The sequence below is a fragment of the Nitrosomonas sp. genome (assembly GCF_040256045.1).
Classification (GTDB): domain Bacteria; phylum Pseudomonadota; class Gammaproteobacteria; order Burkholderiales; family Nitrosomonadaceae; genus Nitrosomonas.
The window spans coordinates 1-52,538 of the sequence record NZ_JBDZWD010000012.1; the positions used below are offsets into that span (position 1 = coordinate 1).

Here is a 52,538-nt window from a genome sequence, read left to right on the forward strand (position 1 = left end):
ACCAGGGTCAACAGCCTGGCTAAAGCTTAAGGGCTTATCCCGAACTCAGGTTATTTAGGCACGGGCAAATCCAATATCCTTGAAAGAATCGAGCCCAGATTCCTGCCATCTATCAGCCCTTCTTTTGCAGACTAATCATCATCACACCAATCAACACCAGCCCCGAGCCTGCCAGCTGTACCAGCGACAGTTGTTCCGCGAGAAACACATAAGCCAGATAAATGGTTGCCACCGGCCCCAGCGCACCTATCATGGAGGTTTGCATAGAGCCGATTCGCCGCATAGCGGCAGCAAGAGCGAAGGCGGGCATGACGGTAGAGAACAGCGCCATGCCGATGCTGAGGCCATAGACACGGGTGGATTGCTGCAGGTCATCCAGCGGATGGGTGAGCAGAAATTGGGCGATGCAGGCAAGACAGGCGACGGTCATGGCGTAAGCGGTAAAGCGCATGGAGCCGATACGGGCGATGGTGTGTCCGGCACCAATCAAGTAGATGGCATAAGCCAATGCGCTGGCAAAAACGAGGCTGCTACCCATGAGCAGACCATCCGACGTGATGTGGAAATCGTGCACGAATACCAGCCCGATTCCGGCATAACTGAGCAGCAAGGCGAACCAGACCCTGCGCCCGATAGCAGCGCGGAACACCAGCGCGCTGATAAGCACCACCATGGTGGGATACAGAAACAGGATCATGCGCTCCAGCCCCGCGCTGATGTATTGCAGACCGAGAAAATCAAGAAAACTTGCCAGATAGTATCCCATCAGCCCCAGCAGCAGGACGGCAAGCCAGTCGCGCCGAGCCATAGGGGTGGCCTGCGCCCGTCCGTGCAGCATGGCAAATACGAAAAATGGCACGGAAAACACCATGCGCAAGGCCAGCAAAGTTACGGCATCCACAGGCTCGACATAGGCCAATTTGATGAAAATCGCCTTGGCGGAAAAACCAATCGCCGACAGCAAGGCAAACAGAACGCCCAGCGCCTGCTGGTGCGAGGAAAAAAATCTTGCAAGTAAGGGGTGCATGAAGAATTTGGAAAATCCTGTATTCAGTCATTAAAAATACAGATCTTTTCACGGAAGACAGCAATCAGCGGGAGAAGACCCGTATCACTATCTGATAATCAGCAACTCAATGTAATGATCAGGCGCACGGGACAATGGCAGGAAACCGCCACAGTCGTAGAATCAGCATTGTTCTGGGAATGTTCATGTCGACGATACTATATGCGATACAGGCGCTATTGCCTATGACGATCAAGCACGCATCGTCTATCGTACAGCCATGCAGCAGAATAGCTCATTCTGAAAATGCGGTTCTCCGGCCCTTGCCTTTTCACAACGAGAATTCCAGGAAATAGCAGCCTCCTCAACATTCGGTGATGCTGACACTGACGGCCAGACCACCCAGTGAAGTTTCCTTGTATTTATGCGACATCTCCAAGCCAGTCTGTTTCATCGCATTGATACAGTTATCCAGCGGTATGAAATGCTCGCCGGTACCGCGACAGGCAAGCGCGGCGGCTGTGTGTGCCTTGATTGCACCAAAGCCATTGCGTTCGATGCAAGGCACCTGAACCAGCCCGCCGACCGGGTCGCAGGTCATACCCAGGTGATGTTCCAGCGCAATTTCGGCAGCATTTTCGATCTGCTCGGTAGTACCTCCGCGTACTGCACAGAGACCGGCCGCAGCCATGGCTGCCGCTGAACCCACTTCTCCCTGGCAGCCTACTTCGGCACCGGAAATAGAGCTGAGGTGCTTGATCAACCCGCCAATGGCCGCAGCTGTCAGCAGAAAATCCCGCACCTGCTGTTCAGTACCACCTTCATGTTTGAGCAGATAGTAAATGACTGCCGGAATAACCCCCGCAGCACCGTTGGTGGGGGCTGTAACGACCATATGCCCGGCAGCATTTTCTTCATTCACGGCCATGGCGTAAGCACACAACCAATCGTTCAGTGTGGCCTTTTCCGGATGTATCTGCAGTTGTTCGTACAAATCTTTCGCACGTCTGCGTATACTCAGTCCCCCCGGGAGACGGCCTTCCGCTGTCAGCCCCTGCTCGACACAGTGACACATGGCTTGCCAGATACTATCCAGCCCTTGCTCAAGCTCCTGCGCCGACATTCTGGTCAACTCATTGGCACGCTTCATTTCAGCGATGGATAAGCCGCTCTGTTGTGACATTTCAAGCATACCGATCGCAGAATCGAACGGATATGGATATAACCCGGCAGATTCCATTTTAAGCGGAGCGTTCAGCTGATTGATTTCTGCCAGGGTGCAGATAAACCCGCCTCCAATGGAAAAAAAGGTTTCTGACAGGATTTTTTTCCCCTCTTCATCCAGCAAGTAAAAAATCATTCCGTTAGGGTGCTGTGGCAAAGGGTCTGATTTATCGAAAACGATATCATCGTCGGGATTGAAGCCAGCACCTCTTCCGCTTGCAAGTTGCAGAATGTCAGTAGCCCAGAGTTTCGCCGTCAGTGCATTGACATCCTCTCCGGCAAGCGATACAGGGCTATGGCCATGCAATCCCAAAGTTACTGCCCTGTCTGTTGCATGCCCTCTCCCGGTAAATGCAAGCGAGCCCTTGAGCACACAATAGACACGATAATTGAGATCGTCAGGCGTCTGCGAGATCAACTGGTCGACATGATCACGAAAAACATTTGCTGCCATCATTGGGCCCATGGTATGAGAACTGGAAGGGCCAATACCAATTTTGAACAAATCGAGTACGCTGATAAACATAGGGTAGAACTTGCTGCTGAAGGTTGATATTGCAATTGCTGAAATTGTATAGCAGATCAATCGAATCTGCCCTGCGGATAAAAACAATTATTTTGCGAAAACCCAAAGAAACAATAATAATTGACCGGCATAAACAGGCTATGGTCTAATCCTGTCGTTAAGAAACAACAAAGGCGGTTAACTCAGCGGTAGAGTGTCACCTTCACACGGTGGAAGTCATTGGTTCGATTCCAGTACCGCCTACCAGTTTTTTCTGTCACACCCAGACAACCATGCCAATCGGGCTGATCTAGAAGGTGTCTGTCAGAACTTGTCATTGGCATAGACGGTTTGTATGACAGGGATATTTTTTGAACGGTGTTCTGAGTCACTGCGAACAACACTCCCCAACTAATTTTACTCCTTGTCGAATGTTCAATCCGGCTGCATTCCCCATTTTGCGATTGTTTATCGTATACCTGATACTGCTTTATTCTCCATTTTGTCAGGCAGATCTCGTGAAAACGGTAGAACGTATCAAACCGGCGATTATCGGAATAGGTTCTTTCCAGAAATTACGCTCTCCTCCTGTCAATTTTCTTGGTACCGGCTTCGTGATCAAAGATGGATTACATGCCATAACCAATGCGCATGTGATCTCTGATTTATCCGGCAACACCAGCAAGGATTCATTGATTATCATGACCGGCAGGGGTGAAAAGCCTGAACTGAGAAACGCCACGATAGTAGCTCTGGATAAAGAACACGATCTTGCGCTTTTACGTTTTGAAGGAACAGCATTACCCGCAATGAAATTGGGAGATGCCAGCAAAATAAAAGAAGGAAAATTAGTGGCGTTCACCGGCTTTCCAATCGGAATGGTACTCGGCTTTTACCCGGTGACCCATCGAGCTACCATTTCTTCAATCACTCCTGTCATCCTGCCTGCACAAAATGCCAGGCAGCTCGATGCAGCAAAGATTCGACAACTGCAAAAATCTGCTTACAAAATATTTCAGCTCGATGGCACAGCTTATCCGGGTAACAGCGGGAGTCCGTTATATGATCCGGATACAGGAGAAGTCTGCGGAGTGGTGAATATGGTTTTTATAAAAGGCAAAAAGGAGTCTATACTGAGTGATCCAAGCGGGATTAGCTATGCCATCCCAAGTAATTACATTCTCGATCTGCTTAAACAAGGTGGTTTTTAATCGTTTTATGACAGTGAGCTGGTCCGCCCCTCGATCTCACCGTTTTACGGTCTTTACCAATCTATACCAATCCATTTACTTATACGTCATTCTGGCTGAGGTGTACCTTGATTCGGGTCTCTAATCATTACATTTCCGGATTCTCCGTATTGCTTGCCAGCATCGAAGCTACTACACTGCTTGCGATCTTTTTTGCCGGTGCAGCCATTCGATTCATGCAGTGGGATGTCCCAATATCCGGATCACTGATCTCGCAATTACCCGGAGCAGTTACTTTTACTTTCGTAATCCTTGCCAGCATGGCTGCATTGGGTATGTACCAATTGGACGGCCGGCAGGATTTTGAAGGTATTCTGCTCAGATTGCTTCCTTCCCTTACGCTGGGTTTTGGTTTCATCACTCTCATCTTTTATTTGTTCCCGGATCTTTACTTCGGTCGTGGATTACTGGCTATCGTGATGCTGCTGGCCTTGTTGCTGATACTGATCATCCGGCTGCTTTTTTTCAGGTGGTCTGGACTCGACAGTTTACGTTCCCGTGCGCTCGTACTGGGTGTCGGGGAAAATGCCAGAGGATTACTTGATCTCATTAATAAAACTTCCATCCTGCCTAATTTAAAAATTGTTGGATTCGTTCCATTCGATAGAGAAAGCCGGCGCGTTCCAGCGGAAATGATCATCCCGAAAACCGGTTCACTAACCTCGCTGGTCGATCAGCACGATGTCAGTGAAGTCATCGTCGCAACTCAGGAAAGACGGGGGGGTACTTTCCCCATTCAGGAGCTGCTGGAATGCAGGATAAGTGGCATAAAAATAACTGATCTGGTCGGTTTCTTCGAAAGGGAATGCGGCCATTTGCGAATGGATTCACTCTATCCCAGCTGGCTGGTGTTTGGCAGCGGCTTTAACCAGGGAACCTTGAGAACCACAGTTAAACGTATATTCGATATCATCACCAGCCTGTTGCTGCTGATCGTTACGTTACCCATTATGTTACTGACCGCGCTGCTGATAGTGATCGAAGATGGATGGCCGGTATTTTATCGTCAGGAAAGAGTGGGATATGCAGGAAAAACTTACATGGTCACCAAATTCCGCAGCATGTTCAATGATGCGGAAAAGGCTGGAAAGCCGCAATGGGCCACTGCCGATGACCCCCGTTCGACACGGGTGGGAAAAATCATTCGCAAACTTAGGATTGACGAACTACCCCAGATCATCAATGTGCTCAAGGGAGAAATGAGTTTCGTCGGCCCTCGGCCCGAACGCCCTCACTTCGTTGACATGCTGAGCGCACAGGTTCCGTACTATAATATGCGGCACAGCATCAAACCAGGTATTACCGGCTGGGCCCAAGTACGCTACCCCTACGGAGCATCGATTGAAGATGCCATCGAAAAGCTCCAGTATGATTTGTATTACGTCAAAAATAACAGCCTGTTTCTCGATTTCGTCATTCTGATCGATACCGTCGGCGTCATCCTGTTGCGAAAAGGCAGTCGATGAATTTCAGCAGTCACGACTTCTCCCCGCGCTGACTGGTGTGATAACCATAAGCTACGCAGCAGCAGCGGCAGTCTTTTTCTTTTTATCCATTCTGCTCATTACCAGCTGGCGGGGACGTCTTTATGGTTTATTGCTGGCAGCGGCCTGTTTCACATCCTCGATATGGGCGGCAACGATTGCAGGACTGTCCTACCGGGATTATTCCTACCCGCTGCTGATCCAGACACTGGAACTGTTACGCAATGCCACCCTGACCCTATTCCTGATCACCCTGCTGGGGCCCTTCCAGCCAGAAAAAACAGATAAAGCGTCGCCTAAAATCAGACCGGCAGTTGTTGCCATCGCCCTGTTTTACCTGATCTGTCTGGTTCAAACAATCGTTTTCGGTCAGACCGCCGGTATTGATCCGGATCAGCCAGGTAATTCCCATGATTTTCTTGTATGGGTGGCAATGGCCATCATCGGAATGATCCTGGTGGAACAATATTACCGGAACACCCCCCGAGAACAGCGCTGGGGAATCAAATTCATCTGCCTGGGTATCGGTGGCCTGTTTGTCTATGATTTTTATCTGTACAGCGATGCACTGCTGTTCAGAAAAATCAGTCCCGATATCTGGGTTGCCCGGGGGTGGGCCAATACACTCATCGTTCCCCTGATTGCTCTCTCGGCCGCACGCAATCCAAAATGGATGGTAGGCATTGCAATTTCGAGACGTATCCTGTTTTACTCCTCCGCATTATTTGGCGCAGCGGTCTACCTGCTGTTGATGGCTGCAGCAGGCTATTATCTCCGATTCTCGGGGGGCACCTGGGGGACGGTATTTCAGCTGACTTTCCTGTTCGGGGCGATTATCCTGCTGATCGTCGTACTGTTTTCCGGGACGACGCGTTCCTGGCTCAAGGTATTCATCAGCAAGCATTTCTTCAGTTACAACTATGACTATCGCGAAGAATGGCTGCGCTTTACCCGCACTCTCTCGGAAGAAGAAACAGAATTGAGAATCCGGGTGATCAAATCCCTCGCACAGCTCGTCGAAAGTCCGGCCGGGGGAGTATGGTTCAAATCGGAACAGCATCATGCCTATCTGCCGATTGCCCGCTGGAATATTCCGCATATCGATGCTTCCGTAGCAATGGACAGCCCTTTTTGTCAGTTCATGCAGGAAAATTCCTGGGTGATCGATTTATACCAGCATGATTCTGAATCACAGAAGTACGCAGCAATGGTATTACCCGACTGGATGCCTACCATTCCCAAAGCACGCTGGGTAGTACCATTGATATTACATGGAGAACTGCTGGGATTCGTAGTGCTGACCGAACCCCGCAGTGCAGTCGAGTTCAACTGGGAAGTCAGGGATTTACTAAAAGTAGCAGGGAGGCAGGCAGCCAGTTATCTAGCACAGTACGAAGCAGCTCAGGCATTATCCACGGCTCGTCAGTTCGAATCCTTCAATCGCATGTCCACCTTTATCGTACATGACATCAAGAATCTGATTGCTCAGCTTTCGCTGTTACTTACCAATGCAGAAAAGCACAAGGATAACCCGGAATTTCAGCAGGATATGCTGGATACCGTAGCATTATCCGTCAATAAAATGAAACGCATGCTTGAAAAACTCAGCAGTGAAAACATGCGTGAAGAAAAAAATGCCCTGTCTCTGAATGAGCTGCTGCAACGGATCATTGCCAGCAAATCCTTTCATGAACCCAAACCAGTATTTGACATCACTGATACAAAATTGAATGTACTGGCCGATCCATCACGTCTGGAACGTGTACTCGGCCATCTGGTACAAAACGCAATCGAGGCGACTCCTAAAGACGGGTATGTCGAGGTACGGCTCAAGCAACAAACTGAATGGGCAGTTATCGAAATCGAAGATAGCGGGCATGGCATGAGTGAGCAATTCATCCGTGAAAAATTGTTTACTCCTTTCGAATCGACCAAAACAGCAGGTATGGGTATTGGTGTTTTCGAAAGCAGAGAATATGTCGAAGAAATCGGTGGCAAACTGCTCGTATCCAGCAAAATATCGAAAGGGACGATTTTCACGGTCATGCTGCCGTTAGTTGTTTAGTCTTACGGTATCCTTGTCGATTTCGATGGATACTAATATTTACACCGCACCCAAGATGCGGTTCATCTGATATTTCTCGTCACCCGTTCTTTCTGAAACACGATTTTATGCTCCGTTATTTCGAACGCCTGATCAATCCCTTTCCATCCGGCAAACTGACCGAACCTCCTGCCACACTCTACCGGTTCTGCCGCCATTACATGAAAGGCGCAGAGCTCTATTTCATTTTGCTGGCGATTGCCACCTTTTGTGTTGCCGTTGGCGAAGCCATGCTGTTCGGTGTACTGGGAACCATCGTAGACTGGCTGGCTGAGAAAGATCCGCAGGCATTTTTACAGGAAGAAAGACTGACTTTGCTGGGATTGTCACTTTTCATCCTGATATTGATGCCGGTTATCGTTTTCTTTCACTCAGTCATTCTGTACCAGTCCCTGATGGGAAATTTCCCTATGGTCGTTCGCTGGTTGTCCCACCGCTATCTGCTCGATCAGAGCTACGCTTTCTTCCAGAACGAATTCAGCGGACGTATCGCGACTAAAGTCATGCAAACGGCGCTGGCTGTGCGCGAAACGATCATCAAAACGCTGGATGTTCTACTGTTCGTCACTGTTTATCTGGTAACCGCATTACTGCTGATTGCCAATGCAGATCTGCGCCTTTGTATTCCACTGATTATCTGGCTGGCAGTGTACTTATGCATCCTGCACTACTTCATACCCAAACTCAGAAGCATCTCCAGGATTCAGGCAGATACCCGTTCAAACATGACCGGGCGTATCGTGGACAGTTATGCCAATATCCTCACCCTCAAGCTTTTCTCTCATACCCGGCGGGAATCCGACTATGCGCGGGACGGTATGCAAGAGTTCCTGAATACCGTCCACCCGCAAATGCGTCTGGTGACACAACTAAATACCTGTGTCTGGATCAATAACATGCTGTCCGTTTTTGCGATCGGTACACTTGGTATCCTGTTGTGGCTCGATGAAAGTATCAGCACGGGAGCGATTGCCATTGCATTGAGTCTTGCCATCCGTCTGACCGGGATGTCTCACTGGATCATGCTGGAAGTTGGAGAATTGTTCGAGAACATCGGCATCGTGCAGGATGGCATGAACATGCTGGCCAAACCGTATGTGGTAACAGATGCTCCTGATGCTGTACCACTGTTCGTTACGAAGGGACAAATAGACTACAACCAGGTTGAATTTTCCTACCATGACACTGTTAAAAACGAAGATCACCGGATTTTCAAAGCACTCGATCTCTATATCAGCCCCGGTGAAAAAGTAGGCATTGTTGGACCTTCCGGCGCTGGAAAATCAACTCTGATCAACCTTCTGCTGCGTTTCTATGACATTCGGCAAGGTAGTATCCAGATCGATCAGCAGGATATTCGTACCGTAACGCAGGAGAGCCTGCGTGCCAACATCGCCATCGTCACCCAGGACACCTCGCTGCTGCACCGTTCCATTCGTGAAAATATTCTGTTTGGCAGACCTGATGCCACCGAAGAAGAAGTCATCCTGGCTGCACAGCGGGCCCATGCGCATGAATTCATCCAGGAACTGATAGACAGTTACGGCCGCAGAGGATACGACGCCATGGTGGGAGAACGCGGAGTCAATCTGTCGGGTGGGCAACGCCAGCGTATTGCTATTGCCCGGGTACTGCTCAAGAATGCACCTATTCTGGTTCTGGATGAAGCAACGTCTGCGCTGGATTCGGATATAGAAGCCAGCATCCAGCAAAGCCTGCACGAGCTGATGCAAAACAAAACCGTGATCGCGATCGCCCATCGTCTCTCCACCATTGCGGCCATGGATCGGCTGATTGTGCTGGATAACGGATACATCGTCGAGCAAGGGCGTCACACCGAGCTGCTGTTACTCAACGGGCTGTATGCCAGACTGTGGAATCATCAGTCCGGCGGTTTTCTGGGCCATTTCGACCATGGGCCATGGTAGCCAGGGCGAAACCTGCTAACTAATCAGGGATAACCTTTCAGATTAAGGCTTACTGCTGTATGGCCGGAGGTTGATCAAACCGGCGATACAGCACGGGCAACACTACCAGCGTCAGCAACGTAGAGGTGATCAATCCGCCGATGACCACAATGGCAAGCGGCCGCTGCACTTCTGAACCCGGGCCGGTCGCAAACAGAAACGGAACCAGCCCGAGCATGGCTACCGTAGCAGTCATCAAGACCGGACGGAAGCGCTGCTCGCATCCTTTGATGACCGCATCCTTCACGCTGACCCCCTCATCACGCAATTTGCGGATATAGGAAATCAGTACCACTCCGTTCAATACCGCAATTCCCCACAACGCGATAAAACCAACCGACGCAGGCACCGATAGATATTCACCGGTGACAAACAGGCCAAATACACCCCCTATCGATGCAAATGGCAGCACCAGAATGATCAAAGCAGCCAGTCTGAGGGAATTGAACAACATGAACAGTAAAAAGAAAATCGCAAAAATCGTTATCGGAACAATGATCGAAAGCGTAGCCATAGCGCGCTCCATATTCTCGAACTGCCCCCCCCACTCGAAGAAATAACCGTCAGGCAGTTTCACTTCTTTAGCAATTCGCTCCTGTACCTCTGCCACAAATCCGCCCAGATCACGGCCATCGACATTCGACCCGACTACGACGCGACGCTTGGCATTTTCACGCGAAACTTGTGCGGGACCATCGATAATGCTGACGCTGGCAACGGTATATAAAGGTACGGTTACGCCATCCGGGGCCCGCAACAGCAAATTGCGAATATTTTCGATACTGTCACGAAAATGTTGCGGGAAACGCACCACAATAGCAAAACGCCGCTCCCCTTCGTATAAAGTACTGACTTCACGACCACCGACCGCAGTCTCGATCAGTTCATGCACATCGGCGACATTGATACCGTTACGTGCAATGGCATTACGATCGATATCGATGGTGAGAGACTGCTGGCCGGACAAACGTTCTATGCGGATATCCTGTGCACCTGGAATGCTGCGTAAAATGCGTGCGATCTGTTCCGATAGCTCCCGCAGTTTATTCAGATTGTCCCCGAAAATTTTTACTGCAATTTCGGAGCGCACCCCGGTCACCATCTCATCCACTCTTTCGGCAATCGGCTGTGACAAGACGATATTGACACCCGGCAAAACCTCCAGCAATTTGCGAATATCTTCATCCACTTCATCCTGAGTACGGCCGGATTCCGGATCAAGCGTCACCATTGGATCGGATTCATTCTGCCCAGCCGGATCAGCAGGAGATTCACCGCGCCCCAATTTGGATACCACACTTTTCACCCCGGGCACCTTCGATACAGCCTTCATGGCTTCCATTTCCATTTCAATAGCTTCGGACAAGGAAATCGAGGCTACTCGGTTGATCTGGGGTGTCAATGCACCTTCCTTCAAAGTCGGAATAAACGATTTCCCCAGAAACGGAAACAACGCAAAAGACAGCAGCAATAGTCCCAGCGCAGTGGTAACCGTCAGTTTTCCCCGCTTGAGTGCAGTGTTAAGCAAGGAGCGGTAAGCCGCTTTCAGTTTGGCAATGATCGCGGTATCGTGATCGCCTCCTCCCTTCAGAATGTAGGCGCACAGTACCGGGGATAAAGTCAGCGAAACGATCAGGGAAATCGCCAGAGCAATCGCAATCGTAAAGGCCAGCGGGCTGAACAGCTTGCCCTCCATACCCTGTAACGTCATCAGTGGCAGAAACACCAGAATGATGATGCAAATCCCGAAAATCACCGGTGTACCGACCTCCCCCACCGCCTCAATAATGGTACGCGCACGTGATTCCTGCGTGTTGCCACTATGGCCCAGGCGATGAAAGACATTTTCCACTACCACCACGGTTGAATCGACCATCAGTCCGATCGCGATCGCAAGCCCTCCCAATGACATCAGATTGGCGGAAATACCCTGGTGATTCATTACCATGAATGTCAGTAGGGGCGTAACTACCAGGGTCGCTACCACGATCAGACTCGAACGTACATCCCCCAGAAAGATGAACAATACGACGATGACCAGGAAAATACCTTCCATCAGTACCTTGCTGACCGTCCACAACGCAGCATCAACCAGATCAGTACGGTCATAATAAGGAACGATCTGCAATCCGTCCGGAAGCAGTTTCTGCTCATTGATCTCCGCTACTTTTACCTTGACACGTTCCACTATTTCCTTGGCGTTCCCGCCCCTGACCATCAGCACGATACCGGAAGCCGATTCAGTATATCCTCCCTTGATAACGGCCCCTGCCCTGACCTCCGTCCCTAGTTTTACCTCGGCAACATCGCGCACGAATACAGGTACACCGCGCTCTTCTGACAGGACGATATTGCCAATATCCTGGAGGGTGCGAATCAGGCCAACCCCCCTGACGAGATACTGTTCACTGCCGGTCGGCAGGATACCGCCGCTGGCATTGGCGTTATTTTCTGCAACGGCCTTCTCTACCTGGCTAAGTGTCAGATCGTAGTGACGCAGTTTGTTGGGATCCGTCAGCACATGATATTGCTTGACATACCCTCCCTGTGAATTGATTTCCGCCACCCCGGGAATGGACCGCAACATCGGCCGGACAATCCAGTCCTGCACGATGCGCCGTTCGGTCAGTTCTTCGACGGTCAGTGCCCGCTCACCGTCATCAGGGTGATCGATCGTGTATTGATAAACCTCGCCCAGACCCGTAGAAACCGGACCCAGGCGGGGGATAATTCCCAACGGCATTTTGCTGCCTGCTTCCAGCAGCCGCTCCATGACCAGTTGTCGGGCAAAATAAACATCGGTTTCATCGGTAAAAACTAAGGTAATGATAGATAAGCCGCTCTTGTTCAATGAACGCATTTCCTCCAGCCCAGGCAGACCGGTCATGGCAATTTCCAATGGAACCGTCACCAACCGTTCTATTTCCTCCGGACTGCGACCGACTGCCTCAGTTGCAATCTGCACCTGAATGTTGGTGACATCCGGAAACGCATCGACTGATAAACGTTGCGCCGCATATAGACCAAATCCCATCAGAATCAGCGCCAGCACGACTACTACCAGTCGCTGCGCCAGCATGGCGCGTACCAGAGAAATAATCATCGTTACTCCAGATCCTTGCGCTTGCGCTCGTTATTCAGGTGAAAGGCCCCATCGACGATAATCTGCTGATCTGGTGTCAACCCTTCCAGAACGGGCCTCACCTGATTGATCATTTCATCCAGTTTGACCGGGATCAAAGTGAAGCCGCCATCTTCCCGGGCAACGAATACATGATCCTCATTGTTCTCACGTACCACTGCCCCTTCCGGGATAACCAGACGCTCATGCGCATGTTCATCGATATTTACTGTGGTCAGCATATCCGGACGCAACCTGCGTTCAGGATTATCCACTTCCGTACGGACGGTTACCGTCCGTGTCAGCGGATTGACGATGTCGGATACAAAAATGATGGTTCCATCAAAACTCGTATCCCCCAAGGCAGGGACACGCACTTCTACATGCTGGCCCAGCTCGACAAAGTGTGCGGCATATTCAGGTACATCTCCCACCACCCATAGCACCGACAAATCAGCCAGGGTAAATAACTGATCTGATGGCTGAACCACCTGACCCAGTGCAACATCGCGTGCAATCACCGTGCCGCTGCGTGGTGCGGTAATAATCACGGAAGGCAGAATCTGGCCGTGCTTGGTCAAATCCTGCACTGCCTGGTTATCCATTCCCAGCAGGCGCAAATGATCCTTTGCCGCACTCAATTCAGCGTTTGAAACCTGTAATTCCGACTCCCGACGCTGTAATTCAGCAGCACTAATGACATCCGCCTCAAACAATTGCTGGGCGCGCATGGCTGCACGCTGTGCCAGCACTGCCAGAGAATTGGCACGCAGATAGGCCAGTTGAGCCTGAGTCAGTTCCGGGCTTGAAATCCTGGCCAGTTTGGTGCCGGCGGAAATACTATCTCCTAAATGTGCATAAATTTCGACGATCCGCCCGGTAAAGCTTGCCCCGACCTGAACAAGCTTCAATTCATTGACCTTGATCTGTCCGGGGACACTCAGTTTTTCAGCAATATCAGCATAAAAGGGCTTGCCGGTTTTGATCCGTTCGCGTAAATCCGGCCTGAGAAAAATTGTATTGGCATCATCCGTTTCTGCCTTGACGTGTTTTTCCGGGGGTTCCGGTTCTTCTTCGCTCTTGCAACCCGGAACAAACAGTGTTACGAATGCAAGAAAAACAGCAACGATCTGTATCTGCAAATTCATTGGAAAAGGTTACTCCTGTGGATAATGCGCTCGCAGTCGATCTATCTCTGCCGCTGCTGACTGTAATTCGAACTGGGCCTGCAATAGCTCCGAGCGGGCATTACGCAATACCCGCTGGGTATCCAGCACCTCGATAAAACCTCTTTCCCCCAGCCGGAAAGCAGCTTCCGCCACACGCAACGCTGCTTCCGCTTCCTTGACGATACCGCCTTCAAACATTTCCACTCTGCGCCGCGCAATTTCCATCGCCTGCCAGGCGGATTCCAGCAATCGATTGATCTCATAGCGGCGATAATCGAGTGTCTCACGCACCCTGGCCGCATCTGAGACCGCTGCATCGACTTCACCGCGCCGCTGATAGAAAAGCGGAATCCGTACACTCAACCCGGCGGTATTCGATGTGAATTGCTTGTCCTGATAATTACTGTAAAGAATGTTCACTGACGGCAGTACAGAAGCACGTTCCTGATCGATTCGCAAATGTGCACGATTTTGCTCTGCCTCCAGGCGCAAAATTTCAGGATTTATAGTTGATAGCTCAGCACGTAACGCTTCAAGTGAAGGCAGCTCGACCGGATCACTAAGTGAAGCAGTCACGTTAAATGCAGCAGGCAAGGCACCTGCTGTCAATTGCAACAAAGCAATACGTGCCCGTTCGGTATTCAATAATGCTGCCTCTTTTCTGCTCGCTGCCGTCATTACTTCGGTATCGGCACGAATCAACTCGAAGCGGGCAGTTTCACCCGATTCAACACTCAGCTTGATACGGCGCTGTATTTCTCCCATCAGATCATGAATATCTGATTCCATCTCAGCCAGACCACGCCGCAGCAGAAATTCATAAATATGTACCCGGAGTTGCGCCGCCAGATCTGCTCGTGCCTGTTCCAGATTTGCGCGACTGGCTTCCACACCGGCCTCTGCCGCCCCGATCCGGGCACGACGCACAAACGGATTTTCCAAGGACTGGCTGACTGTCACCTGCCGTTGCATAGAAGCAGGCCCGGTATCGATCTCAGGTAAACGCTTACTGTCAGGGCCGGCCATAAAAGTAACTTCAGGATTGGGAAATGCCGACGCACTGGTAACCTCTGCTCTGGCTATCTCAACCTGTGAACGGACAGCCTGCAATAGACCATTGGCCTGCAAACCCATACGCTGAATATCAGAGACGGTATATCCACTTCCCGCCGCCAGAACAGAACAATTTGGTCCCGTAAATAAAGCGAAACCAGACAGGAAACCCCAGAAAAAAATTTTCCGCATACGAACTGAAGATAAAAGCTGTAGTTTTTATAAAGCGAGTAGTTATTGTTCTTTGGCTGTTTTTCGTTTTTTTATCAAACGTTTTTTCCACCACCACCCCGCTGCCAGCAGAATGAAGATCACATACCAGATACCATAAGTCCGCATCCATGATTCTGGATTTTCTTGTACGAACAACTGAATTTCAGCCAGGTCCGCAACCTGCAGATGCTCATGGGTCGTTTCGGCCGTCTGCAGATACAGCTCGATTGACAGGTGATAACGCCCCGTCTTTTCAGGGGTAATGATCCAGGACCATCGGCTCATCTCACCCTGACCGGAAAAGAGTTGCATTTGCGGCTCCGGCGGATCGATCGAAAATGCATCTCCGACTATCCCGGCTCGCATTTCAGGAAAAACCTCGCTGCGAATACCTTGTGGCTCGGTTCCGGGATGGGATTTCTTAACAATATCGTTGATACGCTGCGCCAATTTTCTGGTATTCAGTTGCAGCGTAATTTCGAAAGGTTTGTACTGTTTTATTTCTTTCGGCAGGCTAACCACCGAACTGTCAGCTGGCAGTTTCATCATCGTCAGTGGTGGAAAATGTTTCTCTCCATACCACGCATGTGCCAGAAAATTCATCACAAATGGAACAAACAAAACTGCTGCGAGCAAAGCTGGAAACACTATGCTGAAACGAACATCTTTCTTATACATCATACTCCCTCAAAACTGAACGGCTCCTGAACGATCCTTCCACTATCGGATGACATCGCAATCCCATGGAATAGAGAGTAGACTCGGAGGAAAAATAGGAGTGGTTTTCTGTTATGGCGCATGGCGTTCCCTGTTTCGTTGCCCATCGAGGGTATCCCGCATTGTATCCGGAAAATTCACTGGTCGGAATTCAGGCTGCGATCTTGGCTGGTGCTCGTTATATTGAAATTGATATTCAATTGAGTCGTCAACTGACTCCTTATCTCTGCCATGATGATGATCTGAGGCGATTAACCGGCCATAATGTTTATCTGACTGAACTACAAGACGATGAAATTGATAAACTGACTGTCTCCTGCCTGGATATCACGTATTCAGCCGATATAAAGCCGGTTCCGATTCCCCGTCTGGCAGAGTTCTGTCGATATCTGGTGCAACATCCGCAGGTCACTACATTTATTGAAATCAAATTTGAAAGTATTACCCGATTTGGTTTGAACAAAACGATAGATGCAATTCTTCCGGTCATCGAGGCGGTACACGCGCAATGTGTGTTGATTTCATTCGACTGGGAACTGATAGCACTGATCAAATCTCGCCAGATGTACAAAACCGGCTGGATCATCGGACACTGGACTGATGAGCAATCAGCCATGGCAGCACGCTTACAGCCGGATTATCTGTTCAGCAGTGTCCGTTGTCTTCCTGAAAAACTTGATCAACTCTGGCCTGGCCCCTGGCAATGGGTGATTTATACCGTTGATGATTACGCTACGGCACTCGATTATGCAAAAGCCGGCATTACACTGATCGAAACCGATACGATTGGCACGCTGCTCGCTTCCTGATCAAATCCATGTCTACAACTCGCCACTACGACATTGTAATCATAGGAGGAGGAATTCAAGGCACAGCTGTTGCACAGGCTGCCGCTGCACTTGGTTACAATGTGCTGGTGCTGGAAAAAACCGCTTTGGCTGCAGGAACTTCGAGCCGTTCAAGCAAACTGATCCATGGCGGTCTGCGTTATCTGGAAAGCGGCCAGTTTGGACTGGTATGGGAAAGTCTGAAGGAACGTGCTGCACTCCTGCGTCTTGCGCCTTCACTGGTCAGGCTGCAGCCGTTTCATATCCCCATTTACGATCAGACTTCACGCGATGCGCTGACCATACGCGCAGGGCTCAGTCTTTATGCCCTGCTTGCAGGATTAGGCAAAGGCGCAGGCTTTCGTTCTGTACCAAGAAGCAAATGGGGAGAGCTGGACGGCCTCTCCACACGCGGACTTAGACACGTCTTCCAGTATTGGGATGCACAAACTGACGATCAGGCGCTCACCCGGGCGATCATGCATTCTGCATCCTTGCTCGGGGCGGAATTACGCTGTCCGGCTGAATTCATCCATGCCAGAATTTCCGGAGATACTTGTGAAATCGAATTTCTGGAAAACAATCAGCCGTGCCAATGTACGACAAACACACTCGTCAATGCTGCCGGACCATGGGCCAGTCAGGTAGCAGAACGAATATCGCCTGCACCACCGGCATACCCGGTAGAGCTGGTACAAGGCACTCATCTGATACTGGAAGGAAAGCTGGACAAAGGCTGTTATTACCTCGAATCACCTCAGGATCAAAGAGCCATTTTCGCCCTTCCATGGAGGGAGCATATATTACTGGGTACAACTGAAACAGTATTCCAAGGAAAACCTGAAAAGGCCTTCCCACTGATATCTGAAGAAAACTACCTGCTGGGTTGCTTCCGGTATTATTTCCCCGATCACGATGTCCTAGTACGAGAACGTTTTACCGGCCTGCGTGTACTGCCTGTATCGCGCAACGGCCCTTTCGGTCGCTCGCGTGAAACTCACCTGCAATATGACTCGCCTGAATCCCCTCGGGTTGTGGGAATTTATGGAGGGAAACTGACTGTCTGCCGCGCAACAGCCCAGAAAATTCTGCATACTCTGCGGCCTTCACTGCCCGTCCGGATTCCCAAAGCAGATATTTCACAATTGACACTCAAGCTTCCTTAACATGATTTGGCTGGGGCCTATTTTTCCCGATCTTTTCCATTTTTTTTGCGCGGCGTGCGATCTCTTCTTTGATTTCTTCCAGGAAACCATTGTTCTTCTTATGCTGCTGTTTTGTCTTCCACCAAGTAAAGCAGACAATCGCCCCCAGCAAAATCGGCACAAAACTCACCACTTCAATACCATCAAACATTAAAAATACAACGCCAGTCGAGATACCAAATACACCTAGTAATCCCGTTAGGTATCCCTTGCGTCCATCCCAGATCGATTGTGCATATTTAGTGCACCATGCCTCGATCTGATCCCGGGTCGATACCAATTCCTCATCTGTCCATTTTTTAAGATTCATTTGTCCTCCTCCTGATCAATTATCACTGATGTCACCCGCTTACCCGAGCACTCGGATGATCGAACCCGATACAGATACCTGGATTATGATTCGGAAAGATCATATAAATGGAGTACTGCCCGAAGCACGCTATAAATCAGGCCTGTTCAAGTGGCAAAGTTTATCAGTACCTGTCTATACTCTAAGTGCATTTTTTACTGCTGACGCCATTACCACCGAAACAGTATCATCTGGTTGAACCCTTGTCTGCCAGTTCAAACTGCCCCCGTTATCTAGCGACTTTAGATTTGCGCTTAATTCTGCAATATTGCCCGCACATCTGTAAAAGATGCGACTTGGTCGCGGCCAATACTCCAGCACTCAATTGAAACTCGACTCATGAAATCATTGTTCACTGTTCGGAGTAAGACATTCGATGAAATGCAGGTAAATAATGAGTAATACCAGGTAAATCCTACATTTCTTGTCAGTCGACTTCCAGCAGTTTGTCGGACTGTCTTGAATTTGAGGAGGTGAAGTAGTGCTTGAAATGCTTTCTGGTGCCGGGAGGGGGAATCGAACCCCCATGATGTCACCATCGCGGGATTTTGAGTCCCGTGCGTCTACCAATTCCGCCATCCCGGCTCAAGTTGCGGCAAGAGCGTAATTATTACCGAAATCGCCCTGCACAGCAACTGACAGCAATAAAACGAAGATCTGATTCTACCCGGATTGTGCATCACCCGGTTCTGAGCTAGTATTTTTAACAAAAATATGTTTGGCTTGGGTTTTTGTCATTACTTCCGTTCCCTCGCGCTCCGCTGAGCCCTTATGCCACTCTCACCGGAAATGGTTAAACCAGCTCGATATTGCTAAAAAACAGAAACCATAAAACTATTCCATACTTTTTGAGAATTTCATGCAAAACCCTATTTTGAATGACTCGGACGATACTGCGACTATTACGCCGGAAGCGGAATTGCTTGTCAGTGAAGTATCCCAATATCTCAAGCCTGAAGATCTGGCGTTACTCAAAAGTGCCTATTTCTTCGGCCAGAAGGCACATTCCGGTCAGTTCAGGAAATCGGGTGAACCTTATATTTCCCATCCGGTTACTGTTGCCAGAATACTGGGTGAGCTACGCCTGGATGCAGTTACGCTTACTGCTGCATTGTTGCACGATGTGGTAGAGGATACCGGTATCCTGAAGCAGGAAATCAGTGAAAGATTTGGTTCTTCCGTAGCTGAGCTTGTGGATGGAGTTTCAAAGCTCGACAAAATCAGATTCCAGACACAGGCAGATATGCAGGCGGAAAATTTCCGCAAGATGCTGCTGGCTATGGCACAGGATGTGCGGGTAATACTGATCAAACTGGCTGATCGCCTGCATAACATGCGCACCCTCGAAGTAATGTCACTGGAAAAACAGCACCGTATTGCGCAGGAAACTTTGGAGATTTATGCTCCGATCGCTCATCGACTCGGTCTGGAAAACATATATCAGGAATTGCAGGAGCTAGGTTTCTGTTTTTCCTACCCCACTCGCTACAAGGTCCTGCTCAAAGCAACTAAAGCAGCCCGGGGAAATCGACGAGAAGTCGTTGGCAAAATTCTGGATGCAATCCGACAGCGTCTGCAGGAAGCGGGGCTGGAGGCTGCAGTAACCGGGCGTGAAAAACATTTGTACAGTATCTATAAGAAAATGGCCGAGAAACATCTCAGTTTCTCGGATGTGCTGGATATTTACGGTTTCCGGGTGATCGTCAAAGATGTTTCTTCCTGCTATGTGGCACTCGGAGCTCTCCATAGTCTTTACAAGCCGATTCCCGGTAAATTCAAGGATTATATCGCCATTCCCAAATCGAATGGTTATCAGTCATTACACAGTACATTGCTCGGGCCTTACGGATTACCGATAGAGATACAGATCCGCACCCATGAAATGCATCACATTGCGGAAGCAGGGGTAGCTTCACACTGGCTTTACAAGAGCAAAAACACTGATGCCGAGATGAGTGATCTGCACATGAAAGCCAATCAGTGGATGAAAGGTCTGCTGGAAACCCTGAATGACTCTTCCGATTCGCTCGAATTTCTGGAACACCTCAAGGTTGATCTGTTCCCTGGTGAAGTATATGTTTTCACTCCTCAAGGCAAAATATTGACATTACCAAGAGGCGCAACAGTAGTGGATTTCGCCTATGCCGTACATACCGATGTCGGAAATTGCTGTGTGGCGGCCAGAATCAATGGTGAAATCACCCCATTGCGTACCCGACTGAAAAGCGGGGATCGCGTGGAGATCATCACTGCACCTGCCGCCAAGCCGAATCCTGTCTGGCTGTCTTATGTCGCAACCGGTAGAGCGCGCTCCAGTATTCGCTATTTTCTGAGAACCATTCAATACAGCGAATCAGTCAAGCTTGGAGAACGCCTGCTGAATCAGGTACTGCATTCTTTTGGCGTAAATCCGGACGCTATCGAGCCATCGCAATGGGAAAAACTGGTCAAAGAAAGTGGGGCTAAATCTAAAGAAGCACTGCTGGCAGACATTGCGTTGGGAAAACAGCTTGCAGCCGTTCTGGCCAAACGCCTGGCGGTACCAGGTGAATCTGTCTCAACTATCCAGAACAATAACTCCATCACCATCCTTGGTACGGAGGGAATGGCCGTCAAATTTGCGCGATGCTGCCATCCCATACCTGGAGACGGTATCGTGGGTCTGATCAAGAAAGATCAGGGATTGGTGATCCATATGCAAGACTGCTCTGCGGTAATCAGGATCAAAGATCATAAAAATATGGACAATCAGCTGGATGTCGTCTGGGGAGCGGATATTGATCGAACTTTTCCTGTCAATATATTTATGACGGTCATAAACAAGAGTGGGGTACTCGCCAGAGTAACTGCCGAGATTGCTAAAGCAGATTCGAATATTGACGATATCACACTGGAGAACGATAAAGATTACACCACCATGCGCTTTATCCTGCAAACCAGAGATCGTCAGCACCTTGCACAGATTTTCCGCAGGCTGAAGCACATCGGTGAAATAGTCAAGATGGGACGTATCAAGAATCTGTGAACCACCACTTTATAAAAAATGAGTGCCAACGATCTGCTGCTCGACTTTACTTCGCCCGGAGCGATCCCTCCTGATCCTGCCGAGGTGGTGCAGCGAGTGATTGATGAGACACAAACGACGATGCGGACGCTCGAATTGCTTCTCGAAAGCGAACGGGTGGAAGAGGTAACCGGATGGAAGTTGCTGGCGATGTTTTATTTGGCGACCGACCGGATAAACGATCTGGCTAAGATTGAAAAGGAATATAAAAGTATTACCGGAGCATCTCTTTCAGCAGACTTCCGGAAGAAATATTCACAGTGGTTTAATGGTGAAGCTGCCGTCAGTCCAGTGATATTTGAAATGCCGAAAGAAATTACTGCAGCAGCACTGCCTGATAGCATCATCATTCGGCGTGGACAATGTTCTTCCGGTAGCGTGGTACTGGATTTTTCACAAGTCCAGGAAATTGATAATGACGGGCTGAAGAAACTGGCACAACTCTTTTCTTCTTTGGTTCAAGAAAGCACCAGGCTCGAATTGAAACAGGCAGATCGCTTCATCACCCGCCTGCAAAACAAAGCAGAAACAGGCACCGTATCCCGCACAATATGGGATGTATTGTTTGCCTATGAACGGTTCCGCGGTGACAGGGGGGCTTTTGAAGAAAAAGCGATCAAGTTTGCTGTTCTTTACGGGATTTCACCCCCGTCCTGGGAATAGCACCAGCACCATTATCGGCTTTTCTTCTCCGCACGTACTTTCTCGATCAACTGATTCAGAACTGAAATGGTATCCTGCGGGGTACCGCCTGCTTTACCGCTGGTCAGATATTTGCCATCCACTACCAGTGCCGGTACACCAGTCAGCTTGTATTGCCGTGTCATCTGGGCAGAACGGTTTGCCTGATTCTGAACTGTAAATGAATTGTAGGCACTGACGAACCTATCGCGATCAATACCCTGTTTTGCAACCCAGTCGAACAGCACCACTTCTTTCGATAAATCTGTTTTTTCACGATGAATGGCGTGATATACCTTGTCATGCAGCGTTTGGGTCAGGCCAAGGCTTTCCATTGTATAAAAAGTTTTCGCACCCGGTACCCAGTTATTCCTGAAAATGGCAGGCACAAACCGAAACACCACATCAACCGGTTTATTTTCCAGCCAGCGACTGATATAGGGATGCAAATCACTACAATGAGGACAGCCGTACCAGAAAAATTCAATGACTTCGATGTGTTTTGGATCGCTTTCCGTCGGCTGAGCAGTTGACAATACTGTGTAATCCCTGCCTTCAACGATTTCTGCATGAGCAATCAATACTTCTGCCAGGTTCATGACAAAAAAACTCAAGAGAAAGCAGATAATTTTTCTTATAGCCATCTATTTTTCCTCATTTTCAAAGTTGGTAAATCGTAAATGATATTTCCGATGAAAAAGAAAAAACAAACCTGTTCCAGTGGATTCCAGTTAATTTGCGCCCCGGGCCCGGACACACAGTCAGAATCGATTGTTACCAGTTCCTACTGCGTCACCAGACTTGACGTTACCCCGTTTTCCTGCAATGAAGAACGAACTCGGTCAAGTTCTTCCATCCTGGTAAACGGACCGACTCGTACACGATGAACAGGAACATTACCTTCAGATCTTCCAGTCTGGACTGAAGCAATGATACCCAGCAAAGCGAGCTCAGCCTTCACCCTTTCAGCATCACTGGAATTTCTGAAAGAACCTGCCTGAAGATAATACCGATTCCTAGATTCAGGAGCCCTCTCAGGCGGTTTCTCAGCAATTTTTTCAGGTATCTTTCTAGTAGCGGTCGCAGCAGGGGGTAATGGTGTAAGATCGAATATATCTTCACCTGGGGGCTCATCGATACCGGGCAGAATTTTATAGAAATCAAAACGCGATCCGTTTATACCCGCCTGGTTCGTATTCGGCTCAGTTTTCTTATCCTGCTTCTCCGATAATGGTGGTTGTCGCACAGGTGATTTTTCAGAGGATTGATTCTGAGCGACTTTCCCGCCGTTCAAAAACGGACTGGGAGCTTGGCTAATGTACAGCCATACTCCAATTGCACTTGCCAGACCCAAGGTATAGCCCACGAACAGACCCAACCACAGCAGGCTGCTGTTTTTATGGGTCTTTGCCGAATTTCTGGATTTATAATCCCGACTCATCGATCTTTCCGTATTGCATTCAATTACATCTCACGGGGGGCGGTTACCCCCAATAGCGACAACCCTTTCGCTAAAACCTGACGAATGGCTGAAATTAGCGCCAACCTCGTTATTTTAAGCGATTCATCCTCAACGAGAAAACGCGTCGAGTTGTAATAGCTGTGAAACTCACCTGCCAGTTCACGCAAGAAAAAGGCAATGAGATGAGGCGCACGTTCCTTTGCTGCAGTTTCTATCGTATCGGTAAAATCGATCAGTTTCTGCAAAAGCGCAAGTTCGGCAGGATCAGTCAGAAATCCCGTTTCCGCTTGCACAAGTGTATCTTCAGTACCACCCCACTGATCGAGCACACTACAGATACGAGCGTGCGCATATTGTACGTAATAAACGGGATTATCATTGCTCTGGGATTTGGCCAGATCGAGATCGAAATCCAGATGCTGGTCACTTTTACGCAGCACATAAAAAAATCGTGCGGCATCATTGCCGACTTCCTGACGTAATTGCCTCAATGTGACGAACTCTCCCGAGCGGGTAGACATAGAAACTTTTTTACCCTCCCGATACAAAACTGCGAACTGGACCAGTGCTATTTCAAGCTTACCTGGATCAAGCGACAGTGCCTCGATAGCACCTTTCACCCGGGGAATATAGCCATGATGGTCCGCCCCCCAGATATTCAGCATGTAATCGAAGCCACGTTCATACTTGCTCAAATGGTAAGCGATATCCGAGGCAAAATAAGTATAAAGGCCATTCTCCCGCTGCACGACCCGATCTTTTTCATCACCGAAGCCGGTAGAACGGAACCAGAGCGCACCATCCTGCCGATACAACAGTTTTTTATCATCCAGCAGTTGTACGGTACGTACCACCATCCCGCTATCGAACAATGACTGTTCCGAAAACCATACCTCAAACTCGACACCGAATTCCATCAGATCATTCCGGCAATCCGTCAACTGTTCTGTCAGGACACAATTGTGCAGATCAGCATAATCCTGACCAAGAACGGATTTTGCAGCAGTTATGAGTCTGTCGAGGTGCTCATCTTCACTGTCAGCCGTCGCACTCGAATTAATTTCGGTCAGTTGCTGTATCGTCGCATCAGCGTGACGGGCATAACGATCACCCTGTGCCCGGTATATTTCCGATGCCATGTCAGCAACATACTGGCCACGGTAAGCATTAGCAGGAAATGAAAAGGAAAATCCGCACAGATCGAGGTAACGCAACCAGGTCGATAACGTCAGAATATCCATTTGCCGACCGGCATCGTTAATATAGAATTCGCGCGTAACAGCATAACCGGCTGCAGTCATGATATTAGCCAGACTGGCACCAAACGCTGCCCCTCGTCCATGCCCAACATGCAACGGACCGGTAGGGTTGGCCGATACAAATTCGATCTGGATGGTTTTCCCTGCTCCCAGGCTGCTGTGACCGAACGAATCACCCGCCTGCAGTACAGTATGCAGAAACTGCTGTTTGGCTGTTCTCTTCAGAAAAAAATTGATAAACCCGTTGCCGGCAACATCAGCTTTTTCTACACAGTGAGAATCAGGTAGTGCTCCAATCAATGCCTTTGCCAGCTCAAGCGGATTCCGGCGTAAACGCCTGGCCAGTTTCATCGCCAGATTGCTGGAATAATCACCATGATCTGCCAGTTTAGGACGCAACAACTCGATTTGAACCCCTGCCTCATCCGGAAGAATTTGCCTTGCTGCCTGATCGAGCAGTTGAATACAGTGTGATTTGAAGTCGGGAGAAATCGTTGTAACCATGACAGGAAAGTATTTCGGCGAGCTCGCATTATAGCGGCTCAACTTGTTTACGTGTTTTAATATACAAACTGTACCTGAAAACCGCTCCGGCAAACTCTGATAAAGATTTCTGATCTGATGCCGGTGCAGCCCGGATTACTTTTCCACAATAGAATTCTGATGAAAATCACCTGTATTTTCCAGCTGGATAACTGTTTCAGGATTTGCAGATTTCATGTGTTATCCAGCCGGTATATAATGCAGCGTATTATGACCGTAAAAGGGTAAAGGCCCTGATCGACTCAAGATGGAAAATACAGTAGAAAAATTTGAGGAAGAAATACTCGATGCTTGCATTCGTCACGCAAAAGAGGTTCTGGCAGAGCAACTTCCGTTTGTCAAAGATAAAAAATATGACTTCGCACCACAGTTCAAGGATTTGACTATCCAGCTTTATGTGGTGGGTGTCATGCAACAATTTTATGACCAGTACGAAGCAACGACGGCAGATGCTCAGGAAAAGGCATTTCATGCATTGTATTGCATGATGGTCCAAGATGGTGTCAAATCCAAACGAGCAAAAAGCCAGGCCGCATTCATCAGGCAAATGTCCAGACTGAATGATGGTGATGAAGCACTGGCACTGGCGTTAGGGTACGAATCAAAGCCAGGTGACCACAGCCTTGCTGAGGTTTTTGATCATTACGTCAATGAAGTCAGAGTTTCAAAGGGCCTCTGGCGTTTCTACGACCAGGGCAAGAAAATTCTATTACTGGGCGGTTTACTCTTCGCCATGGCTGGTATATGGTTTGTAACGATCTATCTGCCGGAAAGTGACAATATCACTATTCTGGCTTTCGGATTATTAGCCGCACTTTTTTTCATAGTACCTGTGTTTCTGGTCGGTCTGCTGATTCACCGTTACAAGACCCGGAGAGGTAATCGCACCCAAACACCCCCTCAGTGACTTGCAAGACCGGGTTGCTGACATGTCCTGGAAAGTCATCCCTGGCGTCACAGCAAATTATCCGGGACGTATTTCCAGCAAAAGATTTTTAAATCAGTTCTGCTGATTTACATGGATCATTTATCTGCTTTACCTGATATTTCCTGAATTTTATGAGTGCAACGATCATCAGTGGCAGTCTTATCGCGAGCAAATTTCGTGAGGAACTGAAGCAACGCATCAAAATACTCTCGGAAACATGGATGCAACCCGGTCTGGCAGTAATTCTGGCAGGGGACAATCCTGCTTCTTGCGTGTATGTGCGCAACAAGGCGAAAACTTGTGAGGAACTGGGTATTCGCTCCGAGATCTTCAATTTCCCCGGAGACATTTCTCAGAAAGCTCTGTTGCAGCAAATTCATGACTTGAATGCCCATCCGGAAATCCATGGCATTCTGGTGCAACTGCCTTTGCCTGACCATATCCGGCTCGATGAAGTCATTGCTGCCATCGCAATAGAAAAGGATGTGGACGGCTTTCACCCCTGTAACGTGGGTGCATTGGTAACGGGTCACGCCCTGTTTCATCCATGCACCCCGTTTGGAGTAATGAAAATGCTGACGGAATATGATATTCCGCTCCAGGGGCAACATGCAGTCATCGTTGGTCGCAGTAACATCGTCGGGAAACCGATGGCCCTCATGCTGCTGGAAAAAGGTACAACGGTCACAGTTTGCACCTCACGGACACGAGATTTAGCCAGCCATACCCGTAATGCTGACATCGTCATCATGGCTGCAGGAAAAGCGAATCTGCTAACGAGTGATATGATCAAGACAGGTGCAACTGTCATCGATGTGGGAATCAATCGGCTGCCAGACGGGCGACTTTGCGGAGACGTTGAATTTTCGGGAGTAAAAGAAAAAGCAGGATACATCACGCCGGTTCCCGGTGGAGTCGGTCCGATGACTATCGTGATGCTGATGAACAATACGATCGAAGCTGCCGAACGTGCGAAAGCAGCGGCTCTGGCCGCTAGCTGGCGCAGTTCTGTACAATAATTCTGGAATTGTCAACAGGAGCAGACCCGAATATGGATCCAATGGACATTGATCCGCAGGAAACGCAGGAATGGCTGGATGCCTTGGAAACGGTTCTAATGAATGAGGGAACCGAGCGTACCCACTTTCTGCTGGAAAAATTGGTGGAAAAAGCACGCCGTTCCGGTGCGTACCTGCCCTACAGCGCTAATACCGCTTATATCAATACTATCCCCCCTGGCAAAGAGGAACGTTCGCCGGGTGATCATGCGCTGGAGCATCGTATCCGTTCCTATATTCGCTGGAATGCGATGGCCATGGTATTACGTGCCAACCGCCATACCAATGTTGGTGGCCATATCGCCAGTTTTGCCTCGGCAGCCACACTCTATGATGTCGGCTACAACCATTTCTGGCGTGCCACTAATGAACAGCAGGAGGGAGATCTGGTGTACGTACAGGGTCATTCCGCTCCCGGTATTTATGCACGTGCCTTCCTGCTGGATGAATTGACTTCCGACCAGCTAGATAATTTTCGTCAGGAAGTCGGTAATAATGGTCTGCCTTCCTACCCTCACCCATGGCTGATGCCGGATTTTTGGCAGTTCCCGACTGTTTCAATGGGTTTGGGGCCACTCATGGCAATCTACCAGGCGCGCTTCATGAAATACTTAGGCGCACGCGGACTTGCCCAAACCGAAGGTCGCAAGGTCTGGGCCTTCATGGGGGATGGCGAGATGGACGAGCCGGAATCTCTCGGAGCCATTTCTCTGGGTGCACGTGAGAAACTGGATAACCTGATTTTCGTCATCAATTGCAATCTGCAGCGCCTCGACGGGCCGGTACGAGGTAATGGCAAGATCATTCAGGAAATGGAGAGCACTTTCCGCGGTACCGGCTGGAATGTGATCAAAGTCATCTGGGGTTCCTACTGGGATCCACTGCTGGCCAAGGATACAAAAGGATTGCTGCAACAGCGCATGATGGAATGTGTCGATGGTGAATATCAGACCTTCAAGTCACGTGATGGTGCATATGTTCGCCAGCATTTCTTCGGCAAATATCCGGAATTGCTGGAAATGGTCGCCAACATGTCTGATGACGATATCTGGCGATTGAATCGTGGTGGCCACGATCCTCACAAAGTTTACGCCGCCTATAGCGCAGCAATGAAACACACCGGCCAGCCCACTGTAATTCTGGCTAAAACGATCAAGGGCTATGGTATGGGTGAAGCTGGTGAGGCACAGAACATCACCCATCAGCAGAAAAAAATGGGCACGATCTCACTGAAAGCATTCCGCAATCGCTTTGGTCTGCCGGTGCCGGATGACAACATCGACGAGATACCTTATCTCAAGTTCGAGGAAGAATCGCCTGAGTACAACTATATGCGTGCGCGGCAACAGGCAATGGGTGGTTTTATTCATCACCGCCGTCGCAAAGCCGCTGCCTTGCAGATCCCTCCATTGTCCGCTTTTGAGACACTGCTCAAAGCCAGCGGCGAAGGACGTGAATCCTCCACCACAATGGCGTTTGTGAGAATACTCAACGTCCTGGTAAAAGATAAGAATATCGGTAAACATGTGGTGCCCATCGTGGCGGATGAATCGCGTACATTCGGTATGGAAGGTATGTTCCGGCAACTGGGTATCTGGTCATCGGTAGGGCAGCTTTATACCCCGCAAGATGCCGATCAGTTGATGTATTACAAAGAAGATCGGAACGGGCAGATTCTGCAGGAAGGAATCAACGAAGCAGGGGCAATGGCATCGTGGATGGCGGCAGCTACTGCTTACAGCACGCACGGTGTACAAATGATTCCATTCTATATTTTCTATTCGATGTTCGGCTTCCAGCGTATTGGTGATCTCGCCTGGGCAGCAGGTGATATGCGCTGTCGTGGCTTTCTGCTGGGTGGTACCGCCGGCCGCACGACGCTAAATGGTGAAGGATTGCAGCATGCAGATGGTCACAGCCACCTGGCTGCTTCCACGATTCCAAACTGTGTATCCTACGATCCGACTTTTGCCTATGAGCTTGCAGTCATTATGCAGGATGGTCTGCGCCGCATGTACCAAGAACAGGAAGATGTTTATTACTACATTACTGTGATGAATGAAAATTATCCGCACCCGGAAATGCCCGAAGGCGCCGAGCAGGGCATTCTGCAGGGCATGTATCTGTTCCATAACGGCGGTAAACAACGTAGTAAACTGCGTGTACAACTGCTAGGCTCGGGAACGATTTTACGTGAAGTGATTGCGGCAGCAGAAATTCTGGAAAAGGATTACAAGGTCTCAGCGGATATATGGAGCGTGACCAGTTTCAATCAATTACGGCGTGAAGCGCTCAGTGTGTCACGCTATAACCTGCTCCATCCGGAGGAGCCGGCCAGATTGTCATATGTGGAAACCTGTCTGAAAGACCAGGAAGGGCCTGTTATTGCTTCTACAGATTACATGAAGACCCTTGCTGACCAGATCCGGGAATTCATCCCAGGGCGTTATCTCGTACTGGGAACGGATGGGTTCGGTCGTTCTGATACCCGCGAAAAACTGAGACAATTCTTTGAAGTTGATCGCCATTACATCGTGATTGCAGCACTCAAAGCATTGGCGGATGAAGGAAAGATTCCAGCTTCACAAGTAGCCAAGGCAATCCGTACCTTTGCGATCAATCCGGACAAATCCGAGCCGGTCAAGATCTGATTCTGTTCACGGCAGGTAGAATAACTCTGTCGATTCCCTCTGACAGCATTTGTTGCAGCAAATCAAGGAGTGCAAGTGGCTGAAGTCAAGAAAGTTCTGGTCCCGGATATCGGGGATTTTGAAGATATTCCGGTCATTGAAATCATGGTCAAGCCTGGCGACAGTGTACAGGTCGAGGACCCTTTGATCGTGTTGGAGTCGGACAAAGCCACTGTCGAGGTTCCTTCGCCGTATGCCGGAATCATCCGGGAAGTCAAGGTTCACATGGGCAGCAAAGTCTCCAAAGACTCGGAGATCCTGACTATGGAAATGGTATCTGCAGAAAGCGACAATAAAACAACTTCCCAGCCACAGCCGGCAGAACCATCAGCCGGATCACAACAGCCTGCACAACCAACCCGGCCAGTCGAACCAGAAGCCGGTCAATCCGAAGAGGAACCAGCAGCCAAGTCTGCTGCTACGACAGCGCCGGCCACTTCCTCTGCCCCCCTGCAGATGCCGAGCCATCCGATTGGTCAGGACGATAAGGCGATTCCCCATGCAAGCCCTTCGGTCAGACGATTTGCCCGCGAACTGGGAGTGGACCTGAGTAAGGTGGTAGGAACCGGCCCCAAGCAGCGCATCCTCAAAGAGGATGTTCAGGCTTTCGTTAAACAGGCCCTGGCAGGTGGGCGTAATGCCGGAGGAGGCATACTCGATTTATTACCGTGGCCACATGTGGATTTTGCCAAATTCGGACCGATCGAGCTGAAATCTCTGTCGCGCATCCGAGAAATCTCGGGTGCCAATCTGCATCGCAACTGGGTCATGATCCCGCATGTTACGCAGTTCGACGAGGCAGACGTCACCGATCTGGAAACGCTCAGAAAAAACCATAACGAATCCCGGCAGAACAATGGTACTAAACTGACCATACTGGCTTTCCTCATCAAGGCAGTCACAGCAGCGCTGAAAAAATTTCCGGAGTTCAACGCCTCTCTGGATAGCAGCGCCACAGAAAGCCAGCTCATCATCAAACGCTACTACCACCTGGGTTTCGCGGCCGACACTCCCAACGGGTTGGTGGTCCCCGTCATCCGGGATGCCGATCAGAAAGGAGTGATCGGCATCGCCGAGGAGCTTACCAGACTCTCCTCACTCGCTCGGGAAGGTAAATTGAAGCCAGGCGACATGCAAGGCGCAAGTTTTACCATTTCCAGCCTCGGTGGTATCGGCGGAACAGGCTTCACCCCCATTATCAATGCACCAGAAGTAGCAATCTTAGGCGTCTCGCGTGCAAGTCTGAAACCGGTTTACCAGAACGGGCAATTTGTTCCGCGCCTCATGCTTCCGCTTTCGTTATCCTACGATCATCGGGTCATCGACGGTGCATCGGCTGCGCGCTTCACTGCACACCTGGCCAGTATTTTGGCAGATATGCGTCTTGCCCTGTTCTGAGTCGCGTAAGGCCTATGTCATGTCGATGATATATTGACCGTTAAATGGCCGAAATAGCCCAATACTCGCTCATCGGAATTTATGGCGGAACGTTTGATCCCATTCATTACGGGCATTTGAGAATAGCGGAAGAAGTGGCGGACATCCTGGAACTGCACCAGCTGTTCTTTTTACCGGCGGGCCATCCCAGGTTGCGTACTCCTCCTTTTGTAACCGGTAAACACCGCGTTGCCATGTTGCAGGAGGCCATTCGGGATAACCCCCGATTCTCGGTGGATGACCGCGAAATCAAACGTCCCGGAGAAACCTACAGTGTCGAGTCACTGCGTGAAATCCGGCAGGCATACGAGGCAAATGGGCCTGTTGCGCTGTGTTTCATCACGGGTGCCGATGCCTTTATCAGGCTGCCATACTGGTATCACTGGCGTGAACTGTTTGAGTTGTGCCACCTCGTCATCGTCAATCGTCCCGGGTCTGCTCCGGTCAACCCCCTGTCTGATCTACCCGATGAATTACGGGATGTCTGTCAGGATCGCTGGGCAAGGAGGACTAATGAGTTAAAAAATTCTCCCGCTGGCCTCATCTTCACAGCATCCACTACCTTGCTGGATATTTCATCCACAACAATCAGAAATATCATCGCTTCAGGAAAGAGTGCACGTTACCTGCTGCCTGAATCGATACTTAACTATATTGACAAGCATAGCTTTTATACCGGAGGAAAATGAAATCATCCGAAAAACTGCTGGAAACAGCAATCATGGCTCTGGAAGACCTCAAAGCCAGCAATATCCATGTGATGGATGTCAGCAAGCTGACTGCGTTATGCAACACCATGATCGTAGCCAGTGCTGACTCCACACGCCAGACCAGAGCACTAGCCAACCATGTACAGGAAAAGGTAAAAGCAACTGGCGGCATGGTTCACGGAATAGAAGGCGAACAAACGGGAGAGTGGTTGCTGGTCGATCTGGGAGACATCGTCGTCCATATCATGCAGCCGGCCATTCGCAGTTATTATGATCTGGAAGGACTCTGGTCGGAACAAGCCTGGCGGTCACCTCAGGAAAATTCTACTGTATACGGCTGATTCACAGCCGTATACCGCGTGATCCGCTTTAGAGTTGCATGCAGTTTCTTTGATTGATCCGCCACGATGATTTTCACGCATGTGCTTATCTGAAACATGAAATTCCATATCCTGGCCGTTGGAAACAAAATGCCGGACTGGATCAGGGAAGGGTATATGGAATATTGCCAGCGCATGCCCAAAGAAGCCGAGTTGCTGCTGGTGGAAATCAAACCGGAAAAGCGCGTTGGCAGCAAGAATACCAGACAACTGCTGCAGGCTGAAAGTGAACGCATTCAGACTGTTCTGCCATCCGGATGCTATATCATTGTACTGGATGAATCAGGCAAACAGGTCACGACCATGAAACTGGCAGAAATGATGGATCGCTGGATGGAATTCGGCCAGGATGTTGCGTTCATCATTGGCGGGGCTGACGGGCTGCATCAGGATATCAAACAGATGGCCCATGAAAAGCTGGCATTGTCCGCCATGACCCTTCCACATGGACTGGCCAGGGTATTGCTGGCAGAACAGCTTTACCGTGCATTTTCCATTAACCGCAATCACCCCTACCACCGTGCATGACTCGTCATCCTGAGGTAGAGTTCAGGTTACAGATATTTTTCATACCGAATCTCTACAAAGATATAAGTTACATCTGATCTGAACAATGATTACTCCGGCTGGCAATTGTATTTATCTGGCATCGCGCAGCACCCGCAGGCGTGATCTGCTCAAGCAAATAGGAATCAGGCACAGCATATTGCTGATGCGGGAAGCTTTGCCCCGGCCGGCAGATATAGATGAGACCCCTATTCCGACAGAATCTCCGGCGGATTATATCTACAGAATCACGCACACCAAGGCTGAAGCTGGCTGGTTACGTCTGCAACAGCGCGGCTTGCCCCTTTTGCCCGTTCTGGCTGCAGATACCACCGTCGTACTGGATGGCCGTATCCTGGGAAAACCGCGAGATACCAGACATGCAGAAGAAATGTTACATGCACTCTCCGGCCAGGAACACCAAGTCTATACTGCTGTCGGACTGACTTTCCAGGAACAGACCAGATTGCGCTTATCGACAACCACCGTTCGATTCCGTGATATCAGCCAGCGCGAAATTCTGGCCTGTATCGCCAGCGGCGAGTCCCATGACAAGGCAGGCGCCTACGCTATCCAGGGAAAAGCGGCTGCTTTCATCATCAATATCGATGGGAGTTATAGCGGTGTAGTCGGATTACCGTTATTTGAAACGTCTCAATTACTGGAAGAAACAGGAATATCTGTTTTTTGAACAAACACAACACCGGCCCTCAGTCTGATATGAGCAGTGAGATTCTCATCAATGTCACCCCCCAGGAAACACGTGTTGCCATCATCGAGCATGGCATCACCCAGGAATTGCACATTGAACGCACCAGCAGCCGCGGTATCGTGGGCAACATTTATAACGGACGCGTCAGCCGCGTATTACCGGGCATGCAGTCCGCTTTCATCGATATCGGCCTTGAACGGGCAGCCTTCCTGCATGTAGCGGATATCCACGGATCCAGCCAGAATGATCATCACAAACCGATCGAGCAGCTCCTTTCAGAAGGCAGTAACATTCTCGTGCAGGTAGTAAAGGATGCAATCGGTGTGAAAGGAGCGCGGCTCTCCACTCAGGTCAGCCTTGCCGGACGTTTACTGGTCTACCTGCCGCAGGAATCCTATATCGGTGTCTCACAACGCATCGAGGACAACAGTGAGCGAGAATCGCTACGCCAGAAATTACAGAATATCCTTCCACCCGATTCCACCGGCGGCTATATTATTCGAACCATGGCCGAAACAGCCGAGGAACCGGAATTACAAGCCGATATCGTCTATCTGCATAAGCTCTGGCAGGATATCCAGAAAAAATCACTTACCATCTCTTCCCCCTCCCTGCTTTACCAGGATCTGGATTTGAGCCTCCGGGTATTACGTGACTTTGTAAATGCTGACACCTATCGTGTTCGAGTAGATTCGCGCGAGACATTCCAGAAACTGACCACTTTTGCCCATGAATACATGATGAGCGACCTGGAAAAAATCAGCCACTATACCGGGGAACGACCATTGTTCGATTTATATGGTGTCGAGCAGGAAATCGAGAAATCACTGGCGCGGCGTGTGGACCTGAAATCCGGCGGATACGTCATCATCGATCAGACGGAAGCGCTGACTACGATGGACGTCAACACAGGTGGATTCGTCGGCGTACGGAATTTTGATGACACTATATTCAAAACCAACCTCGAAGCTGCTCAGGTAATTGCACGACAGCTGCGCTTACGCAATCTGGGCGGCATCATCATCATCGATTTCATTGACATGGATCGTGAAGAACACCGTGCTGCAGTGTTGGCTGAATTCAATAAAGCTTTGCAGAAAGACCGGACCAAAATGACCGTCAACGGCTTCACTGCACTGGGGCTGGTCGAGATGACCCGCAAACGCACACGTGAAAGCCTGGCACAAATCCTTTGTGAAACCTGCCCCACCTGCCAAGGGCGCGGAGAAATAAGGACGGCACAAACCATCTGCTACGAAATTTTGCGTGAACTGTTGCGAGAATCCCGGCAGTTCGATGCCAAGGAGTTCCGTATCTTGGCTTCACAACCGGTAATTGATCTTTTTTTGGATGAAGAATCTCAAAGCCTGGCCCAATTGGGGGATTTCATTGCGCGGCCGATAGGATTGCAGGTAGGCACTTCCTACACCCAGGAACAATACGATGTAATCCTCATTTGACTACTTTTTTTCTGCGACAAAACGTCGCATTGTATATCGTATCAGATTGATCTAAAATCTTGAACAGAGCGACCAAGATATTGATAATCGTTATCAGTTCTGATAGCATTTCAAGTTGATGTCCGTGAGGCGTCCGGCCAAATAACTCAGACGTTTTAGTTTCAGTAATTTCAGCCAGTTAACCCTGAAATCACGCAACTCATAAATACACATATATCGTATGGCTAAAATTCGTCATAAGCCGGCTCTTACCGGCCTCTCTCTTTTCAGTTTCCTGGTAGTGTTGGTAACGCATGCTGCTGTACTTTATGGCTTGTGGCATCATCGCTTCAGTACTACAGCTCCGGATACAATCACGCTCTATGCACAATTCATCGCTCCTCCTGAAAAACAGGAAGAAGCAGCCAAAGCACCCAAGGTAGAGCTGAAGGCAGAACACGCCCCTCCCCAAGTGAAACCTACACCACCCGTCAAGAAAGTACAGCCGCAACCCAAGCGTCAACTGATCGCCAAGACACCTGCCGTTACTCCGCAAGAATATGTTGCCCCTCCCCCTGTTGAAGAACATGAGCCGGAACCGGAACCGGAAAAGAAAACGGTCAGTGAACCGGTCGTAGCAGCAAAACCCGCACAAATGCCAACAGGCCCCGTTACCCTGTCTTCTGAACTCTCTGTGTCCTGTCCGGATCTGGCCAGTCCTGCCTACCCTGCCCTGTCTCGTCGCCTGGGGGAAGAAGGAAAACTGGTGCTTCAGGTGGAGCTGGATGAAACAGGGCGGATAGGAAAAGCCAAAATCGTCCAAAGCAGCGGTTATTCAAGACTGGATAATGCTGCTCTGTCAGCTGTCAAAACCTGGCGTTGCCGGCCGGCAACGCGTGACGGTCATCCTGTACCGGCAGTTGCCCTGCAACCTTTTAATTTTGTTATCGAAGGAAGTTAATTGATGGAAAAAGCTCTTGGTTTCTCTAATTTTCTGACGGAGATCGATCATGTCGGAATGTGTGTGCTGGTCCTTCTGCTTGCCCTGTCAGTAGCAAGCTGGTACCTGATCGTCACCAAAAGCATCAGCAATATGATTGCTTCACGTCGCGCAAATGATTTTCTCAAGCACTTCTGGAATATTGATACCATTCCGCAGCTCGAAACCGAGATCAGAACCATGACTGGCAATCATGCATTTGTCCAGCTGGCTAAAACAGCACTGAGTGTGACAACAGATTCCCAAAAACACGGGCTGGAAAAACTCGCAGCAGCCGGTGGTATCAACGAGCTGCTCACCCGCTCACTGCGCAACAGCCTGGATCAGGAAGCTGCACGCATTGAAAATGGCCTCACCATCATTGCTTCAGCAGGTTCTGCGGCACCGTATATCGGTCTGTTCGGTACAGTCTGGGGAATTTATCATGCCCTGATCCAGATCGGTCTGTCCGGCCAAGGCACTCTGGACAAAGTAGCTGGTCCGGTAGGTGAAGCATTGATCATGACGGCACTGGGTCTGGCAGTCGCCATCCCGGCAGTACTGGCTTTCAATGCCTTTACACGACGCAACCGGCTGTGGATAGCTCAACTGGACAGCTTTGCACATGATCTTTACACGATCCTGACGGTGGGCAGCAAAATCGGAGGGGAAAACAGTGAGAAAGCTTCTGTGAAAGTTGTTACAGCGGCTTCACAACGCAGCACCCCGACAGTCGGACTGGCAAATGGTATCGCTGGCGGAGAAGGACACTAATATGGCTTTTGGCGATTCAACCCGTTATCAGAGTAAGACAGCCATGTCTGAAATCAATGTTGTACCCTTGGTAGATGTCATGCTGGTACTGTTGATCATCTTCATGATTACCGCACCGCTGCTGACACACTCGGTCAAAGTCGATTTGCCCAAGGCATCCAGCTCTCCCAATCTGACCCAGCCGGAACACATCGAATTTGCCATACGTGCAGATGGCAGTTTTTACTGGGGGGGAGAGCCTGTTACCCTGGATCAGCTACCTTTACGTTTCGCAGCAGCAGTTGAACAATCCCAGCAAACCGAATTACATATTCGTGCTGACCGCGAGACACATTATGAACTCGTAGCCAAGGTCATGAGCATTGCTGCTTCAGCCGGACTGGCGCGTATCGGTTTCGTTACCGACCCGACCGGCGAACAACAACCCCTGACAGACCATTAACATTAAGTTCTGGCATTGCGCTTCTCCCCGTCATTATTCATACCCGAATCAGCAGCCAGGCATGATTCGGGTATGAAATTGGTTCAAGTAATTTTTATTTAAACCGCCTCTTTCGGAACCGGGACATTTAACCTGGTTCCCGTTCTCTGTAAATGCTGCCGAGAAGTTTCAAACAGGCAAATCCCGGCACTGACTGATACATTCAGGCTCTCGATACTACCGCTCATGGGAATGCTCACCAGCTGATCGCATGCTTCCCGGGTCAGGCGGCGCATGCCTCCGCCTTCTGCACCCAATACCCAGGCAAGAGGCCTTGTCAGCGTGACAGAATCAAGGATATCAGGCGCATCGGCAGCAGTTCCCACAATCCAGATACCCATCTCTTTTAGCTCTCTCAGTGTTCTGGCCAGATTGGTCACTGCAAAAAAGGGAACCGTATCCGCCGCCCCACTGGCGACCTTATGAACCGTTGCCGTCAAACCAACCGCTCGATCCTTGGGGACTACTAACGCATGCACACCAAATGCATCGGCAACGCGCAAGCATGCTCCCAGGTTATGCGGATCCTTGACGCCATCCAATACCAGTAGTAATGCCGGCTCGGCCAATCCTTCCACTAAATCCTCAAGTGTGGCGAACTGACGCAGCTTCGTAACATGGGCCACCACGCCCTGATGACGGGTAGTACCCGTCATTCTGCAAAGCCGATCCTGCTCGCAAAGAATCAGGCGGGTGGAAGTGGTTTCAGCCAGATGCGTCAGATCACGCGCCCGCTGATCCTGCCGGTTAGCATCCAGATAAATTTCCCTGATACTGTCCGGATGCTGGCGCAAGCGGCTGGTAATGGCATGGAAGCCAAAAATATATTGATGGGCCATAATAATTGTAAAAATGGGAAAAGTGACTGTTATCTGCCTGATTTCTTGCGCGGACTACCCTTATCTGCAAGGATGAAATCGATCTTGCGGGTCGCCAGATCAACCCGGACCAGTTTCACTTGCAGCCTGTCGCCCAGCCGGAAACTGACCCCGCTCCGCTCGCCGCGCAGTACATGCTTGACTGCATCATGATGAAAATAATCACTTGGCAACTCCGAAATATAAACCAGACCCTCGACATAAATTTCATCCAGGGTAACAAACAGCCCGAAGGCAGTTACTCCCGTAACCACTCCCCCAAAGCAGTCACCGATTTTATCCTGCATGTAAAAACACTTGAGCCAGGATTGAACTTCCCGCGTGGCTTCATCGGCACGCCGCTCCGTTTGCGAACAATGTTTGCCGATTTCATGCCAATCACCCGGTTCATACTGCTTACCCGCAAGTACTGCCTTGATGGCACGATGCACCAGCAGATCCGGGTAGCGCCGGATGGGTGAAGTAAAATGAGTATACATTTCATAAGCCAGACCGAAATGCCCGATATTATCGGGACTGTACATAGCCTGACTGAGCGATCGCAGCATCACCGTCTGCAGCAATTGTGCATCTGCCCGCTCTTTGATGCGATCAAGTGTCCGGGCGTAGTCCTTAGCCCGGGGTTTTTCACCACCGCGTAACTGCAGGCCAAACTCTTTCAGAAAATCCCGCAGTGCTACCAGCTTTTCATCAGTCGGTCCTTCATGAATCCGGTATAAAACGGGCTGTTCGTGCTTCTGTAAAAAATCAGCCGCACACACATTGGCTGCCAGCATACATTCCTCGATCAGGCGATGAGCATCATTACGCTTTACCGGGTATATCCGCTCGATCTTGCCCTGGTCATTAAAGATCATTTCTGTTTCAACAGTTTCGAAATCAATTGCACCCCGCTTTACGCGAGATTTATGCAACACCTTGAACAACCGGTACAACAGTTGAACATGTGGCAGCAATTGTCTGTATTCCCTGGCAGCCGCCCCTTTTGGCTGATCCAGCAATTCGGCAACGATGTTATACGTCAGGCGCGCATGAGAAAGCATCACCGCCGGATAAAAACGATATTCAACCAGCTCTCCGCTGGCTGTCCAAAGCATTTCACATACCATACACAGGCGATCCACCTGCGGGTTGAGTGAACATAATCCATTGGAAAGCACTTCCGGCAACATCGGAATGACCCTTCGCGGAAAATAGACTGAATTACCACGATTAAATGCTTCTTTATCCAACGCATCCTGATCGCGGACATAATGGCTGACATCGGCAATGGCCACAAACAGCCTGTAATCCTTTCCTTCCTGATGACAATAAACAGCATCGTCAAAGTCACGCGCTGTTTCACTGTCGATCGTCACCAGTGGCAGATGACGAATATCCTCCCGTTTAACGAGATCTTTCTTCAGGACCTTTTTGGGAAACCGGGTGGAAATTTTTTCGATTTCAGGTGGAAATTCATGGGGTAAATCAAATTTGCGCAATGCAATTTCAATTTCCATACCGGGCGCAGCATAATCCCCCAGAATCTCGATAATATGCCCAATAGGCTGAGCATGCTCTCTTGGCTGCTGAATGATGCGTGCCATGACTATCTGCCCGGCGTGCGCATTCATGATATTTTCCTTGGGGATGAGAATATCCTGGTTGATCCGCTTATCTTCAGCCACAACGAAGAAAATACCGTGTTCTTCGAATAATCTTCCCACCAGCTGCGTATTGACGCTCTCCAGAACCCTGATAATTCTGCATTCCCGTCGTCCTCGCCGATCGACGATATTGGTAACCCTGGCAATGACACGATCACCATGCAGCACTTTGTGCATCTCTTTAGGGGTCAGGAACAGATCAGTGCTGCCATCATCCGGAATCAGAAAACCAAAACCATCGCTATGGCCCTGAACGATCCCTTTCACGAGTTCCAGTTTTTCGGTTACACAAATATCACCCTTGCGATTACAGATGATCTGCCCTTCACGGATCATTGCAGCCAGCCGGCGATGAAAAAACTCGGATTCTTCGGATGTGATACCCAGCAGCTTCAACAGCTTGGATTCACTGATCGGCACTCCTTGTTTATCCAGCACTTCCAGGATGAATTCACGGCTGGGCAGCGCCAATCCGTAACGAGCCTGCTCACGTTCAAGAAAAGGATCGAGTTCACGAAGCTGGTTTTTCTTGTTTCTTTTTCTCTTGATTGACAAATCGAAGGTTTCCTATAGAATTTAGCGTCTTTCTGTACCGGACTTCTGTAATCCGGCTTTCACAGAGAGTTGGCTGACAGCTTGGCCAGCACAGTAATGATCAGTAATAATGCCCAGATGGCGGAATTGGTAGACGCGCATGGTTCAGGTCCATGTGCCTTCGGGTGTGGAGGTTCGAGTCCTCTTCTGGGCACCAGAAACGGTTATGACAAATGACCGGAAAACTTTCCTGACAAATCTTCTTTTCCGGAACTATACCAAAATCTGACAGCATACGATTCCCGTTATAAGCACGATTGTACCGATATCTCTGCAATGCGGTCACTTCAACCCTCCCGCGGAAACAAAATTACTGCTTTACTGCTTTTTCTGTAATTCAGTCATTTTTCGCAACAGCATTGAATTTTACGCTCACTCCCCTCACGTTCCGCCGCAATATCCGCCTGCTCATTCTGAGCATTCCAGCCAGCCTACTGCTGACCGGATGCGTGATGGAAGGTAACGCACTCTGTACCGGCGCACCGATCATGACGATCGAAACCCGGGGAGGAGGCAGTGAAGACATTGCCGTCCTGCCACTGGATTCGACCGGAAGCATCGCTCGGCTTTTCATCCGTGAACGCTGCAACGATGGCAGCGATCCGAACTGTAAATCTGGCCAGTGGCGTTTGGGCAGTGTCGATATTTCCCGGGAAAACATACCTGCATCCACCCGGTATGCCTGGCGCCCCGGAAACAATGCCAGCGAAGATAACTTCGAGCCATTGGGAATGTCACTGGTACCCGGCGACACTCCCGGAGAGGGTACGCTGTTTGTCATCGATATCGCCCGACCACAATCGGTACGTATCTGGCAACTGGACATCAACCACGGTGAAATCACTAACGCAACACTTGCAACACCGACCGATCCGCAAACCGGAACCCGACTTACCGCAGCCAACAGCCTTCAGGCCATCCGCAATGATGAGGGTGAGGGTTTTCATCTCACTATCACCCGGTTTGATGAATATGGCCTGCTGCCATTCAGGCCTACTCCCTGGCCCGCCCTGGTGCAAATCAACAACGGAATGATCCAGCCTCCCTCGACTCAGGATTTCAGGAATGCCAATGGCATCATCCGGCCCTGCCCCGATTGCGATCTGGTCATTGCCAGTTACTGGGAACGCAGACTCCGCTTTGCCTCAAAAGAAAGTGGCGAAATCGATGGATATGCCTCGGCAGAACTCCCCATACGGCCCGACAATCTCAGGCTCGATGGTAAACGCATCCTTATTGCAGGCCAGCACCGGGTCGATCTCACCGCACTGAACCTGCTGGTATCGTCGTATATCCCCTCTCCTTCCGGCGTCTACGCCATCGATGCCCGGTCGCTCGGCCCTGATACCATACCTACCTTACTATGGGAAGGCGGATGGAAGCATGGTCATTCAGTAGCCACTGCCGTCGCCATTCCGGGTAATCGCCTTGCGATCGGCCAGATCAACACGGCCAGCATACTGATCGCTGATTGCTCACCTTAGGGAGCCTCCGTCTGGCAATTTGCCCTCATGATGAATTGAAGTTAAAATTCCAGGTTTTTCAGAGGGTATATGCAAATCATCCTCTTTTTCTGCAAACCTGCTGCGATATGATACGAATACGATCGTACCCGCAAGATTTTTCGCTCAGATAAGTCAGGTACGTTTATTTTCGTTTTATTTGTTTTCACTGTCAGGATCAGGCTGCCGGTTTTCATATAGCCGCCCTCGATCTGGCTTGTTCGGACGGTATGTCCTGTTTACCACTTTTTCGTGGAGATGCGTCATGCGTGTTCTGCCTTATACCCATTCCACCTCTGTAGTTGATACTACTGTATCGCCGCGTGGTAAACACCTTGTGACACGCGCAATGCCGGGATTGCACCTCATCGGTGACCTGTTCGGCTGTCGTAATGGCGCCGATTTGATGACGGATACTGCTGCACTTGAAGCTTTCTGTAAACAAGCCGTAGCCGATGCCGGCCTGACCGCCGTCGGCAGTCTGTTCCACAGCTTTGGCCCAGGTGAAGGAGTAACCGGCACGATCATGCTGGCTGAATCACATCTGGCGCTGCATACCTGGCCAGAAGATAATTATGTCACCCTCGATGTGTATGTATGCAGTTACAGCTGTGATAATTCTGCCAAGGCCGAGTGTCTGTTTAAAACACTGATGCAGGCATTTCAGCCGGCCGATCCCCATCTGCACCGTGTCGTACGTGCATGAGCACCTCTGAACGACCTCCCTCGCCTTCAAGTACGACAGCGAATTTTGCAGTCGAACCTCTCTCACCGGATTTCGGTTTTTATTTACGAACCACAGAATTACTGGCCGAACGTCATTCGCCCGTGCAGCACATCGAAATTGTGCAGACACCGCTATTCGGGCGCGCCATGCGCATCGATGGCTGCTTCATGACTTCGGAACAGGATGAATTCTTTTACCATGAACCGATGGTACACCTGCCCGCCATTACCCACGGTGACCCACGCCAGGCACTGGTCGTCGGCGGTGGCGATGGGGGGGCAGCCTATAACCTGCTGCGTTACCCGAACATGGAGCGCGTTGTATTGGCTGAGCTCGACCGTGATGTCATCGATATAGCGCGTACATGGTTACCCAAAGTACATCGGGGGGCTTTCGATGATCCGCGTCTGGAACTGCATCTGGGGGATGGACGTGCATTCACCGAAAACTGTAAAAACCAGTTTGATCAGATCGTGCTGGACCTCACGGATCCTTTCGGTCCCGCCATACTCCTGTACACACGTGATTTCTACCGTACCTGCCGGCGTGCACTCAAACCAGGCGGTGTTCTATCACTGCATATCCAGTCACCAATCTATCGCGGTCCGACAATGGCACGCCTGCTGGCATCATTACGCGATGTATTTGGTGTAGTACGCCCATATCTGCAATATGTGCCGCTATACGGCACGCTGTGGGCAATGGCAATGGCGTCTGATTCTGCAGATCCGCTACTGTTGCCCGCAGACAAAGTTGATGCACGCCTTGCACAAAACAGCCTGACTGATCTGAAACTCTACAGTGGCGGTACCCACCACGCCATGCTGAATCTGCCTCCTTTTGTACAAGCTCTGCTATCAGAACCTGCTCACCCGATCGATGACGGTGACAGCCTGGATGATGTCAGTCTGGATCCACGTGAAATTGGCAATCTGAAGTTGATACAGACCTGAAATCATTCATTCGAGGTTTGGACCGCACCTCTGCTCTGCACCCTCTGTTTTGCCGCACCCGGATTTGATCATCAGCCTGTCAATTCATCGATCCAAGGTTCCCTGCTGAATTCAAAGGCCGATCCGGCCAACCCACTCGCCAGCAGGAAAAAATCCGTAATTCTATTTCCAAATCGAAAATGACGAGAAGGCGAACCGCAGACAGAATGAACAATACGGCAAGGGGAAGCCGACAAAGTAAGTTCTGATTTAGAAATGGAATAACTTCAGCCGTTCGTCAGGCAAACGCAAGTCAAGGCAGTCTATATTCATCCCATGTGGAGATCGACTGTCATGCGCTGTTCAATCCTGTTCATCCTCGTTTTGTGGGTCGTGCTGCCTGGCTACAGCCAGGCGTACGACGATATTTCCCTCAGCCTGGAAGAAGCCGAACATCTGGCGCTGACCCGCAATCGTGATATCCGCTTTGCCCGGCATAATATCGAAGCCGCGGCTGCAGAAACGCTCAACGCGGCTGCTTCTCCCAATCCCACACTGCTGGTCAGCACCAGCCACTTCAACCCCAGATCCAAACCCACTACGCTTTTCAAATCCACCCCGGTGGAAGATGTAATTCGCATCGATAAAATATTCGAGCGAGGAAACAAGCGTGAATTGCGTATGGCCCGAGCAGACAGTGAACTCATTGCCACCCGGCTTGATCTTGATGATGCGCTACGGCAAACTCGCCTCAATGTACGCAATGCCTTGTTTGAACTCAAGCTGGCCGAGCGCCATGTTGAGCTGAGCGGCATCATCGCCAATCAATCCAAACGCATCCTGGAACTGGCACGGCGTCGTTACCGGGCAGGAGATTTGTCCGGTGCCGATCTCGGACGTTTCGAAGCTGATGCTGCCCGTGCCCAGGCTGGTATGCGTACCGCTAAAACTGCGCTTACCCGTGCCCGTACCGCTCTCGCAGTTCTGCTGGCGGATGAGGATCACGCCCTGCAGCTTGCAACCCGGGGAAACTGGCCTGTGGCAGTAGCCGGACTGCCTGATGCGGACATCATTAATACTGCCATTTCCCAACGCCCGGATACGCTCGCCGCTACCGCAAGAGTAGAAGCTGCGCGGCGCAATCTCAATCTGGCGCAAGCCAAGCGCACCCGCGATATCACTGTCAGTGTCCAGTATGAACGCCAGCCGGCCGACGTAATGCAACCACGCAATTCCATCGGCCTTGGAATCTCCGTTCCCTTATTCCTCGGTAATTATTTTGAAGGAGACATTCGCCGTGCCCACGCCGAACTGGCTCTCGCAGAAGATCAACTGGAAGCCATTCGCGCCCACATCCAGGCCGAGATCAATCAGCTTGCCGATGAATTACAACATGCTATCGACCGCTGGCAATCCCTGCAGGAACAGGAACTACCCGCCGCCCGCCGAACCGCCAGTGCAGCGGAACTCGCTTTCAGCAAAGGTGCCATCAGTGCTTTGGAATTCCTCGATGCCCAGCGCATCCTGCGAGCCGCTGAACTGGACACACTGCAAGCACACAGCGACTTGGCGAAAGCGCATGCTGCTCTGGATGCTGCATTGGAAATCACCCCTCCCAGGGAACAGGAACCCGCTTCATGATGAAACCTAAATATCAAAAAATTATTGCTATCGCCCTCATTCTGGGAGGTGTAGTCGCAGGCATCTCGGGCTATTTTCATTCCCGGCAAGCTGCTGTCCACTCGGAAACCAACGATACTGATTCCAGCCACAGTCCCGACCATCTGGTATTTCCAGCCAACGCACCCCAGCTCGCCTACGTCAAGACAAGCCAGGCCGTCATTTCACCCTTACCGGCAAGCGAACCGCTGACCGCCAGACTGGCACTCGCTGAAAATCATACCGCCCGTATCATTCCTGCAGTCGCCGGCCGTATTTTGCAACTGCACGCCGAAATTGGCGATCAGGTCAGCATGGGTACCCCCCTTGCAACACTGGATTCGCCGGATTTTGGTGCTGCCCTTGCCGATCTGCATAAAGCAGAAGCAGATGTGTTAAGAAAGCATCTCACCTACAAACGGGCGCAAGAACTGCTGGCGGGTGATGCCATCGCCCGGCGTGACGTTGAAAGTGCCAGAGCAGAATGGCAGATTGCGGCGGCAGAAACAGAACGTGCCCGATTGAAGGTCAGAAATCTGTCTCCAAACAGCAAAATTCAAAATGAACAACTCGTGTTACGAGCACCCGTTGCCGGCATCGTAGTCGAGCGCCACGCCAACCCGGGCACCGAAGTCCGCCCGGATGAGGGTATACCGTTGTTCGTCATCTCCAATCTGTCCCATCTGTGGGTACAAGTCGATGTACCGGAACACCTGATTGGCCGGGTACATACCGACAATCCACTATTACTCTCGTTCGATGCATTTCCTGGCGAATCCTTCTTTGCCACCATCACTCGCATCGCACCCCAGCTCGATCCAAATGTTCGCCGTGTTCAGGTACGTGCCGAAATCGACAATTCGGATGGACGCCTTCGTCCAGCCATGTTTGCCCGCGCCCGACTGGCCGATTCACAGGCTGTCAATGTCATCCGGCTGCCTGCGGTATCGGTGATCACCCATGGAATTTATCCTACGGTTTTCATTGAAACGGCTCCTGGCCAATTCGTCCAGCGCCAGATCCGTATCGCCTTCCAGGATGCCGAATCCGTCTGGCTCGAACCGGAGAATAGTGGAATCCAGTCCGGTGAAGAAGTCGTGACTGACGGTGCCATGCTGCTTGCTTCCGAACTCGCTGCCGGTAACTAACATGCTCAGCCGCCTTATTTCATTCTCGATCAAACAACGACTGTTCATCCTCGTCATGGTAGGCGCCCTGCTGATAGCGGGCATACGAGCCTTCATCGAACTTCCGATCGAAGCCTTTCCTGATGTGCAAGATGTACAGGTACAGGTCATCACCCAGGTTGTCGGCCAGGCACCGGAAGAAGTCGAACGCAGCGTTACCATCCCGATCGAACGGGAAATGAGCGGTATCCCTCAAATGACCCAATTACGCTCGGTTTCCATCACCGGATTATCGGTCATCACCATGATTTTTGCCGATGGCACCGAGGATCGTCTGGCACGTGCACAAGTCCTGGAAAAACTGCAAACTGTCGATCTGCCGGATGGCGTAACGCCCACTCTGGGGCCACTTACCACTGCCGTGGGGGAAATTTACCGCTATGTGGTGGATGCTCCGCCCAATCTGCCGCTGTATGAAGTCCGTGCGATCCAGGATTGGATTATCCGGCCGGAATTAAGACGTGTACCGGGTGTTGCAGATGTCGTCGGCTTTGGTGGATCAGTCAAGGAAATCCAGGTTGACGTGGATCCGAATGCGCTGCGCAAATTCGGGCTGACACTGGACCAGGTCAGCCAGGCACTCCGTGAAAACAATGCCAATACCGGTGGTGGCATCATCCGCCGTGGCGGTGAAGGGCTGGTACTACGTGCCATCGGCCTCTTCCACACGGTCGAAGATGTAGCGGCCACCGTCATCATGTCACATGAGGGCAAAGCCATTACCGTGGGCGATGTCGCTACTATCAAAATCAGCGGGCACACCCCTCTCTCCGGCATCGTTTCCCTTGCCCAACAGGGCAACAATGGCAAGATCCTGAGTCAGGATTCGATCGTCGAAGGGATCGTGCTGATGATAAAAAGCAGTGATCCAAGCAAGATCATCCAGACGCTCAAGACCCGGGTAGATGAACTGAACAGCCAGGCCAAACTTCCTGAGGGCGTGCACATACGCCCGATCTACGAGCGTACCCAGCTGGTGGACCACACAGTAGCTACCGTCGGGGAAAATCTCCTTCTCGGTGCACTGCTGGTAGTGGCCGTACTGATCGTATTCCTGCGTGACTGGCGGACTTCCCTGATCGTTGCCTGCATCATTCCACTGACATTGCTGTTTGCCTTCATCATGATGAATGCACGCGGCGTATCAGCCAACCTGATTTCACTAGGTGCAGTCGACTTCGGCATTATCATCGACAGCGCCGTAGTGCTGGTGGAAGCGCTGATGGTACGGCTGATGCTGCGGCAAGAGCCCGAATCCGGGCAGGATACCGCCAAATGGCGCATCAATGCGCTGCGGCAGACCGCCATCAATCTCGGTAAGCCCATCCTTTTTTCAAAAGCGATCATCGTTCTTGCCTTTGTACCGATATTCACCTTCCAGCGTGTGGAAGGCAAAATCTTTTCTCCGGTAGCCTTCACCCTTTCTTTCGCGCTGATCGGCGCCATTGTCCTGACCCTTACGCTGGTTCCCGCGCTGCTCTCCTACCTGCTGCAGCGCAGCTCCATATCCGAACCCCACCTCGCCTGGATGGAACGATTGAAAACTGGCTACCGGAAACTGCTCGACTGGACGGACACGCGTCCCCGTATCATGGCTGGAATTACCATCGCTTCACTGGCAGGGGCACTCACCCTGCTGCCAGTGATCGGCACGGAATTCCTGCCCAAGCTCGATGAAGGAAACATCTGGCTGACAATCGCCCTCCCGCCTTCCATCCACCTGGAACAATCGAAAGAAGTAGAGCGTGCAATACGGGCCAAGCTGATCGCCTATCAGGAAGTCAAGACTGTCGTAGCCCAGGTCGGCCGGCCGGACGATGGCACCGATCCCAAAGGAGCCAATAATCTGGAAATTCTGGCTGACCTGAATCCTCGCAGCAGCTGGCGCTTCAGCTCCAAGGAGAAACTGGTGGCCGACATGTCGCACTCGCTCAAGGCCATTCCGGGCCTGCCCACCAATTTCTCACAGGTCATCCAGGATAACGTCGAAGAATCCCTGTCCGGCGTCAAAGGTGAAATCGCCATCAAGGTATTTGGTCCTGATCTGGAAATCCTCGAAGACAAGGCAGAACAGATCGTCGCTTTGCTCAATCACATCCGCGGCGCAGTCGATGTAGCAGCCATCAAGGTCGGTGGCCAGACCGAGGTGACCGTCACGCCGGACCGGCAAAAGCTGGCGCGTTACGGTATCAGCATCGCGGAAATCAACACTCTTTTTCAGACTGCATTCGGTGGCAGTGCAATCACCCGTTTTTATGAAGGTGAACGGCGCTTCAACGTCAATCTCCGGCTGGCCCCGGATTATCGGCACACCATCACCGATATTGCCAACCTGCAGATCGCCATTCCGGGCAGTACCGGTGCATTCCTGACACTGGGGGAACTGGCCCGTATCGACGTGCGCCAGGGCGCCTCTCGTATTGCGCGCGAGGCGGGCGGCCGTGCCGTTTCGGTCAAAGCCAATCTGATGGGACGCGACCAGGGCAGTTTTGTCAGTGAAGCGCAGAAAAAGGTCGCCGAGCATGTGCACCTGCCACCGGGTTACCGCCTCACCTGGGGCGGTCAGTTCGAAAACCAGCAGCGTGCGATGAAACGGCTGATGATCATCGTTCCTGCCAGTCTGCTCGGTATCTTCGTATTACTGTTCTGGGCGTTCAAATCGCTGCGTTCGGCCTTCATCATTTTACTGATCGCTCCACTCACACTGATTGGTGGCCTCACCGGACTGGCCCTCTCGGGGTTACATCTCTCCATCTCGGCTGCCGTCGGATTCATTGCGGTATCGGGTATCGCGGTGCAGAACGGCGTGATCATGGTCGAAGAAATCGTCGGACTGATTCATAAAGGACAATCATTCGCCGAAGCAGTACGGGAAGGCGCGGTGCTGCGTTTGCGCCCGATCCTGATGACCGCGCTGATGGCGGGCCTCGGGTTGTTGCCGGCAGCACTTTCTCACAGCATCGGCTCGGAGACCCAGCGCCCGTTTGCGGTCGTCATCGTCGGCGGTATCATTTCCGCCACTTTCTTCACACTGGTGCTGCTGCCGCTGATGTTCAACCGGCTGGCACGGCCCAGACATACGAAACCCCGGGAAAATCCGTAAAAAGAGACGGGCTGCAGCAGGCCCAAGCATAATCTTTCACAGTTTGCCGGAAACATCGGGTGTTACCATGGAGCTGACTGGAGGAAAGCAATGCGTATTCTGGTTGTCGAAGATGACTCTCTGGTGGCAAGCGGCATCAAGCAGGGACTGGCCAATGCGGGCTATACCGTGGATGTGGCACGAAACGCCGCAAGTGCTGAACGCCATCTCCGCGAAGAAAATTTTGATCTGGCCGTGGTAGACATCGGTCTGCCGGATATCGATGGATTGACCCTCGTGCAGCGACTGCGTCACCGGAAAATACGCCTGCCCGTACTGGTGCTGACGGCACGCGGCAGCATGGAAGACACCATTGCCGGCCTCGATATCGGTGCAGACGACTATATGACCAAACCGTTCCGCCTGCCGGAGCTGATCGCCCGTATCCGCGCCCTGATCCGCCGTGCTCATTCGATCACCAGTACCGAATTGCAGCATGACCGGCTGGTGCTCAATACCGGCAGCTATACTGCGACACTGAACGACCAGCCGCTTTTGCTGACCCGACGCGAATGGACGATCCTTGAAACCCTGCTGATGGCCTCTCCCCGGGTAGTCAGCAAGGACAAACTGCTGCAGAACCTGACAGGCTGGGACAAGAACGTCACTCCCAATGCCATCGAAGTCCATGTATCACGTCTGCGTGCCAAGATCGCCCCGGGTGGGATCGAAATTCGCACGGTTCGCGGCATCGGCTATCGTATCGACCAGAGTCACTCATGAAATCCGGATTTTCCCATCCACTGGGTTTACGGCAGCGATTGCTGCTGTGGATACTTCTTCCCCTGATCGCGGTCTTCATCGGCAGCATCCTGTTCGATTACCGCCTGGCGCAGGAAACTGCCGACACTGCGTATGACCATTCCCTGAATAACGCCGCACTGGATATTGCGGCCTATATACAGACTGTCGGATTGAAGCCGGAATTGCATCTGACGCCGGAAGCAGAAGCCATGTTGCGCCATGATGCCGTTGACAAAATCTTCTTCGCTGTTCGCGACTCCAATAAACAGCTGCTGATCGGCGATGCCAACCTGTCAGTTTATCCTGGAACGATCCACACACAGCCGGTATTTGCCGAGGATATCTACCACGGTGAAAAAATCCGCGCTACCACGCAGCACATCACAATCGACGGCAACGAGATCAGCATCACGGTTGCTGAAACCATGCGAGAACGCGATCACGCCAGCAACCGGATACTGGCAGCAACGATCATTCCCAATCTGGTCATCATCGCCGCAACGCTGCTGGTGATCAACTTCGGGGTGCGACGCGGGCTGGCACCACTGGTACATGTCGAAAACCAGATCGCCAGCCGTTCACCACGTGATCTGCGTGCACTCGATATCGCGCATGCCCCTCGCGAAATCCGCCCGATGCTTACCCGGCTCAATGAACTGTTTGAATCGCTGCGTACAGCGGCAGCAGCCCAGCAACGCTTCCTGGCCGATGCGGCCCACCAGCTGCGCACGCCTCTTGCCGGTTTACAAACCCAGATCGAGCTGGTGGCAGCCGAAGGGAAATATGTGCGCAACGATGAACGGCTGGCGCGCATCGAGGAAGCAGCAGAACGTATCGCGCATCTGGTTACCCAGTTGCTGATCTATGCCCAGACTGAGCCGGCAGCTTCCGCCAACCAGATTTTCCACCCGGTAGCTCTGCACGAACTGGCCGAAAGCGCGGCCTCGACCTTCATTGACCATGCACTCGCCAAAGATATCGATCTCGGCTTCGAAATCCAACCGGCAATCGCTGAAGGAATTGCCTGGATGCTGCGCGAAGCCCTGGGTAATCTAATCGACAACGCCCTGCGCTACTGCCCTGCCGGCAGCACGATCACGGTTCGCAGCGGTATCCATTGCGGCCAGCCCTACTTGGCCGTGGAAGATAACGGGCCCGGTATCCCACCTAAAGAACACAAAAAGGTATTCGAACGCTTCTACCGCATCCCGGGATCGATCAGTGGCGGCTGCGGCCTGGGCCTGCCCATCGTTCAGGAAATTGCCCATCTGCATGCTGCCACTATCACTTTTTCCAAACCGGCGAAAGGTGGTCTGACGGTGACACTGACCTTTCCTGAAAATCACACAGAAAATACCTGACCAAGCCTTGACAACCACGGTCGGGAGATGACATACAAACAGCCGCAGACAAGGCAGAAAAAAGAACGCCTGTCGATTTACAAAAGAACTGTAAAAGGACAGGCAGAAGTAGAGGAGGAAGCATACTTACCGGCAGAGCACGCTGCTTATCCAGACAAGATTCGAAAGAAAAACTGGATTTTTTCTTACGAATCTATCTCATATTACACACATGAATCCGGATGTCAGAGGTGGTACAGATAATGAGCTGATTATGCCTTCAAATATTCTGCTTGAGAATGTGACATATTGTCGCAGCTAGATTTGACGCGGCTTTTGCCTGGAAGGAAGGTGCAATTTAGCTTGCAGATCGAAAGAAACGGCCGGAATCTTGGGTAAACCTATATAGCGAAGCTCAGATAGATTGATTATAATTTACAGATGACTTATCCCATTTCATTTCGCCGCAAAGTTTTATCTGTTCGAGAGCAGGAAGAGCTCACCATAGTGCAAACGGCAGCCCATTTTTGTGTAGGAATTGCCAGCGTGACACGCTGGATAAAAAATCCTGTTCCTCGGGAGACCCGTAATAAACCGGCAACGAAGATCGACATGGCTGCGCTGGCTCGTGATGTACGGGAATTTCCAGACGCCTATCAGGCCGAACGGGCTCGTCGACTGGGTGTGAGCGAAAAAGGTATCGGCCACGCACTGAGGCGTATGAACATCAGCTATAAAAAAAACACTACAGCATCCCAAAGCGGACGAAGACGAACGGCGCATCTTCCAGGAGACGATTAGAGCATTTCTCGTTTAGTTAGATTCATAGCCGGAGTTGGTGAGGTAGTTA

Annotated in this window: 42 protein-coding genes and 3 tRNA genes; 32 read left to right on the forward strand and 13 right to left on the reverse strand. The window is 50.7% G+C overall.

Translation table 11 applies throughout. The features are described 5' to 3' along the window. Positions 1–112: 112 nt before the first annotated feature. Both ABUL11_RS03715 and ABUL11_RS03720 read right to left on the reverse strand, forming a co-directional pair. Positions 113–1,027 carry a DMT family transporter gene (locus ABUL11_RS03715; RefSeq protein WP_350282518.1) on the reverse strand — a complete coding sequence of 305 codons (915 nt, stop codon included), beginning with the start codon at positions 1,025–1,027 and terminating at the stop codon, positions 113–115. 343 nt (positions 1,028–1,370) lie between these two features. Beyond that, entirely contained in the window at positions 1,371–2,696 is a 1,326-nt protein-coding gene (locus ABUL11_RS03720) for an L-serine ammonia-lyase (protein ID WP_396956273.1), read from the reverse strand. Between the two features lie 231 nt (positions 2,697–2,927). On the opposite strand from ABUL11_RS03720, the gene ABUL11_RS03725 reads away from it, so the two are divergent. From ABUL11_RS03725 to ABUL11_RS03745, 5 genes are all read left to right on the forward strand, one after another. Beyond that, positions 2,928–3,002 (forward strand) — tRNA-Val (locus ABUL11_RS03725). Positions 3,003–3,253: 251 nt separating this feature from the next. Then, positions 3,254–3,946 (forward strand): S1 family peptidase, encoded by a 693-nt coding sequence (locus ABUL11_RS03730; protein WP_350282520.1) that lies wholly within the window; start codon positions 3,254–3,256, stop codon positions 3,944–3,946. 107 nt (positions 3,947–4,053) lie between these two features. Further along, positions 4,054–5,451, forward strand: coding sequence for a TIGR03013 family XrtA/PEP-CTERM system glycosyltransferase (locus ABUL11_RS03735; protein WP_350282521.1), 1,398 nt, complete (start codon positions 4,054–4,056; stop codon positions 5,449–5,451). A 37-nt stretch (positions 5,452–5,488) separates the two neighbouring features. Then, a complete protein-coding gene (prsK, locus tag ABUL11_RS03740) occupies positions 5,489–7,534 on the forward strand; it encodes an XrtA/PEP-CTERM system histidine kinase PrsK (protein ID WP_350282522.1) in 2,046 nt (681 codons plus the stop codon). A 107-nt stretch (positions 7,535–7,641) separates the two neighbouring features. Continuing rightward, positions 7,642–9,501, forward strand: a complete 1,860-nt coding sequence (locus tag ABUL11_RS03745; RefSeq protein ID WP_350282523.1) for an ABC transporter ATP-binding protein — start codon at positions 7,642–7,644, stop codon at positions 9,499–9,501. A 49-nt stretch (positions 9,502–9,550) separates the two neighbouring features. On the opposite strand, the gene ABUL11_RS03750 is transcribed toward ABUL11_RS03745, so the two are convergent. Genes ABUL11_RS03750 through ABUL11_RS03765 form a run of 4 tightly spaced genes read right to left on the reverse strand, consistent with a single transcriptional unit; the run spans position 9,551 to position 15,774 of the window. Beyond that, the gene (locus tag ABUL11_RS03750) at positions 9,551–12,643 is read right to left on the reverse strand and encodes an efflux RND transporter permease subunit (protein WP_350282524.1); all 3,093 of its coding nucleotides are present in this window, start codon (positions 12,641–12,643) and stop codon (positions 9,551–9,553) included. A gap of 2 nt (positions 12,644–12,645) precedes the next feature. Continuing rightward, positions 12,646–13,809 carry an efflux RND transporter periplasmic adaptor subunit gene (locus ABUL11_RS03755; protein WP_350282525.1) on the reverse strand — a complete coding sequence of 388 codons (1,164 nt, stop codon included), beginning with the start codon at positions 13,807–13,809 and terminating at the stop codon, positions 12,646–12,648. A gap of 9 nt (positions 13,810–13,818) precedes the next feature. Continuing rightward, positions 13,819–15,075, reverse strand: coding sequence for a TolC family protein (locus tag ABUL11_RS03760; RefSeq protein WP_350282526.1), 1,257 nt, complete (start codon positions 15,073–15,075; stop codon positions 13,819–13,821). 42 nt (positions 15,076–15,117) lie between these two features. Further along, positions 15,118–15,774 (reverse strand): hypothetical protein, encoded by a 657-nt coding sequence (locus tag ABUL11_RS03765; RefSeq protein ID WP_350282527.1) that lies wholly within the window; start codon positions 15,772–15,774, stop codon positions 15,118–15,120. Between the two features lie 113 nt (positions 15,775–15,887). Between ABUL11_RS03765 and ABUL11_RS03770 the strand changes: the two genes are divergently transcribed. After that, positions 15,888–16,622 (forward strand): glycerophosphodiester phosphodiesterase family protein, encoded by a 735-nt coding sequence (locus ABUL11_RS03770; protein WP_350282528.1) that lies wholly within the window; start codon positions 15,888–15,890, stop codon positions 16,620–16,622. 8 nt (positions 16,623–16,630) lie between these two features. Continuing rightward, entirely contained in the window at positions 16,631–17,806 is a 1,176-nt protein-coding gene (locus ABUL11_RS03775; RefSeq protein WP_350282529.1) for an FAD-dependent oxidoreductase, read from the forward strand. Here ABUL11_RS03775 and ABUL11_RS03780 read toward each other — a convergent pair. After that, positions 17,793–18,155 (reverse strand): hypothetical protein, encoded by a 363-nt coding sequence (locus ABUL11_RS03780; RefSeq protein WP_350282530.1) that lies wholly within the window; start codon positions 18,153–18,155, stop codon positions 17,793–17,795. The two genes, ABUL11_RS03775 and ABUL11_RS03780, sit on opposite strands and share 14 nt — an antisense overlap. A gap of 55 nt (positions 18,156–18,210) precedes the next feature. On the opposite strand from ABUL11_RS03780, the gene ABUL11_RS03785 reads away from it, so the two are divergent. Next, positions 18,211–18,393 carry a hypothetical protein gene (locus ABUL11_RS03785; RefSeq protein ID WP_350282531.1) on the forward strand — a complete coding sequence of 61 codons (183 nt, stop codon included), beginning with the start codon at positions 18,211–18,213 and terminating at the stop codon, positions 18,391–18,393. A gap of 299 nt (positions 18,394–18,692) precedes the next feature. On the opposite strand, the gene ABUL11_RS03790 is transcribed toward ABUL11_RS03785, so the two are convergent. Beyond that, positions 18,693–18,779: transfer RNA gene (locus tag ABUL11_RS03790), tRNA-Leu, on the reverse strand. 274 nt (positions 18,780–19,053) lie between these two features. Here ABUL11_RS03790 and ABUL11_RS03795 point away from each other — a divergent pair. Beyond that, positions 19,054–21,219 carry a RelA/SpoT family protein gene (locus ABUL11_RS03795; protein ID WP_350282532.1) on the forward strand — a complete coding sequence of 722 codons (2,166 nt, stop codon included), beginning with the start codon at positions 19,054–19,056 and terminating at the stop codon, positions 21,217–21,219. Between the two features lie 18 nt (positions 21,220–21,237). Next, a complete protein-coding gene (locus tag ABUL11_RS03800; protein ID WP_350282533.1) occupies positions 21,238–21,921 on the forward strand; it encodes a hypothetical protein in 684 nt (227 codons plus the stop codon). An 11-nt stretch (positions 21,922–21,932) separates the two neighbouring features. Here the strand turns inward: ABUL11_RS03800 and ABUL11_RS03805 are convergent, their stop codons facing one another. The 3 genes from ABUL11_RS03805 to argS all read right to left on the reverse strand — a co-directional run bounded on the left by ABUL11_RS03805 (position 21,933) and on the right by argS (position 25,164). Then, positions 21,933–22,583, reverse strand: a complete 651-nt coding sequence (locus ABUL11_RS03805) for a thiol:disulfide interchange protein DsbA/DsbL (protein ID WP_350282534.1) — start codon at positions 22,581–22,583, stop codon at positions 21,933–21,935. Positions 22,584–22,723: 140 nt separating this feature from the next. Next, positions 22,724–23,380, reverse strand: coding sequence for an SPOR domain-containing protein (locus tag ABUL11_RS03810; protein ID WP_350282535.1), 657 nt, complete (start codon positions 23,378–23,380; stop codon positions 22,724–22,726). A gap of 23 nt (positions 23,381–23,403) precedes the next feature. Beyond that, positions 23,404–25,164, reverse strand: coding sequence for an arginine--tRNA ligase (argS, locus tag ABUL11_RS03815; RefSeq protein ID WP_350282536.1), 1,761 nt, complete (start codon positions 25,162–25,164; stop codon positions 23,404–23,406). Positions 25,165–25,450: 286 nt separating this feature from the next. Here argS and ABUL11_RS03820 point away from each other — a divergent pair, with 286 nt between their 5' ends. The 12 genes from ABUL11_RS03820 to ABUL11_RS03875 all read left to right on the forward strand — a co-directional run bounded on the left by ABUL11_RS03820 (position 25,451) and on the right by ABUL11_RS03875 (position 37,298). Further along, entirely contained in the window at positions 25,451–26,110 is a 660-nt protein-coding gene (locus ABUL11_RS03820; protein ID WP_350282537.1) for a hypothetical protein, read from the forward strand. A gap of 152 nt (positions 26,111–26,262) precedes the next feature. Then, positions 26,263–27,150 carry a bifunctional methylenetetrahydrofolate dehydrogenase/methenyltetrahydrofolate cyclohydrolase FolD gene (gene folD / locus ABUL11_RS03825; RefSeq protein WP_350282538.1) on the forward strand — a complete coding sequence of 296 codons (888 nt, stop codon included), beginning with the start codon at positions 26,263–26,265 and terminating at the stop codon, positions 27,148–27,150. 32 nt (positions 27,151–27,182) lie between these two features. Further along, positions 27,183–29,840: a pyruvate dehydrogenase (acetyl-transferring), homodimeric type gene (gene aceE, locus ABUL11_RS03830; RefSeq protein WP_350282539.1), complete on the forward strand. Its 2,658-nt coding sequence runs from the start codon at positions 27,183–27,185 to the stop codon at positions 29,838–29,840. Between the two features lie 75 nt (positions 29,841–29,915). After that, positions 29,916–31,277 carry a dihydrolipoyllysine-residue acetyltransferase gene (aceF, locus tag ABUL11_RS03835; RefSeq protein ID WP_396956266.1) on the forward strand — a complete coding sequence of 454 codons (1,362 nt, stop codon included), beginning with the start codon at positions 29,916–29,918 and terminating at the stop codon, positions 31,275–31,277. 44 nt (positions 31,278–31,321) lie between these two features. Further along, positions 31,322–32,005 (forward strand): nicotinate-nucleotide adenylyltransferase, encoded by a 684-nt coding sequence (gene nadD / locus ABUL11_RS03840; RefSeq protein WP_350282541.1) that lies wholly within the window; start codon positions 31,322–31,324, stop codon positions 32,003–32,005. Next, entirely contained in the window at positions 32,002–32,367 is a 366-nt protein-coding gene (rsfS, locus tag ABUL11_RS03845) for a ribosome silencing factor (RefSeq protein WP_350282542.1), read from the forward strand. Before nadD ends, rsfS begins: the two co-directional genes overlap by 4 nt. A 96-nt stretch (positions 32,368–32,463) precedes the next feature. Continuing rightward, on the forward strand, positions 32,464–32,934 hold the full coding sequence (gene rlmH / locus ABUL11_RS03850; RefSeq protein WP_350282543.1) for a 23S rRNA (pseudouridine(1915)-N(3))-methyltransferase RlmH: 471 nt from the start codon (positions 32,464–32,466) through the stop codon (positions 32,932–32,934). Positions 32,935–33,019: 85 nt separating this feature from the next. Further along, positions 33,020–33,643, forward strand: coding sequence for a Maf family protein (locus tag ABUL11_RS03855; protein WP_350282544.1), 624 nt, complete (start codon positions 33,020–33,022; stop codon positions 33,641–33,643). Between the two features lie 29 nt (positions 33,644–33,672). Further along, positions 33,673–35,124 (forward strand): ribonuclease G, encoded by a 1,452-nt coding sequence (gene rng / locus ABUL11_RS03860; protein WP_350282545.1) that lies wholly within the window; start codon positions 33,673–33,675, stop codon positions 35,122–35,124. Positions 35,125–35,344: 220 nt separating this feature from the next. Continuing rightward, positions 35,345–36,064, forward strand: coding sequence for an energy transducer TonB (locus tag ABUL11_RS03865; RefSeq protein WP_350282546.1), 720 nt, complete (start codon positions 35,345–35,347; stop codon positions 36,062–36,064). Between the two features lie 3 nt (positions 36,065–36,067). Then, entirely contained in the window at positions 36,068–36,856 is a 789-nt protein-coding gene (locus tag ABUL11_RS03870) for a MotA/TolQ/ExbB proton channel family protein (protein ID WP_350282547.1), read from the forward strand. A 1-nt stretch (position 36,857) separates the two neighbouring features. Further along, complete coding sequence (locus tag ABUL11_RS03875; protein ID WP_350282548.1) at positions 36,858–37,298, forward strand: ExbD/TolR family protein; 441 nt, start codon at positions 36,858–36,860, stop codon at positions 37,296–37,298. Positions 37,299–37,396: 98 nt separating this feature from the next. Here ABUL11_RS03875 and rlmB read toward each other — a convergent pair whose 3' ends face one another. Both rlmB and rnr read right to left on the reverse strand, forming a co-directional pair. Continuing rightward, positions 37,397–38,176: a 23S rRNA (guanosine(2251)-2'-O)-methyltransferase RlmB gene (gene rlmB / locus ABUL11_RS03880; RefSeq protein WP_350282549.1), complete on the reverse strand. Its 780-nt coding sequence runs from the start codon at positions 38,174–38,176 to the stop codon at positions 37,397–37,399. Positions 38,177–38,205: 29 nt separating this feature from the next. Then, positions 38,206–40,416: a ribonuclease R gene (gene rnr, locus ABUL11_RS03885; protein ID WP_350282550.1), complete on the reverse strand. Its 2,211-nt coding sequence runs from the start codon at positions 40,414–40,416 to the stop codon at positions 38,206–38,208. Positions 40,417–40,527: 111 nt separating this feature from the next. Here rnr and ABUL11_RS03890 point away from each other — a divergent pair. The 10 genes from ABUL11_RS03890 (at position 40,528) to ABUL11_RS03935 (ending at position 52,489) form a co-directional block, all read left to right on the forward strand. Beyond that, positions 40,528–40,612: transfer RNA gene (locus tag ABUL11_RS03890), tRNA-Leu, on the forward strand. A 202-nt stretch (positions 40,613–40,814) separates the two neighbouring features. Further along, positions 40,815–41,939, forward strand: a complete 1,125-nt coding sequence (locus ABUL11_RS03895; protein WP_350282551.1) for a hypothetical protein — start codon at positions 40,815–40,817, stop codon at positions 41,937–41,939. Positions 41,940–42,222: 283 nt separating this feature from the next. After that, positions 42,223–42,663, forward strand: coding sequence for an adenosylmethionine decarboxylase (gene speD, locus ABUL11_RS03900; RefSeq protein WP_350282552.1), 441 nt, complete (start codon positions 42,223–42,225; stop codon positions 42,661–42,663). Further along, the gene (speE, locus tag ABUL11_RS03905) at positions 42,660–43,637 is read left to right on the forward strand and encodes a polyamine aminopropyltransferase (protein WP_350282553.1); all 978 of its coding nucleotides are present in this window, start codon (positions 42,660–42,662) and stop codon (positions 43,635–43,637) included. Before speD ends, speE begins: the two co-directional genes overlap by 4 nt. A 333-nt stretch (positions 43,638–43,970) precedes the next feature. Continuing rightward, positions 43,971–45,257, forward strand: a complete 1,287-nt coding sequence (locus ABUL11_RS03910) for a TolC family protein (protein WP_350282554.1) — start codon at positions 43,971–43,973, stop codon at positions 45,255–45,257. Beyond that, entirely contained in the window at positions 45,254–46,423 is a 1,170-nt protein-coding gene (locus ABUL11_RS03915; RefSeq protein ID WP_350282555.1) for an efflux RND transporter periplasmic adaptor subunit, read from the forward strand. The genes ABUL11_RS03910 and ABUL11_RS03915 overlap by 4 nt, the downstream gene beginning before the upstream one ends. Position 46,424: 1 nt before the next feature. Beyond that, positions 46,425–49,565: an efflux RND transporter permease subunit gene (locus tag ABUL11_RS03920; RefSeq protein ID WP_350282556.1), complete on the forward strand. Its 3,141-nt coding sequence runs from the start codon at positions 46,425–46,427 to the stop codon at positions 49,563–49,565. Between the two features lie 90 nt (positions 49,566–49,655). Further along, positions 49,656–50,327 (forward strand): response regulator, encoded by a 672-nt coding sequence (locus ABUL11_RS03925; protein WP_350282557.1) that lies wholly within the window; start codon positions 49,656–49,658, stop codon positions 50,325–50,327. Next, entirely contained in the window at positions 50,324–51,709 is a 1,386-nt protein-coding gene (locus ABUL11_RS03930; RefSeq protein WP_350282558.1) for a sensor histidine kinase, read from the forward strand. The genes ABUL11_RS03925 and ABUL11_RS03930 overlap by 4 nt, the downstream gene beginning before the upstream one ends. Positions 51,710–52,129: 420 nt before the next feature. Further along, positions 52,130–52,489: an IS630 transposase-related protein gene (locus ABUL11_RS03935; RefSeq protein ID WP_350282559.1), complete on the forward strand. Its 360-nt coding sequence runs from the start codon at positions 52,130–52,132 to the stop codon at positions 52,487–52,489. Positions 52,490–52,538 lie beyond the last annotated feature (49 nt).

Bases quoted from the DNA above. Each gene is read 5' to 3' on its own strand.
- ABUL11_RS03770 (WP_350282528.1), top strand. From the start codon at position 15,888: ATGGCGCATGGCGTTCCCTGTTTCGTTGCCCATCGAGGGTATCCCGCA.
- ABUL11_RS03820 (WP_350282537.1), top strand. From the start codon at position 25,451: ATGGAAAATACAGTAGAAAAATTTGAGGAAGAAATACTCGATGCTTGC.
- ABUL11_RS03930 (WP_350282558.1), top strand. From the start codon at position 50,324: ATGAAATCCGGATTTTCCCATCCACTGGGTTTACGGCAGCGATTGCTG.
- ABUL11_RS03715 (WP_350282518.1), bottom strand. From the start codon at position 1,027: ATGCACCCCTTACTTGCAAGATTTTTTTCCTCGCACCAGCAGGCGCTG.
- rsfS (WP_350282542.1), top strand. From the start codon at position 32,002: ATGAAATCATCCGAAAAACTGCTGGAAACAGCAATCATGGCTCTGGAA.
- nadD (WP_350282541.1), top strand. From the start codon at position 31,322: ATGGCCGAAATAGCCCAATACTCGCTCATCGGAATTTATGGCGGAACG.
- argS (WP_350282536.1), bottom strand. From the start codon at position 25,164: ATGGTTACAACGATTTCTCCCGACTTCAAATCACACTGTATTCAACTG.
- ABUL11_RS03795 (WP_350282532.1), top strand. From the start codon at position 19,054: ATGCAAAACCCTATTTTGAATGACTCGGACGATACTGCGACTATTACG.
- speD (WP_350282552.1), top strand. From the start codon at position 42,223: ATGCGTGTTCTGCCTTATACCCATTCCACCTCTGTAGTTGATACTACT.
- ABUL11_RS03755 (WP_350282525.1), bottom strand. From the start codon at position 13,809: ATGAATTTGCAGATACAGATCGTTGCTGTTTTTCTTGCATTCGTAACA.
- ABUL11_RS03805 (WP_350282534.1), bottom strand. From the start codon at position 22,583: ATGGCTATAAGAAAAATTATCTGCTTTCTCTTGAGTTTTTTTGTCATG.
- ABUL11_RS03865 (WP_350282546.1), top strand. From the start codon at position 35,345: ATGGCTAAAATTCGTCATAAGCCGGCTCTTACCGGCCTCTCTCTTTTC.
- ABUL11_RS03855 (WP_350282544.1), top strand. From the start codon at position 33,020: ATGATTACTCCGGCTGGCAATTGTATTTATCTGGCATCGCGCAGCACC.
- ABUL11_RS03760 (WP_350282526.1), bottom strand. From the start codon at position 15,075: ATGCGGAAAATTTTTTTCTGGGGTTTCCTGTCTGGTTTCGCTTTATTT.
- folD (WP_350282538.1), top strand. From the start codon at position 26,263: ATGAGTGCAACGATCATCAGTGGCAGTCTTATCGCGAGCAAATTTCGT.
- ABUL11_RS03910 (WP_350282554.1), top strand. From the start codon at position 43,971: ATGCGCTGTTCAATCCTGTTCATCCTCGTTTTGTGGGTCGTGCTGCCT.
- ABUL11_RS03775 (WP_350282529.1), top strand. From the start codon at position 16,631: ATGTCTACAACTCGCCACTACGACATTGTAATCATAGGAGGAGGAATT.
- ABUL11_RS03785 (WP_350282531.1), top strand. From the start codon at position 18,211: ATGATCGAACCCGATACAGATACCTGGATTATGATTCGGAAAGATCAT.
- ABUL11_RS03810 (WP_350282535.1), bottom strand. From the start codon at position 23,380: ATGAGTCGGGATTATAAATCCAGAAATTCGGCAAAGACCCATAAAAAC.
- rlmH (WP_350282543.1), top strand. From the start codon at position 32,464: ATGAAATTCCATATCCTGGCCGTTGGAAACAAAATGCCGGACTGGATC.
- rng (WP_350282545.1), top strand. From the start codon at position 33,673: ATGAGCAGTGAGATTCTCATCAATGTCACCCCCCAGGAAACACGTGTT.
- ABUL11_RS03935 (WP_350282559.1), top strand. From the start codon at position 52,130: ATGACTTATCCCATTTCATTTCGCCGCAAAGTTTTATCTGTTCGAGAG.
- ABUL11_RS03920 (WP_350282556.1), top strand. From the start codon at position 46,425: ATGCTCAGCCGCCTTATTTCATTCTCGATCAAACAACGACTGTTCATC.
- ABUL11_RS03780 (WP_350282530.1), bottom strand. From the start codon at position 18,155: ATGAATCTTAAAAAATGGACAGATGAGGAATTGGTATCGACCCGGGAT.
- ABUL11_RS03925 (WP_350282557.1), top strand. From the start codon at position 49,656: ATGCGTATTCTGGTTGTCGAAGATGACTCTCTGGTGGCAAGCGGCATC.
- ABUL11_RS03750 (WP_350282524.1), bottom strand. From the start codon at position 12,643: ATGATTATTTCTCTGGTACGCGCCATGCTGGCGCAGCGACTGGTAGTA.
- ABUL11_RS03875 (WP_350282548.1), top strand. From the start codon at position 36,858: ATGGCTTTTGGCGATTCAACCCGTTATCAGAGTAAGACAGCCATGTCT.
- ABUL11_RS03745 (WP_350282523.1), top strand. From the start codon at position 7,642: ATGCTCCGTTATTTCGAACGCCTGATCAATCCCTTTCCATCCGGCAAA.
- aceE (WP_350282539.1), top strand. From the start codon at position 27,183: ATGGATCCAATGGACATTGATCCGCAGGAAACGCAGGAATGGCTGGAT.
- ABUL11_RS03915 (WP_350282555.1), top strand. From the start codon at position 45,254: ATGATGAAACCTAAATATCAAAAAATTATTGCTATCGCCCTCATTCTG.
- ABUL11_RS03800 (WP_350282533.1), top strand. From the start codon at position 21,238: ATGAGTGCCAACGATCTGCTGCTCGACTTTACTTCGCCCGGAGCGATC.
- ABUL11_RS03765 (WP_350282527.1), bottom strand. From the start codon at position 15,774: ATGTATAAGAAAGATGTTCGTTTCAGCATAGTGTTTCCAGCTTTGCTC.
- speE (WP_350282553.1), top strand. From the start codon at position 42,660: ATGAGCACCTCTGAACGACCTCCCTCGCCTTCAAGTACGACAGCGAAT.
- ABUL11_RS03720 (WP_396956273.1), bottom strand. From the start codon at position 2,696: ATGGGCCCAATGATGGCAGCAAATGTTTTTCGTGATCATGTCGACCAG.
- ABUL11_RS03870 (WP_350282547.1), top strand. From the start codon at position 36,068: ATGGAAAAAGCTCTTGGTTTCTCTAATTTTCTGACGGAGATCGATCAT.
- rlmB (WP_350282549.1), bottom strand. From the start codon at position 38,176: ATGGCCCATCAATATATTTTTGGCTTCCATGCCATTACCAGCCGCTTG.